This window comes from Streptomyces griseoaurantiacus, assembly GCF_036189845.1.
In the GTDB taxonomy this organism is placed as follows: Bacteria; Actinomycetota; Actinomycetes; order Streptomycetales; family Streptomycetaceae; genus Streptomyces; species Streptomyces griseoaurantiacus.
In genome coordinates, this window is the sequence record NZ_CP108326.1 from 3,971,025 (window position 1) to 4,027,517 (window position 56,493).

Annotated in this window: 50 protein-coding genes and 1 pseudogene (2 of these 51 running past the window's edge); 35 read left to right on the forward strand and 16 right to left on the reverse strand. The window is 73.6% G+C overall.

All coding sequences use genetic code 11. The annotated features are described in order from the left end of the window. From OHB09_RS17725 to OHB09_RS17780, 12 genes are all read left to right on the forward strand, one after another. On the forward strand, positions 1-384 hold the 3' end of the coding sequence (locus OHB09_RS17725; protein ID WP_234527468.1) for an MFS transporter. The gene continues 1,092 nt to the left of window position 1, outside the view; 384 of the gene's 1,476 nt are visible here — the last part of the coding sequence; its start codon lies beyond the left edge, outside the window; its stop codon occupies positions 382-384. A 79-nt stretch (positions 385-463) separates the two neighbouring features. Beyond that, on the forward strand, positions 464-877 hold the full coding sequence (locus OHB09_RS17730; protein ID WP_006141943.1) for a DUF3151 domain-containing protein: 414 nt from the start codon (positions 464-466) through the stop codon (positions 875-877). A 198-nt stretch (positions 878-1,075) separates the two neighbouring features. Continuing rightward, complete coding sequence (locus tag OHB09_RS17735) at positions 1,076-1,918, forward strand: tryptophan 2,3-dioxygenase family protein (RefSeq protein ID WP_006141944.1); 843 nt, start codon at positions 1,076-1,078, stop codon at positions 1,916-1,918. Positions 1,919-2,078: 160 nt separating this feature from the next. Beyond that, positions 2,079-3,467 (forward strand): kynureninase, encoded by a 1,389-nt coding sequence (gene kynU, locus OHB09_RS17740; RefSeq protein WP_328923030.1) that lies wholly within the window; start codon positions 2,079-2,081, stop codon positions 3,465-3,467. 108 nt (positions 3,468-3,575) lie between these two features. Continuing rightward, positions 3,576-4,598: an alpha/beta hydrolase gene (locus OHB09_RS17745; protein ID WP_167793319.1), complete on the forward strand. Its 1,023-nt coding sequence runs from the start codon at positions 3,576-3,578 to the stop codon at positions 4,596-4,598. A gap of 180 nt (positions 4,599-4,778) precedes the next feature. Next, entirely contained in the window at positions 4,779-5,936 is a 1,158-nt protein-coding gene (locus OHB09_RS17750; protein WP_328923031.1) for an alpha/beta hydrolase, read from the forward strand. A 79-nt stretch (positions 5,937-6,015) separates the two neighbouring features. Further along, on the forward strand, positions 6,016-7,245 hold the full coding sequence (locus tag OHB09_RS17755) for an acyltransferase family protein (protein WP_328923032.1): 1,230 nt from the start codon (positions 6,016-6,018) through the stop codon (positions 7,243-7,245). Between the two features lie 10 nt (positions 7,246-7,255). After that, positions 7,256-8,755, forward strand: coding sequence for a sensor histidine kinase (locus OHB09_RS17760; RefSeq protein WP_191852571.1), 1,500 nt, complete (start codon positions 7,256-7,258; stop codon positions 8,753-8,755). Then, positions 8,752-9,426 (forward strand): response regulator, encoded by a 675-nt coding sequence (locus OHB09_RS17765; RefSeq protein WP_006141950.1) that lies wholly within the window; start codon positions 8,752-8,754, stop codon positions 9,424-9,426. Before OHB09_RS17760 ends, OHB09_RS17765 begins: the two co-directional genes overlap by 4 nt. 140 nt (positions 9,427-9,566) lie before the next feature. Then, positions 9,567-10,931 (forward strand): sensor histidine kinase, encoded by a 1,365-nt coding sequence (locus tag OHB09_RS17770; protein WP_328922237.1) that lies wholly within the window; start codon positions 9,567-9,569, stop codon positions 10,929-10,931. Beyond that, positions 10,928-11,620 carry a response regulator gene (locus OHB09_RS17775; protein WP_191890404.1) on the forward strand — a complete coding sequence of 231 codons (693 nt, stop codon included), beginning with the start codon at positions 10,928-10,930 and terminating at the stop codon, positions 11,618-11,620. Before OHB09_RS17770 ends, OHB09_RS17775 begins: the two co-directional genes overlap by 4 nt. Before the next feature lie 96 nt (positions 11,621-11,716). Beyond that, positions 11,717-12,940 (forward strand): cytochrome P450, encoded by a 1,224-nt coding sequence (locus tag OHB09_RS17780; RefSeq protein ID WP_328922238.1) that lies wholly within the window; start codon positions 11,717-11,719, stop codon positions 12,938-12,940. Between the two features lie 58 nt (positions 12,941-12,998). Here the strand turns inward: OHB09_RS17780 and OHB09_RS17785 are convergent, their stop codons facing one another. Next, a complete protein-coding gene (locus OHB09_RS17785) occupies positions 12,999-13,943 on the reverse strand; it encodes a diacylglycerol kinase family protein (protein ID WP_167794003.1) in 945 nt (314 codons plus the stop codon). A gap of 188 nt (positions 13,944-14,131) precedes the next feature. Here OHB09_RS17785 and OHB09_RS17790 point away from each other — a divergent pair, with 188 nt between their 5' ends. After that, on the forward strand, positions 14,132-15,418 hold the full coding sequence (locus tag OHB09_RS17790) for an adenylosuccinate synthase (RefSeq protein WP_006141956.1): 1,287 nt from the start codon (positions 14,132-14,134) through the stop codon (positions 15,416-15,418). Between the two features lie 125 nt (positions 15,419-15,543). On the opposite strand, the gene OHB09_RS17795 is transcribed toward OHB09_RS17790, so the two are convergent. The 3 genes from OHB09_RS17795 to OHB09_RS17805 all read right to left on the reverse strand — a co-directional run bounded on the left by OHB09_RS17795 (position 15,544) and on the right by OHB09_RS17805 (position 19,626). After that, entirely contained in the window at positions 15,544-16,194 is a 651-nt protein-coding gene (locus tag OHB09_RS17795; protein ID WP_093596878.1) for a hypothetical protein, read from the reverse strand. A gap of 160 nt (positions 16,195-16,354) precedes the next feature. Beyond that, complete coding sequence (locus tag OHB09_RS17800; protein ID WP_328922239.1) at positions 16,355-18,886, reverse strand: dolichyl-phosphate beta-glucosyltransferase; 2,532 nt, start codon at positions 18,884-18,886, stop codon at positions 16,355-16,357. Further along, positions 18,883-19,626, reverse strand: coding sequence for a GntR family transcriptional regulator (locus tag OHB09_RS17805; RefSeq protein WP_167794004.1), 744 nt, complete (start codon positions 19,624-19,626; stop codon positions 18,883-18,885). Before OHB09_RS17805 ends, OHB09_RS17800 begins: the two co-directional genes overlap by 4 nt. Positions 19,627-19,960: 334 nt before the next feature. On the opposite strand from OHB09_RS17805, the gene OHB09_RS17810 reads away from it, so the two are divergent. Beyond that, entirely contained in the window at positions 19,961-21,634 is a 1,674-nt protein-coding gene (locus OHB09_RS17810) for a serine/threonine-protein kinase (RefSeq protein ID WP_191852465.1), read from the forward strand. Between the two features lie 44 nt (positions 21,635-21,678). On the opposite strand, the gene OHB09_RS17815 is transcribed toward OHB09_RS17810, so the two are convergent. Then, entirely contained in the window at positions 21,679-22,422 is a 744-nt protein-coding gene (locus OHB09_RS17815; protein WP_006141961.1) for an SLATT domain-containing protein, read from the reverse strand. A gap of 321 nt (positions 22,423-22,743) precedes the next feature. On the opposite strand from OHB09_RS17815, the gene OHB09_RS17820 reads away from it, so the two are divergent. The 3 genes from OHB09_RS17820 to OHB09_RS17830 all read left to right on the forward strand — a co-directional run bounded on the left by OHB09_RS17820 (position 22,744) and on the right by OHB09_RS17830 (position 24,530). After that, positions 22,744-23,085, forward strand: coding sequence for a YbaB/EbfC family nucleoid-associated protein (locus OHB09_RS17820; RefSeq protein ID WP_006141962.1), 342 nt, complete (start codon positions 22,744-22,746; stop codon positions 23,083-23,085). Positions 23,086-23,278: 193 nt separating this feature from the next. Further along, complete coding sequence (gene recR, locus OHB09_RS17825; protein ID WP_167794006.1) at positions 23,279-23,878, forward strand: recombination mediator RecR; 600 nt, start codon at positions 23,279-23,281, stop codon at positions 23,876-23,878. Continuing rightward, on the forward strand, positions 23,871-24,530 hold the full coding sequence (locus tag OHB09_RS17830; protein ID WP_167794007.1) for a DUF5063 domain-containing protein: 660 nt from the start codon (positions 23,871-23,873) through the stop codon (positions 24,528-24,530). The genes recR and OHB09_RS17830 overlap by 8 nt, the downstream gene beginning before the upstream one ends. Here OHB09_RS17830 and OHB09_RS17835 read toward each other — a convergent pair. Beyond that, positions 24,481-24,942, reverse strand: coding sequence for a hypothetical protein (locus OHB09_RS17835; protein ID WP_328922240.1), 462 nt, complete (start codon positions 24,940-24,942; stop codon positions 24,481-24,483). The two genes, OHB09_RS17830 and OHB09_RS17835, sit on opposite strands and share 50 nt — an antisense overlap. 84 nt (positions 24,943-25,026) lie before the next feature. Between OHB09_RS17835 and OHB09_RS17840 the strand changes: the two genes are divergently transcribed. From OHB09_RS17840 to OHB09_RS17895, 12 genes are all read left to right on the forward strand, one after another. Further along, positions 25,027-25,836, forward strand: coding sequence for a helix-turn-helix domain-containing protein (locus tag OHB09_RS17840; RefSeq protein WP_234525789.1), 810 nt, complete (start codon positions 25,027-25,029; stop codon positions 25,834-25,836). Next, positions 25,833-26,078: a DUF397 domain-containing protein gene (locus tag OHB09_RS17845; protein ID WP_093596890.1), complete on the forward strand. Its 246-nt coding sequence runs from the start codon at positions 25,833-25,835 to the stop codon at positions 26,076-26,078. Before OHB09_RS17840 ends, OHB09_RS17845 begins: the two co-directional genes overlap by 4 nt. A 307-nt stretch (positions 26,079-26,385) precedes the next feature. Continuing rightward, a complete protein-coding gene (locus OHB09_RS17850; RefSeq protein ID WP_328922241.1) occupies positions 26,386-27,486 on the forward strand; it encodes a hypothetical protein in 1,101 nt (366 codons plus the stop codon). Between the two features lie 80 nt (positions 27,487-27,566). Further along, on the forward strand, positions 27,567-28,145 hold the full coding sequence (locus OHB09_RS17855; protein ID WP_191852467.1) for a Uma2 family endonuclease: 579 nt from the start codon (positions 27,567-27,569) through the stop codon (positions 28,143-28,145). A 256-nt stretch (positions 28,146-28,401) separates the two neighbouring features. Continuing rightward, on the forward strand, positions 28,402-29,292 hold the full coding sequence (locus OHB09_RS17860; RefSeq protein ID WP_191890402.1) for an SDR family oxidoreductase: 891 nt from the start codon (positions 28,402-28,404) through the stop codon (positions 29,290-29,292). Positions 29,293-29,397: 105 nt separating this feature from the next. Continuing rightward, positions 29,398-31,101 (forward strand): phosphotransferase, encoded by a 1,704-nt coding sequence (locus tag OHB09_RS17865; RefSeq protein WP_328922242.1) that lies wholly within the window; start codon positions 29,398-29,400, stop codon positions 31,099-31,101. 127 nt (positions 31,102-31,228) lie between these two features. Next, positions 31,229-31,585 carry a cupin domain-containing protein gene (locus tag OHB09_RS17870; protein ID WP_167795269.1) on the forward strand — a complete coding sequence of 119 codons (357 nt, stop codon included), beginning with the start codon at positions 31,229-31,231 and terminating at the stop codon, positions 31,583-31,585. 219 nt (positions 31,586-31,804) lie between these two features. Next, positions 31,805-32,503 carry an HAD family hydrolase gene (locus tag OHB09_RS17875; RefSeq protein ID WP_319116991.1) on the forward strand — a complete coding sequence of 233 codons (699 nt, stop codon included), beginning with the start codon at positions 31,805-31,807 and terminating at the stop codon, positions 32,501-32,503. 374 nt (positions 32,504-32,877) lie between these two features. After that, positions 32,878-34,182 carry an aspartate kinase gene (locus OHB09_RS17880; protein ID WP_006141975.1) on the forward strand — a complete coding sequence of 435 codons (1,305 nt, stop codon included), beginning with the start codon at positions 32,878-32,880 and terminating at the stop codon, positions 34,180-34,182. Beyond that, on the forward strand, positions 34,179-35,372 hold the full coding sequence (locus OHB09_RS17885) for an aspartate-semialdehyde dehydrogenase (protein ID WP_006141976.1): 1,194 nt from the start codon (positions 34,179-34,181) through the stop codon (positions 35,370-35,372). Before OHB09_RS17880 ends, OHB09_RS17885 begins: the two co-directional genes overlap by 4 nt. Before the next feature lie 530 nt (positions 35,373-35,902). Beyond that, complete coding sequence (locus OHB09_RS17890; RefSeq protein ID WP_040896133.1) at positions 35,903-36,478, forward strand: SigE family RNA polymerase sigma factor; 576 nt, start codon at positions 35,903-35,905, stop codon at positions 36,476-36,478. Beyond that, the gene (locus tag OHB09_RS17895; RefSeq protein ID WP_006141979.1) at positions 36,475-37,758 is read left to right on the forward strand and encodes a hypothetical protein; all 1,284 of its coding nucleotides are present in this window, start codon (positions 36,475-36,477) and stop codon (positions 37,756-37,758) included. Before OHB09_RS17890 ends, OHB09_RS17895 begins: the two co-directional genes overlap by 4 nt. On the opposite strand, the gene OHB09_RS17900 is transcribed toward OHB09_RS17895, so the two are convergent. The 3 genes from OHB09_RS17900 to OHB09_RS17910 form a co-directional block, all read right to left on the reverse strand. Continuing rightward, entirely contained in the window at positions 37,728-38,582 is an 855-nt protein-coding gene (locus OHB09_RS17900) for an SURF1 family protein (RefSeq protein WP_234525794.1), read from the reverse strand. The two genes, OHB09_RS17895 and OHB09_RS17900, sit on opposite strands and share 31 nt — an antisense overlap. A gap of 77 nt (positions 38,583-38,659) precedes the next feature. Then, a complete protein-coding gene (locus OHB09_RS17905) occupies positions 38,660-40,450 on the reverse strand; it encodes a S9 family peptidase (RefSeq protein ID WP_176945131.1) in 1,791 nt (596 codons plus the stop codon). Positions 40,451-40,909: 459 nt separating this feature from the next. Continuing rightward, complete coding sequence (locus OHB09_RS17910; RefSeq protein WP_328923033.1) at positions 40,910-42,829, reverse strand: NAD-binding protein; 1,920 nt, start codon at positions 42,827-42,829, stop codon at positions 40,910-40,912. A 201-nt stretch (positions 42,830-43,030) separates the two neighbouring features. On the opposite strand from OHB09_RS17910, the gene OHB09_RS17915 reads away from it, so the two are divergent. Further along, positions 43,031-43,240, forward strand: coding sequence for a twin-arginine translocase TatA/TatE family subunit (locus OHB09_RS17915; RefSeq protein WP_006141984.1), 210 nt, complete (start codon positions 43,031-43,033; stop codon positions 43,238-43,240). Between the two features lie 659 nt (positions 43,241-43,899). Here the strand turns inward: OHB09_RS17915 and OHB09_RS17920 are convergent. Next, complete coding sequence (locus OHB09_RS17920) at positions 43,900-45,519, reverse strand: ATP-binding cassette domain-containing protein (RefSeq protein WP_328922243.1); 1,620 nt, start codon at positions 45,517-45,519, stop codon at positions 43,900-43,902. A gap of 205 nt (positions 45,520-45,724) precedes the next feature. Between OHB09_RS17920 and OHB09_RS17925 the strand changes: the two genes are divergently transcribed. The 3 genes from OHB09_RS17925 to OHB09_RS17935 are packed head-to-tail and all read left to right on the forward strand — an operon-like array spanning position 45,725 to position 48,343. Continuing rightward, positions 45,725-46,639: an NADP-dependent oxidoreductase gene (locus tag OHB09_RS17925; protein WP_006141986.1), complete on the forward strand. Its 915-nt coding sequence runs from the start codon at positions 45,725-45,727 to the stop codon at positions 46,637-46,639. 45 nt (positions 46,640-46,684) lie between these two features. After that, positions 46,685-47,782, forward strand: a complete 1,098-nt coding sequence (locus OHB09_RS17930) for an alkene reductase (protein ID WP_006141987.1) — start codon at positions 46,685-46,687, stop codon at positions 47,780-47,782. 9 nt (positions 47,783-47,791) lie between these two features. Continuing rightward, complete coding sequence (locus tag OHB09_RS17935) at positions 47,792-48,343, forward strand: MarR family winged helix-turn-helix transcriptional regulator (RefSeq protein ID WP_093596920.1); 552 nt, start codon at positions 47,792-47,794, stop codon at positions 48,341-48,343. Between the two features lie 217 nt (positions 48,344-48,560). Here the strand turns inward: OHB09_RS17935 and OHB09_RS17940 are convergent. The 3 genes and pseudogenes from OHB09_RS17940 to OHB09_RS17950 all read right to left on the reverse strand — a co-directional run. Then, positions 48,561-49,124: pseudogene (locus OHB09_RS17940) on the reverse strand (ATP-binding cassette domain-containing protein); the annotation flags it as partial. A gap of 6 nt (positions 49,125-49,130) precedes the next feature. Further along, positions 49,131-50,540, reverse strand: coding sequence for an FtsX-like permease family protein (locus tag OHB09_RS17945; RefSeq protein WP_191852472.1), 1,410 nt, complete (start codon positions 50,538-50,540; stop codon positions 49,131-49,133). A 122-nt stretch (positions 50,541-50,662) separates the two neighbouring features. Then, positions 50,663-51,997: an ABC transporter permease gene (locus OHB09_RS17950; protein WP_328922244.1), complete on the reverse strand. Its 1,335-nt coding sequence runs from the start codon at positions 51,995-51,997 to the stop codon at positions 50,663-50,665. Between the two features lie 270 nt (positions 51,998-52,267). Here OHB09_RS17950 and OHB09_RS17955 point away from each other — a divergent pair, with 270 nt between their 5' ends. Both OHB09_RS17955 and OHB09_RS17960 read left to right on the forward strand, forming a co-directional pair. Then, positions 52,268-52,930, forward strand: a complete 663-nt coding sequence (locus OHB09_RS17955) for a response regulator transcription factor (protein WP_040896140.1) — start codon at positions 52,268-52,270, stop codon at positions 52,928-52,930. Then, entirely contained in the window at positions 52,921-54,255 is a 1,335-nt protein-coding gene (locus OHB09_RS17960) for a sensor histidine kinase (RefSeq protein WP_328922245.1), read from the forward strand. The genes OHB09_RS17955 and OHB09_RS17960 overlap by 10 nt, the downstream gene beginning before the upstream one ends. A gap of 42 nt (positions 54,256-54,297) precedes the next feature. Here OHB09_RS17960 and OHB09_RS17965 read toward each other — a convergent pair whose 3' ends face one another. The 3 genes from OHB09_RS17965 to OHB09_RS17975 all read right to left on the reverse strand — a co-directional run. After that, positions 54,298-54,804, reverse strand: coding sequence for an HIT family protein (locus OHB09_RS17965; protein ID WP_234525798.1), 507 nt, complete (start codon positions 54,802-54,804; stop codon positions 54,298-54,300). A 62-nt stretch (positions 54,805-54,866) separates the two neighbouring features. Continuing rightward, positions 54,867-56,168 (reverse strand): ABC transporter permease, encoded by a 1,302-nt coding sequence (locus tag OHB09_RS17970; RefSeq protein ID WP_328922246.1) that lies wholly within the window; start codon positions 56,166-56,168, stop codon positions 54,867-54,869. Continuing rightward, on the reverse strand, positions 56,165-56,493 hold the final stretch of the coding sequence (locus OHB09_RS17975) for an ABC transporter ATP-binding protein (RefSeq protein WP_006141996.1). The gene runs 430 nt beyond the window's last position; only the last 329 of its 759 coding nucleotides appear in the window; its start codon lies beyond the right edge, outside the window; it ends in the stop codon at positions 56,165-56,167. Before OHB09_RS17975 ends, OHB09_RS17970 begins: the two co-directional genes overlap by 4 nt.

The window sequence follows — 56,493 nt, forward strand, 5'->3', positions numbered from 1 at the left end:
GCCCTGCTGGTCATGGGCGCGGGCATGGTCACCCTGGTGGCGCCGCTGACCGCGACCGTCCTGGCCTCGGTGGACAGCGGCCGGGCCGGCCTGGCCAGCGGCATCAACAACGCGGCCGCCCGGGCCGCCGGCCTCGTCGCGGTGGCCGCGCTGCCACTGCTGACCGGCATGGACGACGAGGCCTACCGCTCGGCCGGCGCCTTCGACGCGGCGTTCCGCCGCGCCATGCCGATCTGCGCCGCCGTCCTGGTGGCGGGCGCGGTCCTGGCCTGGTCGACGGTCCGCCGCCCGGTCCCCGACTGCGCCCACCCGGAATGCCTGCGCCACGGCAACGTCACCGCACCCCCGCTGGAGCCGCCCCGCACGGGGCACGGGGCGCCGTAAGGCGAGGCGTGCCCCCTGCGGGGCGGCCGCACCCCTCCCCGCTCACCGCCACCGGGTCCCGTCCCGCAGACTGTGAGACATGTCCATTCACGAGAACCTCCTCGGCGGTCCGCCCCCGACCCACCTTCCCGACGACCCGGAGCCCCGGGAGCTGCTCGCCGGCGGCACCTCCCCCGCCGAGGTCGCCGCCAAGTACCCCACGTCCTCCCTCGCCTGGGCCCGTCTCGCCGACGAGGCCTTCGAGCGCGGCAGCGTCGTCGAGTCCTACGCCTACGCCCGTACGGGCTACCACCGCGGTCTCGACGCCCTGCGCCGCAGCGGCTGGAAGGGGCACGGTCCGGTGCCCTGGGAGCACGAGCCGAACCGCGGCTTCCTGCGCGCCCTGCACGCCCTCGCCCGCGCCGCCGAGTCGATCGGTGAGCGGGAGGAGTACGAGCGGTGCAGCCAGTTCCTGAAGGACTCCTCGGAGACGGCGGCGCAGACGCTGGGCTGACCGGCTCCGGCCGATCCGTGCGGCCGGTTCCCCGCCCCCGCCTGTGGCGGGGTTTCCCCGCCCCCGCCTGTGCGGGGGTGGGGCTGCCGGGCCTTGCGAGCCTCCGGTTGATTGCGGAGGATGCCAGGTGGGGACCGGGGCCCCCGTGCCGGCATCGGCAGGGGCGGACCGCTACCCGGAGTACTGCAGGAGACAGCGATGTCCCAAACGGCTCACGAGCCCCACGAGCCCGAGACCCCGCATCTCGACTTCGAAGGCACGACCCCCTACGAGGACTACGTACGGGCCGACGTGCTCACCCACCTCCAGCACCCCCTCTCCGACGATCCCGGAGAGATGGTCTTCCTGGTCACCACCCAGGTCATGGAGCTGTGGTTCACCGTGATCGTCCACGAGTGGGAGACCGCCGCGCACGCCCTGCGCACCGCGGACGACATCCCCACCGCGATCGCCGCGCTCAAGCGTTCGATACGGGAGCTGGAGGCGCTCAACGCCTCCTGGACCCCGCTCGCGCACCTCACCCCGGCGCAGTTCAACTCCTACCGCTCCGCCCTCGGCGAGGGCTCGGGCTTCCAGTCGGCGATGTACCGGCGCATGGAGTTCCTGCTCGGCGACAAGTCCGCGTCCATGCTCGTCCCGCACCGCGGCGCCCCCCGCGTCCACGCCGAGCTGGAGAAGGCGCTGCAGGAGCCGAGCCTCTACGACGAGGTGCTGCGGCTGCTGGCCCGCCGGGGCCACGCGATCCCTCAGTCCGTGCTGCGCCGTGACGTGGCGCTGCGCTACGAGCCGTCCCCGGAGGTCGAGCGGGCCTGGACGGCCGTCTACGCCGGTGACCCCGAGGACGAGCTCGCCCGGCTCGGCGAGGTGCTGACCGACGTCGCCGAGCTGGTGTGGCGCTGGCGCAACGACCACCTCGTCGCCACCCGGCGCGCGATGGGCGCCAAGGCCGGCACGGGAGGCTCGGCGGGCGTCGCCTGGCTGGAGAAGCGCGCGCGGAAGAACGTGTTCCCCGAACTGTGGACGGCGAGGTCCCATGTCTGAGCCGACCGCGGCTGCCCTGTCCGACGGCAGGTCCGGTGCCGCCCCGTCCGACGGCATGTCCGACGCCGCCGTGTCCGACGGTGTGTCCGGTGCCGTTCCGTCCGACGTCGTCGTGTCCTCCGTCGCGTCCGTGTCCGCGTCCGAGTCCGAGTCCGAGGCCGTGTCCGAGCTGGGCGCACGGGCGCGGAAGCTGGACGCCGAGGACGAGCTGGCCGCCACGCGCGCCCGGTTCGTCCTCGATGAGCCGGGCCCGGTGGGACACCCCGAAAGCCGCCAGGGAGCGGCGGACGCCGAGCGGGGCGCCGCCGTCTACCTCGACGGGAACTCGCTGGGCGCGCTCCCCGTCGGTGTCGCCGAACGCGTCGAGGACGTCGTACGCCGGGAGTGGGGCGCCCTGCGCATCCGCTCCTGGGAGGAGAGCGGCTGGTGGACGGCGCCGGAGCGGATCGGCGACCGGATCGCCCTGCTGGTCGGCGCGGCGCCCGGCCAGGTCGTGGTGGGCGACTCGACCAGCGTCAACGTGTTCAAGGCCCTGGTGGGCGCGGTGCGGCTGGCGCGGGGCGAGGACGGCGACGGGGACGAGGACGGGGGCGGGGGTGCGCCTGGTGCGCGCCGGGACGAGATCCTGGTGGACGCCACCACCTTCCCCACCGACGGCTACATCGCCGCCTCCGCCGCCCGTCTGACCGGTTGCACGCTGCGCCCGGTCGCCCCCGCCGACGTCCCCGCCGTCCTGCGCGAGCGCGGCGACCGTACGGCCGCGGTGCTGCTCAACCACGTCGACTACCGCACCGGCCGGCTGCACGACCTGCCGGCGCTGACCGCCGCCGTGCACGGGGCGGGCGCGCTCGTCGTCTGGGACCTGTGCCACAGTGCGGGCGCGCTGCCGGTCGGGCTCGACGCGCACGGCGTGGACCTTGCGGTGGGCTGCACGTACAAGTTCCTCAACGGGGGGCCGGGCGCACCGGCGTTCCTGTACGTGCGCCGGGACCTCCAGGAGCGTTTCGACTCGCCCCTGCCCGGCTGGAACTCGCACGCCCGGCCGTTCGGGATGCGTCAGGAGTACGAACCGGCGCCCGGTGCCCTGCGCGGCCGGGTCGGCACTCCCGACATCCTGTCCATGCTCGCGCTCGAGGCGGCGCTGGATGTGTGGGACGGCGTGCGGATCGAGGCGGTGCGGGCCAAGTCGCTCGCGCTGACGGACTTCTTCCTGGAGTGCGTCGAGGCGTATCTGCCGCCGGGCCGCGTGGAACCGGTGACCCCGGCCGCGCACGCGGAGCGCGGCAGCCAGGTGGCGCTGCGCTGCCCGGACGCGGAGGAGGTCATGCGGCGGCTGATCGCCCGGGGCGTGGTCGGTGACTTCCGTGCGCCGGACGTCCTGCGCTTCGGGTTCACCCCGCTGTACCTGGGCTTCGCCGAGGTGGAGCGGGCGGCGCGGGTGCTGGCGGAGGTGGCGGCGGATGTGGAGTCGGAAGCGGCGGCGGACGCCGCGGCGGACGTGACGGCGGACGCCGCGGCGGGGCGGCCGTCCGGCTCTCACCCAGCGTGACATCCGGGTGCGGGCGCACGTCACGGGGCTGATACCGTCCCGGCCAGCGACCGGAATCCCACCGGCCGCCGTGCGCCCAATTCCACACTGCCGCTGAGAGGTTGGACCATGCCGGACCAGGCTGCCGCTGCCCGCGACGCCGCCGAGGAGGCGTCCGCCCTCTCACATCCGCCCGTCGCCCCGGACGCCACGGCCGCGTACGGCGCTCACCCCGACCAGGTGATCGACTTCTACGCCCCGCGCGGCGGGGCCGGGCACGTGCCGTCGGGGGCGGAGGCGGCGGGGACGGCCCCGCTCGTGGTGGTGCTGCACGGCGGGGCCTGGCGGTCCCGGTACGACCGCCGGCACGTCACCCCGTTCGCGGACTTCCTGGCCCGCCGCGGTTTCGCGGTGGCGAACGTCGAGTACCGGCGGGGGGAGACGGACGCGACCGCGACCGGTTCGGCGACTGGCTCGACGCAGGCGGTCGCGGCCGGTTCCGGTTCCGGTTCCGGTTCGGCGGAGGCTTCCGCGGCCGGTGCGGTGGGTGCGACCGGTTCGACGGACGCCTCGGGTGGTGCGACGCCGGTCGCCGGGCGGTGGCCGGAGACGTTCGACGACGTGGCGGCGGCCCTGGACGCGCTGCCCGCGCTCGCCCGGGAGGCCCTTCCCCGGGCGGACGTGAACCGCACGGTCCTGACCGGTCACTCGGCGGGCGGCCACCTCGCCCTGTGGGCCGCCGCCCGGCACCTGCTGCCCGCCGACGCGGCCTGGCGCACCGACCGGCCGGCCCCGTTGCGCGGGGTGGTCGCCCTCGCCCCGCTGGCGGACTTCGAGGTCGCCGAGAAGCTGGCGGTGTGCGAGGGGGCGGCACGCCAACTGCTGGGCGGTGACGAGCACTTCGCGCTGCGCAGGCCGTACGCGGACCCCTCGCTCCTGCTGCCGACCGGCATCGCGACCACGCTGGTGCAGGGCCGTACGGACGTGGTGGTGCCGCAGGCGGTGGCCGAGTCGTACGCCGACGCGGCGGCCAAGGCGGGCGAGGTGGTGGGCCTGACGCTGCTGGAGGACGTCGGCCACTTCCCCCTGATCGACCCGGCGGCGGACGCCTGCGCGGTGGTCGCCGAGGAGATCGCCCAACTGGCCTGGTGAGGACGGTATGAGGGGGGGCGCGACCGCACCCCCCTCATACCCGTAATACCTGAGAGCTACGACCGAACTGAGCTCCCCAGCGGGACGCCGACGACGTGTCACGCTCCGTAGCGTCCCTCCCATGACCGCTCGTCACGAAAAGGCGAGGGGGCGCAGAGGGAGGGGAACGGCGTGCGTGGCATGAGCGGCATGAGCGGCATGAGCGGCGTGCGTGGCATGAGCGGCGTGAGCGGCGTGAGTGGCACGAGCGGCATCAGTACGGACCTTCGGGTGGATGCCATCGGCCGGGAGACGGGCAGTCTCCGTTCCGAGCCGGCCGCGCGTCACCGCACCGCCCCTTCCGACCCGATACCGGGTCCCCGCACCCCTTCCCCCCACCGGGGCCCGCGCCGCCCACGGCGGCGGCTGTCGCGCGCGGCCCTCACCGCGCTGCTCACCGGTGCCCTCGTGGTGCCCCTCTCCGCCGCGGCCCGCCCGGGCATCCCCGCGCCGCCGCCCGCCGCGCTCCCCCCGCTCACGGCGGGGACCACGGCCGCCGTCTACGCGGCCAACCGGGCCAACGCCGCCACCGCGGCCCGCATGGCCGAGGCGCACGGCGACCACCGGCGCGCCGCGTACGACCGTGCGATGGCGTCCCCGTCCCGGCACCTGCTCGCCTTCGACGGCCGGGGCTCCGGCCGTGCCGTGGAGGTGTTCGGCGACCTGACGCGGGCCGAGCGCGTCGCGGTCCTGGTCCCCGGCTCCGACACCACGCTGGACGCCTACGACCGCTTCCGGGCGACCGCGCTCGCCCTGCGCGACCGCCTTCCCCGGTCCCGTACGGCGGTGGTCGCCTGGCTCGGCTACGCCGCCCCGAGAACGCTCAGCACCGCCGTCCTCACCCCCACCCGCGCCGGCGAAGGCGCCACGGAGCTGGAGCGGTTCGTACGCGGGCTGCACACCCTGCCGATCGGCCGCGACCCCGAGGTGTCGCTCCTCTGCCACTCCTACGGCACGGTCGTGTGCGCCCGCGCCGCCGGACGGGTGGACGCCGAGAACCTCGTGCTGGTCGGCAGCCCCGGCACCGGCGCGGACTCTGTCACCGACCTGGGCACCCGGGCCCGGGTGTGGGCGGCCCGCGGGGCCGAGGACTGGATCGCCCACGTCCCCCACACGCGGGTCTCCCTCTTCGGCGCGACTGTCGGTCTCGGCGCGGACCCGGTCTCCCCGGGTTTCGGTGCCCGGGTCTTCGCGGCGGGGGACGGCGGGCACAGCGACTATTTCCGCCCCGGATCCACGTCCCTGGCCAACCTCGCGCACATCGTCCTCGGCGAGACCGCGGAGGTGAGCCGTGGCTGACGCCCCCTTCCCTCCGCCGTTCACCCGGCTCACCCGGCTCACCCGGCTCACCCGGCTCACCCGGCTCACCCGGCTCACGCTGCTCACGACCGTCGCGGGCCGTCTCCGCGCCATCGCCACACGGGTCGAGACGGCCACACCGCCCGAGCGGGACCGGGCGGTGGACGCCCTGCGGGCCTTCGCGATACTCGGCGTGGTGCTGGGGCACTGGCTGGTGACGGCACTCGTCGCCGAGGGCGGCACACTGCACACGGCGAGCCCGCTGGGCCCCATGCCCTGGCTGGCCCCGGTCTCCTGGGCGTTCCAGACGCTCGCGGTGTTCTTCCTGGTCGGCGGGCACGTGGCGACGCGCAGCCATGCCTCGGCCGCCGCCGGGGGCATACCGTACGGGCGCTGGCTGGGCGCCCGGCTGGGGCGGCTGTTCCGCCCGGTGGCAACGCTGCTCGCGTTGTGGACGGCCGTCACGGTCGCGCTGCTCCTGACCGGTGCCGACCTCGACACGGTGCGCACGCTGGTGAAGCTGGCGCTGTCCCCGCTGTGGTTCCTGCTGGTGTTCGCCGCGCTGACCGCAGCGACCCCGCTGCTGGCCCGGCTGAACCCGCTGTGGCCGCTCGCCGTAGTCCTCCATGTGGACCTGTTGCGCTTCGGCCTGGACGGGCCCTCCTGGCTCGGCTGGCTGAACCTGCCGGCGGGCTGGCTGGTGCCCTACACGCTCGGCGCGGCCTGGACCCGGGGTGAACTGGCGGGCCGGCGCGCGGCCGTGGTCCTGCTGACGGGGGGTACGGTGGCGACGGCGGCGCTGGTGCTGTGGGCCGGGTACCCGGCGTCGATGGTCGGGGTGCCGGGCGCGGCGGTGTCCAATCTCGATCCGCCCACGCTGGCGGCGGTCACCTTCGGCCTGGCGCAGTGCGGTCTGGCCCTGCTCCTGCGGGACCGGCTGCGTGTGCTGATGCGGCGGCCCCTGGCCTGGGCGGGGGTGGCGCTGGTGAACCTGTCGGCGATGACGATATTCCTCTGGCACCAGACGTCGTTGATGGCGACCACCGCCCTCGGCCTGCTCGCGGGCCGGCTCCCGGGACTGCACACCCGACCCGAGGGACTCGACTGGGTGGCCTTCCGGCTGGCCTGGCTGCCGGTCTTCGGCTGCGTACTGGCGGTCTGCTGGACGGCGTTCCGGCACCGGGAGCAGGAGCCGCACCGTTCACACCCACGAGGCCGGTACCGCGGCCGGTTTCGCGGCCGGGGCTCGCGCGTGGTGCTCGTGCACCGCGGCGGGCACGCGACCACGGGAGCATCCGATCATGCCTAGAGTGAGCCGGATGGGCGAGAGGCAGCAGGCCGACGGAACGGGCGTTGCGGACGGGCCGGACGGGCCGGCGGGGACGGGCGGCCGCACGACCGTCGAGTGGGCCCTGGGGACGGCCCGCCGGTGGGGGCGCATGCTGCGCGCGGATCTCGGCACGTTCGCCTCCGACCCGCTGCCGCCGATGTCCCGCCTGCGCTTCCTGCGCCGGCTCCCGCACGGCGTGGTGATCGTGCTGGGCACCTATCTGACCTTCGGCTCCGTGTTCCTGCTGACCATCGACTACCGGCTCACCCTGGGGCTCGGCACCTCGCTCGGCATCCTGCAGAGCCTCGCGCTGGTGATGGCACTGTGGCGGCCCCTGCCCGCCTGGTGGTTGTCGCTCGCGGTCGGGTTCGTCACCGCGGAGGCCGTCCGCTCGGCGCCGGACTCGATTCTGCTGCCCGGCTCGCAGCACCAGATGCCGTGGCCGTGGACCCAGGCCTCGCTGGCCGCGCACGCGCTCGTCCTGCTGCTGCTCGCGCTGCGGGTACCCGGCCGGATCTCCGCCGAGGCGCTGGTGCTGACCGCGCTGGTGACCTACGCCGTCGAGGGGCTGCAGGGTGCGTCGGTCTACTCGCCGACGGGTCTGCTGGCAGTGGTGGTGTTCGCCACGGTCACCCTCCTCGGCACCGCGCTGCGGGGCCGCCGGGTCGCCCGGACACAACTCGTCGAGCAGGCCACGCTCACCGCCGAGGAGCGGGCGCGGCGCACGGTGCTGGAGGAGCGCAGCCGCATAGCCCGGGAACTGCACGACGTGGTCGCCCACCACATGTCGGTGATCTCCATACAGGCGCAGGTCGTCCCGCACCTGGTGGAGAACCCCTCGGCCGAGCTCAGGGAGAACGTGGAGGGCATCCGCGGCAACGCCCTGGAGGCCCTGACCGAACTGCGCCGCGTCCTCGGGGTGCTGCGCTCGGAGCAGCCGGGCACCGCCTACGGTCTCGGCAGTGCCGACGGGACGGCGCCCGACGCCCCGCAGCCCACCCTCGACGACGTGGACGCGCTGGTGGACAACGTCCGGGCGGCGGGCCTGGAGGTGAGCACGGGGGTGACCGGGCGGCGCAGGCCGCTGCCACCGGGTGTGGAGCTGTCGGCGTACCGGATCGTCCAGGAAGGGCTCAGCAACGCGCTGCGGCACGCGCCGGGTTCCCGGGTCACCGTCGAACTCGAGCACAGTCCCGAGGGCGTGCGGGTCCGCGTCGTCAACTCGCGTCCCACTCGCACCGCTCCTCCCTCGCCGGGTGCCGGGCACGGACTGCTGGGAATGCGGGAGCGGACCACGATGCTGGGTGGCACCCTGATCGCGACCGTGACACCGCCGGGTGGTTTCCTCGTGGAGGCATTCCTGCCCGGCCCGGCCGACGGAGCGGAGCGGGACGGCAGGCCGGGGGCGGCGGAGGAGAGCACGGACGGCGCCGGGGGGAAGACCACGGGCAGGGGGGCCGGCAGGGCCACCGGGAGAGGGAGCAGATGACGAGCAGCACGATCCGGGTCATGATCGCCGACGATCAGGTCATGGTGCGCCAGGGCTTCACGGTGCTGCTCAACGCCCAGCCCGACATCGAGGTCGTCGGCCAGGCGGTGGACGGTCTGGACGCGGTGGAGAAGGCCGCCGAACTCGCCCCGGACGTCGTCCTGATGGACATCCGCATGCCCCGGCTCGGCGGCATCGACGCCACCGAGCGCGTCATCCGCTCCGCGCCCGACACCAAGGTGCTGGTGCTCACCACCTTCGACCTCGACGAGTACGTGTACGACGCGCTGCGCGCCGGCGCCTCCGGGTTCCTCCTCAAGGACGCCTCCGCCGAGCAACTGGCGGAGGCGGTAAGGGTGGTGGCGGCGGGCGACGGACTGCTGGCGCCGGGCGTCACGCGGCGGCTCATCACCGAGTTCACCCGCATGCGGTCGGGGCCCCGCAGTCCGCTGAAGGAGCGCGTGGGCACGCTGACCGAGCGGGAGACGGAGGTCCTCGCGCTGATCGCGCAGGGGCTGTCCAACGCGGAGATCGCCGAGCGGCTCTGCGTGGCCGAGCAGACGGTGAAGACCCACGTGGGCCGCATCCTGGTGAAGCTCGGCCTGCGCGACCGCACGCAGGCGGCGGTCTACGCCTTCGAGTCGGGGGTCGTCCGCCCCTCCGGCTACTGAAGCCCCCTCCGCCGGCGTTCCCCGCCTCCACCAACTCTGTTCCCTCTGACCGCTCCACCCCGTAGTACTTGAGGGGGAGGCCGGGGAACCCCTCCCGGTGGTGACGACGGTGACCCCGCCCTCCGCCTACCGTCTCTTACGTGACCGAGACGACCCAGACGCAAGTGATCCCACCAGTGCGCGGGACCGCACTGCGGACCCCGGAACTCCGCATGGCCGCGGACGCGCTGCACGGACTGGCGGACGTGCTGCACGGACTGTGGGAGGACCTCTTCTGCAATGCTTTCGCCTACCGCCCGCTGCCGCGGCTGCGTGCCGACGGCCCGCTGATCGGCCGGCTGACCGGCAGAGCCCGGCAGTACGCGACCTGGATCCCGCACGCCCTGGTGCTGGCGGCCAGCGTGCTGGCGGTACTCGCCACCGGGAAGACCCAGGACGAGGACTCGTCCTTCCTGCTGTCCGCCGCCCTGGTGGCGGTACCGGTGCTGCTGCTCCTGGTGCGGCCCGTGGGCGCCTTCTGGGCCTCCATGCTGGCGACGCCGCTCACCGCGACGATGACCGACATCTGGAACGACTGGCCCTGGGCCACCGGCTCCTTCATCTGCCATCTGACGGTGCTCACGGTCGTGGCGATACGCACCGATCCCCGCACGGTGCGGTGGATGTGGCTGCTGACCGCGGTCTACGGCCTGACGACCGAGCTGTTCTTCGGCGCGGACCACTACGCCGACAACGCCGCCCCGATGCTGGCCACCTCGGCGGTCCTCCTCCTCGTGGTCACCGTCTGGCACATACGCCGGAACGCGGAGTGGCGGGTCACCGCCGAGCAGACGCAGACCGCGCAGGAACGCTCCCGGCGCACCCTCCTGGAGGAGCGCACCACCATCGCCCGCGAGCTGCACGACGTGGTCGCCCACCACATGTCGGTGGTCGCCATCCAGGCGGAGGCCGCGCCGTACCGGGTCGAGAACCCGCCGCCCGAGCTGGAGAAGGCCTTCCTCACCATCCGGGAGAACGCGGTCGCGGCGCTGACCGAGCTGCGGCGCGTCCTCGGCGTCGTCCGCGCGGAGGACTACGAGGTCCCGGACGCCCCGCAGCCCACCCTGGCCGACCTGGACGCCCTGCTCGCCAATGTGCGGGGGGCGGGGCTGCCGGTGGAGAAGGTGGTCACGGGCGCGGTGCGGGAGCTGCCGCAGGGGGTGGAGCTGTCGGCGTACCGGATCGTGCAGGAGGCGCTGAGCAACAGCCTGCGGCACGCGCCGGGAGCGGCCGCCCGCGTCGAGATCGGTTACGTCCTCGGAGGGCTCGGGCTGCGCGTGGTCAACGATCCGCCGCCGCAGCTCTCCCTGGTCAAGCCCTCACCCGGCGCGGGGCACGGCATCACGGGGATGCGGGAGCGGGTCGGCATGCTCGGCGGTGAGATGACGGCCGGTCCCTCCGAGGACGGAGGGTACGAGGTGGTGGTGTTCCTGCCGGTCGCCCTGTACTCCGAGGACGAGGCGTGACGGAGGGGGCGGCGGGCGGCCGGCCCGCGATCCGGATCGTCGTCGCGGACGACCAGATGATGGTGCGCGAGGGGTTCTCGGTCCTGCTGAACGCGATGCCGGACATGGAGGTCGTCGGCGAGGCGGTCAACGGGAGGGAGGCGGTGGCACGGGTCCGGGAGCTGAAACCGGACGTGGTCCTGATGGACATCCGCATGCCGGAGCTGAACGGCATCGAGGCGACCAGGGAGATCGTCGCGGCCGACGGGCGGACGAAGGTGCTGGTGCTGACCACCTTCGACCTGGACGAGTACGTGTACCAGGCGCTGCGGGCGGGAGCGTCGGGCTTCCTGCTCAAGGACGCCTCGGCGCGGCAGCTCGCCGAGGGGGTGCGGGTGGTGGCCTCGGGGGAGGCGCTGCTCGCACCCTCGGTGACCCGGCGGCTGATCACCGAGTTCTCACGGCTGGCCGAGGCCCCGAGACTGCCGGCGGCGGCCCCGGGCGCGTACGGGGAGCTGACCGAACGGGAGACGGAGGTGCTGATCCTGATCGCGCAGGGGCTGTCCAACGCGGAGATCGCCGGGCGGCTGGTGGTCGCGGAGTCGACGATCAAGACGCATGTGAGCCGCGTCCTGGTGAAGCTGGGGCTGCGCGACCGCACGCAGGCGGCGGTCTTCGCCTACGAGGCCCGTCTCGTCACCCCGGGCTGAGGAGGGGACGCCCGCCCGGGGCGCGGAGGAGGGGGCCGGGTCCCGGCCCGCTTCGGCCCCTGGTCGGCAGGGGGTGCGCTCGGTTAGCGTCCCCGCATGGCTGCCGTTGTGTCCGACCTGGCGTTCGACCCCTGGGACCCGGGGTTCGTGTCCGACCCCTACCCCGCCTTCGCCGAGCTGCGCGCCCGGGGCCGGGTGCTGTACTACGAGCCGAGCGACCAGTGGCTGGTGCCGCACCACGCGGACGTCTCGGCGCTGCTGCGGGACCGCCGCCTCGGCCGGAGCTACCGGCACCGCTTCTCGCACGAGGAGTTCGGCCGCACCCCGCCCCCGCCGGAGCACGAGCCGTTCCACACGCTCAACGACCACGGCATGCTCGACCTGGAGCCGCCGGACCACACCCGGATCCGGCGCCTGGTGTCGAAGGCGTTCACCCCGCGCACGGTGGAGCGGCTGCGACCGTACGTGCACGGGCTGGCGGACGAGCTGGTGTCGCGACTGGTGGCGGAGGGCGGCGGCGATCTGCTGACGGACCTGGCCGAACCGCTGCCGGTCGCCGTGATCGCCGAGATGCTCGGCATCCCGGAGTCCGACCGTGCCCCGCTGCGGCACTGGTCGGCCGACATCTGCGGCATGTACGAGCTGAACCCGTCCGAGGAGACGGCTCGGCGGGCGGTGCGGGCCTCGGTGGAGTTCTCCGACTACCTGCGCGAGCTGATCGCGGCCCGCCGCGCGCACCCCGGCGAGGACCTGATCTCCGGCCTGATCGCGGCCCACGACGAGGGCGACCGCCTCACCGAGCAGGAGATGATCTCCACCGCCGTCCTGCTGCTCAACGCCGGCCACGAGGCGACGGTCAACGCCACCACCAACGGCTGGTGGGCCCTGTTCCGCCATCCCGACCGGCTCGCGGCCCTGCGCGCGGACCACTCCCTGGTCCCCTCCGCCGTGGAGGAGCTGCTGCGCTACGACACCCCGCTCCAGCTCTTCGAACGCTGGGTGCTCGACGACATCGAGATCGACGGCACGGTGATCCCCAGGGGTGCGGAACTCGCCCTGCTGTTCGGCTCGGCGAACCACGATCCCGAGGTGTTCGAGGCGCCGGAGACCCTGGACCTCACCCGCGGCGACAACCCGCACATCTCCTTCAGCGCCGGCATCCACTACTGCATCGGCGCCCCGCTGGCCCGCATGGAACTGGCGGCCTCCATGACCGCCCTCCTCGACCGCGCCCCCACCCTGCGCCTCGCCGCGGAACCCGAGCGCCGGCCGAACTTCGTGATGCGGGGGCTGGAGGGCCTGAGCGTGGAGGTCGGCTGACGCTCCCTCCCGCGCTGACGCGCGGGCCGGCCCCGCCGCCGTACCCGGTTCCCGCCCGTCAGCGCGGGAGCGTCAGCCCCCACGCCCCCTCCCGCGCCTCCCAGGTCCGGGTGCGTACCGGGCCGGTCGGCACCGTGTCCGCCCGGTAGTGGAAGTCGGGGCCGGACACCGTGACCCGGCGGCCCGTGGCCCGCAGGGGTTCCACCGCCGCGCCGAGCGGCACCGGCCGCAGCTCCACGGTGACGAGGCCCCCCGCCGCGCCGGGGGTCACCGACACCGACTCCAGCGGCTGGTCCAGATCCACCACCGTCTCGCCGTCGACCTCCACCCGCAGCCGCTGCGGCCCCTCGCCGCCGGACCGGGGCGGCCTGGTCGCGAACGCGCGCACCAGGGAGCGGCAGGTCCGCAACCAGGGCCGGGGGCGTCCGCCCGCCCTCTCCTCCCCAGGTCCCCGACCGTCCCCCGGGCCGCCGTCGTCCGCCCAGAAGCCCCCGGCTCCGTCCCCGGCTCCCGCCCCGGCCCCGGAGGGCGGACGCACGCCGCCCAGGACCACACCGCCCAGGACCACACCGTCGCTGTCGTCCACCAGCAGGTCGAGCCGCCGTTCGCGTCCGTCGAGCACCGCCCGCGCCGCCGCCACCGCGCCCCCGGGCACCCCCAGGGACCGGGCCAGTGCGACCGGCCCGCCCACCGGCACCACCGACAGCGTGCATCCGGCCAGCTCACGGCGCCGGTGCAGCAGGGCCACCGTCCGCAGCAGCGCCCGGTCGTCACCCACCACCACCGGTCGGCGCGGGCCGCGCCGCAGCAGCGCCCGCGCGAACTCCTCCGGTCCCTCCGGCAGGCACACCTTGGTGGCCGCACCCGCGCTGAGCACGTCCTTCGCGATCCGTACGGACTCCCCGTCGGTGCGCCGGGCGGCCGCGTCCACGACCACCAGGAGCTGTTCGGACGTCGCGGAAGGGGACGCGGAAGTCATCGCGGTAGTCGCCACCTCGGCCATGCCTCGCTTCCTCGGGTAGCATCTTTGTGCAAGAGCCCCTTGCGCTATTGCGCCAGGGGCTTCGTCTATACCGGGGCATCCGGGTCCGACGGTGCGCGGCCGACGAAGGTCGCCAGGGTGCGTGGCACAGGGTGGTGCCCGTACGCCCCCGACCTTGGACATGCCCCGCCCGGAAGGGGTGTACGCGCGTGCCCGCACTTGTGCTGCTCGGTGCTCAGTGGGGTGACGAGGGCAAGGGAAAGGCGACCGACCTGCTCGGTGGCTCCGTGGACTACGTAGTGCGTTACCAGGGCGGCAACAACGCCGGCCACACGGTCGTCGTGGGCGACCAGAAGTACGCACTCCACCTCCTCCCCTCCGGAATCCTCACCCCGGAGTGCACTCCGGTCATCGGCAACGGTGTCGTCGTCGACCCGTCGGTCCTGTTCTCCGAGCTGAACGGGCTGAACGAGCGAGGCGTCGACACGTCCAAGCTCCTGATCAGCGGAAACGCTCACATCATCACGCCGTACAACGTGACCGTCGACAAGGTCACCGAGCGGTTCCTCGGCAAGCGCAAGATCGGCACCACCGGGCGCGGCATCGGCCCGACCTACGCCGACAAGATCAACCGCGTGGGCATCCGGGTGCAGGACCTGTACGACGAGTCGATCCTCACCCAGAAGGTCGAGGCGGCGCTCGACGCCAAGAACCAGATGCTCACCAAGCTCTACAACCGCCGCGCGATCGCCGTGGACCAGGTCGTCACCGAGCTGCTGACCCACGCGGACCGCCTCAAGCCGTACGTCGCCGACACCACCCTGGTGCTGAACGACGCGCTCGACGAGGGCAAGGTCGTCCTGTTCGAGGGTGGCCAGGGCACGCTGCTGGACATCGACCACGGCACCTACCCCTTCGTGACCTCGTCCAACCCGACGGCCGGTGGCGCCTGCACCGGTGCCGGTGTCGGCCCGACGAAGATCAGCCGGGTCATCGGCATCCTCAAGGCGTACACCACCCGCGTCGGCGCCGGGCCCTTCCCGACCGAGCTGTTCGACGAGGACGGCGAGGCGCTGCGCCGCATCGGCGGCGAGCGGGGCGTCACCACCGGCCGCGACCGCCGCTGCGGCTGGTTCGACGCGGTCATCGCCCGCTACGCGACCCGCGTCAACGGCCTGACCGACTTCTTCCTCACCAAGCTCGACGTCCTCACCGGCTGGGAGCGGATCCCGGTCTGCGTGGCCTACGAGATCGACGGCAGGCGTGTCGAGGAGCTGCCCTACTCGCAGTCCGACTTCCACCACGCGAAGCCCGTCTACGAGACGCTCCCCGGCTGGTCCGAGGACATCACCAAGGCCAAGTCCTTCTCCGACCTGCCGAAGAACGCGCAGGCGTACGTGAAGGCGCTGGAGGAGATGTCCGGCGCCCCGATCTCCGCGATCGGCGTCGGCCCGGGCCGCGACGAGACGATCCAGGTCAACTCGTTCCTCGACTGATCCGGCCGCGGCGAGGACAGTCATGACGGCGACGGCCGGTGCGGGATGTCCGCACCGGCCGTCGCCGTTGTCGTCTTCGTCGTCTTCGTCGTCCTCGTCGTCCTCGTCGTTCTGACGTTCCGTCCTCAGCTGAAGACGATCATCGACCCCTGTGCGAGGCTCCGCGTCGCCGCCGCGTGCAGGCCGAGCCAGACGTGGCGTTCGCGGGCGAAGGGGCTCGGGTCGTAGGGGGGCGCGGGGGCCGGTTCCTCGAGGTCGGTGGGGCCCGCCGGGGGCGTGGGGGCGGCCGGGGGGTTCGCGGGATCGAGGCCGATCGCCGGTGCCACCGCCTCCAGTTCGCGCAGCAGGGTGTGCGAGGAGCCCAGCGGCCCGCCCCCGGCGAGGAGTTCCTCGTTGGACAGCGGGACGGGGAAGTCCACGGGGACGTACGCGCCCGCGTGGTCGTAGTGCCAGACGAGGTGCGAGCGCTGGGCGTTCGTCTCGAACATCTCCAGCAACTGCTCGTAGTCGCCGCCCAGTTCGTCCACCGGGGTCACCGCGAGTCCGCACACCTGCAGCAGGTAGGCCCGGCGCAGGAAGTGCAGGGCGTCGTAGTCGAAGCCCGCGACCGGGGCGACGTCCCCGGACAGTCCCGGCATGTACTGGTACACCGGCACCGGACCCATTCCGGCCTCGGCGAGCGCCTTGTCGTAGAGCGCGAGTTCCTCGGCGAAGGGGTTGTCCGGCGTGTGGCACAGCACGTCGACGAGCGGGACCAGCCAGAGGTCACAGGCCAACAGGGAGCTCCTCGTGATCGCAGGGGACAAGATGATCGCAGGGACGGAGTGATCGCGGGGGACAGGGTGAGCGCGGGTGACAGGGGACGGAACGATCGCTCGGGGACGGTGTGTTCGAAGGCGGGACGGGCCTTCGGGAAGCCTAACGAAGGGCGTGCGGTCAGGGCCGGGAGTCTCCGCCCGGCCGGGTCGTTATGGTGCCCTTCCCGTCCAGGTCCCACACCCACACGCCGCCCACCCACGTCCCGGGGCTGCCGGTCAGGTCCTCCACGGTCTGGCGCAGTGCCTCGTCGTTGGCCTGGGGGGCCAGCACGAGCGCGCCCGCCTTCCAGTACGCGAAGTCCGCCCGTGCCTGCCGCCGCCAGCTCTCGATCTCCAGGTTCGGGGCGGTGCCGCTGTTGCGGACGTCGTTGAAGAGGTTGGACGTGGCGCGCGGGACGGCGCCGTAGATGCCGATGCGGTCCGGTCCCCAGGGGCCGTTGAAGTAGCCGCCGGGCAGTGAGAAGCCGAGGTCGGCGGCGGCCTGCCAGTGCAGTGCCCCGGCGTAGCCGGGATCGGGCAGAGGCACCGGCACCAGGCTCTGGCCGGGGGCGACGTACTTCTTGTAGGTGCCGTCCGCGACGAAGGCCGGCACCTTCTCCCGGGGTTCCGTCCTCAGCGGCGCCGGGACGATCGGCAGCAGGGCGAGGACGACGGCCGTGAGGCCGGCGAGCCGGGCGCCGGTGAGGACGCGGGCGGGGGTCCCGGGCACCTGTTCCGGTGCCAGGCGCTCCAGCGCCAGCGCGAGGAGCATGCCGAGCGCGGGCGCGCACACCATCGCCACGCGCCCCTCGATCACCGACTCGAACAGCGGCCGGTGCGCGAGCAGCTTCCACGGTCCGGGCAGGACGGTGTCGGTGAGCGGGACGCGGACCTTGGACCCGAGGGACAGCAGCGCCGCCCCGGCCGCCGTGATCGCGAGCGCCTTGACCAGCGTCCTGTCCCACAGCCGTACGACGATGCCGAGCGCGAGCAGTGCCAGCGGCCAGCCGTAGAAGGCGTTCTGCTCGGTCGGGTTCAGCGACAGCGCGTTCGCCCGGTCCGCCCCGCCCGCGAGGGACCGCTCGGAGAAGCCGATGAGGGCGAGCGGGCTGTTGCCCGCGTTGTCGCCGTGCAGCACGCTCTTGTAGCTCTGCGGGCCGAAGAACTGCCAGTACAGCGCGAAGGACACCAGCGGCAGGCAGACCGCCACCGCGATGCCCAGCCCCTTGGCGAGCGGCCGCCAGGCCGCCCGTGCCACGTCCCGGCGCAGGAGGGCGTAGGAGCCGGCGAACAGCACCAGCCCCAGCGCGGTGAGCAGCAGTGGTTCCTCGCCGAGGTAGATCTGGTAGGCCGTCATGAGGCCGAGCACGATCCCGTCGTGCCCGACCCGGGTGCCCGCGCACAGCCGCAGCGCCCGGTCGATCATGAGCGGGATCATGAACAGCACGACGAAGTTGGGGTGCGCGTTGGCGTGGCTGATCATCGGCGGCGCGAACGTGGCGAGCGCGGCCCCGGCGAAGGCCGCCCCCCGGTGCCGTACGACCCGCCGGACGAGGAGCCAGTACCAGGCGGTGGCGGTCGCGGCGAGGCCCAGTGTCATCACCAGCGCCAGCGAGACCGCCGGCCCGAGCCACAGCGTGATCGGGGCGAAGGGCACGCTCAGTCCCAGCATGACCGTGTTCGCCATGAGGTTCACGCCGTCGGGGAAGCCCTGGAGGGTGGTGAAGAGCGGATTGCGGAAGTGGCTGATGTTGTCGGCGGTGACGGCGAAGAACCACTCCCACTGGTTCTGGTCCTGGAGGGAGTCGGGCAGGTAGCGGTGGTTCGGGTCGGCCCAGCGGCCGGAGTACAGCGCGAGGGACAGCAGCAGGAACAGGACGGGCACCAGCAGGTCGGCCGGGCGCAGCGCGCGCACCTTGAGGACCGCGAGTTCGGCGAGCATGCGGCCGTAGTCCAGCGGCCGCACCTTGGAGCCGGGCTGGTGGGCCCAGCGCACCGGCACCTCGGCGACCGGCCAGCCGGCCCGGCGGAAGTACTGGAGTATCTCCACGTCGATGCCCCAGCCGTCCAGCCGTGAGGCGGCGAAGGCCTCGCGGGCCCGGTCGCCCTCGAACAGCTTGAAGCCGCACTGGGTGTCGCGGATGCCGGGGACGGCGACCTGGCGTATCAGCACGTTGCCGGCCCGGCCGAGGAGTTCCCTGATCCGGTGCTGGTGCCGTTCGATGGTGGCGCCGTCGGTGGCGCGGGAGCCGATCGCGGCCGCACCGCCCTCGGCGAGGGCGGCCTCCAGCCGGTCCAGCTCCTCGATGGGCGCGGCCAGGTCGGCGTCGGTGACCAGCACCCGGCGTCCGCGCGAGGCGAGCACCCCGAGCCGCAGGGCGTTGCCCTTGCCGCGGTTGGCGGGGCTGCTCACCAGCCGTATGCGCGGGTCGCGGGCGGCGGCCTCGGCCACCACCTCGCCGGTGGCGTCGGTGGAGCCGTCGTCCACGACGAGGACTTCCCAGGCGTGGGTGCCGGTGTCGTCCCCGACGGTCTTGTTCAGGTGGGCGACGATCGCGTCCAGCGTGGGCGCGAGACGCCGTTCCTCGTTGTACGCGGGGACGACGACCGTCAGGTCGAGGGAGGTGGCCGACATGTCCTCTATGACGTCCTGGGCGGCGATCCGGCTCATCCGACGGCCGCCAGCCGTTCCAGCAGGGCCAGGGAGTGCGCGTCGTACGCGGTGACGACGGCGTGCGCGCCGGCCGGGTCGCGGTGGGCGAGCGCGTCGACGAGCTCGGTGTAGCCGGTCCAGAACAGCCCCTGCGGCAGGGGCGCCCCCGGGGGCCGGCCGGGTTCCGGCGGCCCGGTGGGGGCGGCCGCGCGGCGCAGGAGCTGCACCGCGCACGCCCAGGTCTGCACGCGCAGCCGGTGCAGGAAGTCGGTGAGGTGGACGTTGCCGTACAGCTCGCCGAGTTCGCGCCAGAAGCGGACGTCGTAGCCGACGAGCACGCCGAGGTCGCCCGCGGCGGCCGCCCGCCGGGCCTCCTCGCCGCGCCGCCGCACCCCGGCGAGCGTGGCGGCGGTGGCGGGGTCGGCGTCGGGGTCGAAGCCGGTGGCGATGAGCCTGCGGAAGATGCCGTCGGTGACCAGGGAGCGGGCCTGGAGCATGGCGCGGTGGTCCGCCGGGGAGTAGGCGCGCACCGCGAAGCCGCGGTGCTGCACGGCGTCCAGCAGCCCCTGTGCGGACAGGTCGACGAGCGCCTCGCGGACGGGGGTGGCCGAGACGCCGTACTGCTCGGCGATCTCCTTGACCGTGAACTCCTGCCCCGGCTGGAGCCGGCCGGCCAGCACCTCGTCGCGGAGGGCGTCCGCGAGCTGCTGTCTGAGGGTGCTGCGGGTTACGGCGCCGCTGCCGCCGATGCCGGGCATTGCTGGCCTCGCTCCCATCCGCGTGAGGGGGACGCGCGCGGGTGCGCGCGGGGGACGTGCGTCCGCGAAACGTACGTACGCGCGAGGCACGCACCTTTCTCCGAGCACGTCACCTTACGCCGGACGGGTCACGGGCAGGGGCCGGCCGCGGCACGGGCCGGCGGGGGCCGGGGCGCGGGGGCGTGACAGTGTGCCGGACGCGTCACGAACCGGGTGCGGCAGGCAACCGTGCCGGGCCCGGAGCCGTCGGGGACCGCCCCCGGCACTATTCTCGGGCCGGGGGACGGGGCAGGGCAGGGGCGCGCGGCTGCGCCGAGGGGAGGACGGTGCGGCGGTGGAACAGCTCGGGGCGGACGATCCGCAGGTCATCGGGGGCTATCGGCTTTTGGGGCGGCTCGGGGTCGGCGGCATGGGGCAGGTGTATCTGGCCCGGTCGGGCCGGGGCCGCACGGTGGCCGTGAAGCTGGTGCGGCGGGACCTGGCCGAGCGGGAGGAGTTCCGCGCGCGGTTCCGCCAGGAGGTGGGGGCGGCCCGCCGGGTCGGCGGGGACTGGACCGCGCCGGTCCTGGACGCCGACACCGAGGCAGAGATCCCCTGGGTGGCCACCGGGTACGTCGCCGGGCCCTCCCTGGAGAGCGTGGTGGGCCGCGAGCACGGGCCGCTGCCGGAGAGCACGGTGCGTTCCCTCGCGGCCGGGCTCGCGGGCGCCCTGCGGGACATCCACGCGGCGGGGCTGATCCACCGCGACCTGAAGCCGTCCAACGTCCTCGTCACGATCGACGGGCCGCGCGTCATCGACTTCGGCATCGCCCGGGCGCTGGAGTCCGCGGGCGAGGAGGGCATCACCCGCACCGGCGCGCTGGTCGGCTCGCCCGGGTTCATGGCCCCCGAACAGGTGCGCGGGGATCCGATCACCCCGGCCTGCGACGTCTTCTGCCTCGGCTCGCTGCTCGCCTACGCGGCCACCGGGACGCTCCCCTTCGGCGCGGCGGACAGCGGGGCGCACGCCGTGATGTTCCGCATCGCGCAGGAGGAACCGGACCTCTCCGAGGTGCCGGAGGGCCTCGTCGACCTGGTCCGGGACTGTCTGCACAAGGACCCCGCGCGGCGGCCCACCCCGGCACAGGTGCTGGACCGCACGGGGGCGCAGGACACGCTGCTCGGGGGCCGGATGCGGGAGCCCTGGCTGCCGGCCGCCCTGGTCGCGCAGCTCGGGCGGCACGCGGTGCGGCTGCTGGAGGTGGAGGACCCGGGGGAGGAGCCGCCCGGCGCCCGGGCGGCGGGCCGCACGCCCACGCGGGTGTCCACGCGGGCCGCGGACGGTGGAGCCGGTGCGACGCCCGTGACGGCCTCCCCGGGCTTCGGGCCGCCGCTCGGGCCCGCGCCCGTGCCGGTTCCGCCGCCCTCGCCCCACGGCGGCCCGGTGACCGGCCCCGTTCCTCCCGCACGGCCCCGGAGCCGGAGGGCGGCGACGGTCGCGCTGGTCGCCGTGGCGCTGGTCGTCGCGCTGGGCGCGGGCGGGGCGGTGCTGGCCGTGATGCGGGGCACGGACGACGGCGGCGGCACCGGCCGGAAGGGCACGCACGGCGGCGGAGGATCGGCGTCCCCCGCGAACGGGTCGCCCACCCCGGACGCGGGCGAGCCCTTCGGCGGCGGCGCCGTCCCGCGCGGCTACGTCGGCACGTGGACGGCGAGCATCGACAACGACGGCGGGCACAGCACCCGGCGGCTGGTCGTGCACCAGGGCAAGGTCGGCGAGCGGGTGCTCTCGCTGATCGCCGAGGGACCGGCGGGCGGCGGGACCTACCACTGCGAGTTCCAGGCCGCACTCGCGGCGGAGCCCACGGACGGCGGGCCGGTGTCGATCGGGCCGTCCACGGTGACGGTGGGACGCCCGGCGACCTCCTGCACACCGGGCGCCGCGACGGAGCTGGCCCTCCTCCCGGACGGCCGCCTGCGCCGCACCACGACGGACGGCTCGTCCCTGACGTACGACAAGGAGAGCTGAGCGGCGGCACCCCCGGGCGCCGGGTGTCCGGCGCGGGCCGGGGTCTAACCGCGCGGCTCCGGGGGGCGCTGGCGCGGCATGTGGGGGCGGGACGGGGAGAGGTGCGTCCGGAGGGCCGCCCCCGAGGGTGTGTCCGCCCGGGGCAGGCCCGCGCCCGCCTCCGGGCGCACCGGGACGCCCACCCCCCGGAACTCCGTCATCCAGCCCGCCGTCTCGCCCCGCACCAGTTCGCCGACGTCCTCCGCGAACCCGCGCAGCACCCCCAGGCAGCGTTCCGCCGCCTCCGCCGCCGTCCCCTCCGCCGGACCCAGCACCTCGCGCACGCTCTCCGCGGCCCAGTCGAACTGGAGCGTCCGCAGCCTCCGCTGCACCGCCTGCGCCGTCGCCACGTCCCGCATCCACCCGGAGGTCACCCCGAAGAAGCGGTCCCCGGCCACGCACGCCGCGCCCAGCAGCAGTGCGAGATACGCCCACGGCACCGCCCCGTCGACGACCCCGGCGAGGTCGAGCAGCGGCAGCATCGCCCCGCACACCCCGCCCGCCGCCGCCCCGGCCCGTAGCAGCCGCGCCCCGCGCCGCTTGCCGACCCGGTCCGCGAGGTACCAGGCGACGGTGTCCAGGGCCCCGCGCTCCACCCACAGATACAGCTCGTGCAGCCGTTCGGCCGGCTCGCCCCAGTCCCCCTGCGGAAACGGCCGCCCGGCGAGGTCGGCAGGCCAGGGCCGTACGGCCCCCTCGCCCCGGCCGCTGCTGTGCGGACCCTCCGGCTGCGTTCCCGGCTGACTCACCCGGCACTCCCTCCTGAACCGACCGGCGGACGGCCCGCGCGGGGCCCGTGCACGGTCCACGCACGACCGAAGCACCGTGCGCCCCGGGCGCACCGCCCCTTCCTACCCCCGATGGGTGGCCGGTGAGAGTGTTTCGCCGCTTATCCGCCAGGAAGGGGGGCTTGGCCAGGTATAAGGCGCCGGAGGTTTTCACTCGAAAGAGTGGCAGGGCGCCGGGGCCGGGGAGCACGTAGGCTCGTGCCGAGCGGAAGAACGGGCCGCGCCCATGCGGCCACGAGCCGCGTGCAAGCGCATACGTGCCGTACCCGACAGGAGCTGATCGTGATCCCCGGTGGTGGCCAGCCGAACATGCAGCAGCTGCTGCAGCAGGCCCAGAAGATGCAGCAGGACCTCGCCCGGGCCCAGGAGGAACTGGCGCGCACGGAGGTCGACGGGCAGTCGGGCGGCGGCCTGGTGAAGGCGACCGTGACCGGCGCCGGCGAGCTCAGGGCACTGAAGATCGATCCGAAGGCGGTGGACCCGGAGGACACCGAGACCCTGGCCGACCTGGTCGTCGCCGCGGTCCAGGCGGCCAACGAGAACGCGCAGAACCTCCAGCAGCAGAAGCTCGGCCCGCTGGCCCAGGGTCTGGGCGGCGGCGGCATCCCGGGACTGCCGTTCTGATCCGGGGCTGACCCGGTCCCCGAGCCGGGGCAGACCGGGGCGAACGGCATGGGCGTACGGCGGGAACCGCGGGAGTCACCGCGAGTCCCCGCCCGGCCGTCCCTTCTAAGTGGCACGGCGGCCAACTACCGTACGTTCCAGGAAACCGAGCCCGGCACCGTCCGGACCGGGCTCATGTGGAAAGGCACATCCGTTGTACGAAGGCGTGGTCCAGGACCTCATCGACGAGCTGGGGCGGCTGCCCGGCGTCGGTCCCAAGAGCGCGCAACGGATCGCCTTCCACATCCTCCAGGCGGAGCCGACCGACGTCCGCCGGCTCGCGCACGCGCTGCTGGAGGTCAAGGCGAAGGTCCGCTTCTGCTCGGTGTGCGGCAACGTCGCCCAGGAGGAGCAGTGCGCCATCTGCCGTGACGCCCGCCGCGACCTGGCCGTCATCTGCGTGGTGGAGGAACCCAAGGACGTGGTCGCCATCGAGCGCACCCGCGAGTTCCGGGGCCGCTACCACGTGCTGGGCGGCGCCATCAGCCCCATCGAGGGCGTCGGGCCCGACGACCTGCGCATCCGGGAGCTGCTCGCCCGCCTCGCGGACGGCGCGGTCACCGAGCTGATCCTGGCCACGGACCCCAACCTGGAGGGCGAGGCCACCGCCACGTATCTCGCCCGCATGATCAAACCCATGGGCCTCAAGGTCACCCGCCTGGCCAGCGGCCTCCCGGTGGGCGGCGACCTGGAATACGCGGACGAGGTCACCCTCGGCCGCGCCTTCGAGGGGAGACGACTCCTAGATGTCTGACGCCACGCTGCACTCCAAGACCCAGAGTCCGGACGACTTCGCGGTCCAGGTCGCCGACCAGATCGAGAGCTTCCTGGTCGCCGTCACCGAGGTCGCCCGGGGCGACGAGCCGGACTCGGCCGTCCCCTTCCTCCTCCTGGAGGTCTCCCAGCTCCTGCTGGCCGGCGGCCGCCTCGGCGCGCACGAGGACTTCGTCCCCGAGGAGCGCTACGAGCCCGACCCGGGACCCGAGCCGGACGTCGACGACCTGCGCGAGCGGCTGGCCAGGATGCTCGACCCGGTGGACGTCTACTCGGAGGTCTTCGACCCCTACGAGCCCCGCAAGGCCCCGGTCCCGGCCCGCATCTCCGACGATCTCGCCGACGTCATCGCCGACCTGCGCCACGGCATGGCCCACTACCGCGCGGGCCGCAGCGTGGAGGCGCTGTGGTGGTGGCAGTTCTCCTACTTCTCCAACTGGGGCTCCACGGCCTCGGCGACCCTGCGCGCCCTGCAGTCCCTGGTCGCCCACGTCCGCCTCAACCAGCCCCTCGACGAACTCGACGGCCTGGACACCGACCAGGACCTCGGCGAGGACGCCCTCGCGGAGGAGGCGGGCCGCGTCATGGTCCGGGAGATCGGTCTGCCGCTGGGAGTGCGCCCCGTCGGGTGAGCGGTCCGCCGGTGCGCGGCCGGGCCACTGCCCCGTGCAGTGCTCCGGCGTCGACGTGGGGCGCGGTGGGGGTCGGTGCGCTGTACCAGCGCAGCGGCCAGGTGCTGCCCTCCAGGGCGGGAACGCCCACGTAGGCGACCGTGCGGCCGCCCTGGCCGGGCAGCCGCTGCACCCCCGGCGGCCAGTCGTGGTGCCGCGCGGTCCCGGGCGGGAGCAGGAAGTACACCCAGCGGCCCCGTCCCGCCTCGCACACGATGGGCCCCGCGTCCTCGTCCGTCGCCTCGATCAGATGGTCGGCGACCAGCTCCCCGTGCAGCCCCCCGATCCGCACGGCGTCGAAGTGCACGCCGGTCAGGCACAGCCGGTGCCCGGCGGCGGGGACCCACTCGGGACGGTGAATTGCGCTCGTCATGGTCACACCGTGCCGCCCGCCTCTCTACGTTCGGTAGCGACCCGGGGGCGACGCGCCCCGGTGTACCCCTCGGAGGTGGTTGCCGTGCCCGGCCCGAACAACTCCCAGCCGCCCGTCGCCTGGCGCTACAGCGGCAACCAGATGAAACGCTGGCGCACGAAGGCGAACATCAGCCGCGAGCAGCTCGCGGAGGCCGCGAACTACTCCCCGGACACCATCAAGTCGATGGAACAGGGGGTCCGCATGCCGACCCCGCGCGTCCTCGACGTCGCGGACGAACTGTGCCGGGCGGAGGGCTTGTTGAGCGCGGCGAAGGACTACCTGCTGCGGGAACGGTTCCCGGCACGGGCCCAGGACTTCATGGAGCGGGAGAAGGAGGCGATCAGTCGTTGGTCCTACGAGGTCACGTACGTTCCCGGGCTGTTGCAGACGGAGAGTTATGCGCGAGCCCTGATCGAGAACCATGTCCCGCCCCTGGACGACGCAATGGCTGAGGAACGCGTCGTCGCGCGCATGGCGCGGCAGGCCATCCTCACCGAGCGGAAGCCACCGGTGGGCCTCAGCTTCGTCGTCTACGAGGCGGCACTGCGCAATCCACAGGTGGACGCGGACCAGTTGCGTCACTTGCTCGACAGGTCCCGGCTCCGGAACGTCGCCCTTCAGGTACTTCCGTTCGAGCGAGCCATCCCCGTCGCGCTGATGGGGCCGATGGTTCTCCTGGAAACCCGTGACCACGAACGGTTCGCGTTCGCCGAAGGCCCGTTGATGAGCGAGCTCTCGGCCGATCCGAGGGTTGTCAGCCTTGCGACCGAGCGGCTTAGCATGATCCGGGCGCAGGCCCTCAGCCCCGCTGAGTCGGCCCGCTTCATCGAGGGGATGGTGGATCGGCAATGAGCGACCGGTTGAAGTGGTTCAAGTCGAGCTACAGCGACAGCGAGGGAGGCGACTGCGTCGAGGTCGCCCTCGCGTGGTTCAAGTCCAGTTACAGCGACAGCGAAGGCGGCAACTGCCTGGAAGTCGCCCACTGCGACCTCGTCCACGTCCGTGACTCCAAGGCGGCCCCCACGGGCCCCGAAATCCGCGTCGCCGCGCCCGCGTGGTCGGCGTTCGTCGCCGCAGTTCGGCCCGGAGCTTGAGCCCCGAGTTCCGGGCTCCGAGCTTCGAGCTCCTTCCTTGGGTTTTCTGGGTTTTCTGGTCTGGTTGAAATACCCAACCAACCAGGTCTGAACGCAAGTTGAGGCGTCGTACCTCGTAAGGGTGACGTTTCGTGATCGGCTTGCTTCGGTGCGTGAGGCAGCTCTAGGTTCGCGACAAACGACCGAAATGAGTCGGCCCCGGCGGTGCGGCAAACACCAATCCGGGGCCTGACCTACGCATCGAATCGAGACTTCGACCGTGGCCTACGCCAACCTTAGTGTCGCCCTCCCCTCCGCGTCCCACCCGATGGCCAATTCGGGCTACGGAAAACGCCCCGCGGGTGAGGAAGACCCGCACGCGGACACCGAGTTCGCACATCTGCTCCCGCGTGACGCGGAGATCGCCGTCTACCTCGACCACCTGGACACGGGGCACGCGATGGGGCACAAGGTGCTGGCGGCGGAGCACCCCCGGTACGGCCAGGGGGCGATGCGGACCTCGCTGTCCCGGATCACCGAGGCCGGCCACCTGCGCTGGATCAAGGAGCACGTCACCGTCGAGGGCGGCGCGATGCGGTGGGTCACGCGGACGTACTGGTCGCGTACCCGCAGGTCGGCGGAGTGGTGGGCGCGGTTCGCGCGGGAGCGGCACGGCAAGGACGTGACCCGGGAGCATCAGCCGGGCTTCGCCCGCGTCGAGGAGCAGCCGGGCGCCGAGGAACCGGCCGCCGAAGACCCGGTGACCACCGGAAATCACGCCGTCGCGGAAGCGCCCGCCGCCGCACCGGAAGCACCCGAGCCCGAACCCGCAGCCGAAGCGGCGCCCGAACCCGCGCCCGAGAGCGCCGCCTACCGCGCGCTCACCCACGTACGTGCCGCCGATGCCCGTATGGCGCTCACCGAGGGCGACTGCCGCTCCCTCGCACCCCTTGCCGAGGAGTGGCTGTCCCGCGGGGCGAGCCCGAAGGACGTCACGCGGGCCCTGACCGAGGGGCTCCCACCCACTGTCAGCAACCCGGGCGGACTCGCCCGACGACGACTGGAGACGAAGATGCCGCCGCAGAAGAGGGCGCCGCGTGCCACGGTGACCCGGGTGATCATGGCCTGCGCCACGTGCGACCAGGACGAACGGACGGTGCGGATCGACCGGGGCATCTGCGAGGACTGCCGCGCGGAGGAGGCGGCCCATCCGATGTCCGACGAGGACGTCGTCAAGGGCTTCGAGGAACTCGCCCACCTGGGCATCACGGCGGCGCACTTCCTGAAGAAGAAGCTGGAGCGGAGGACGGGCGGGCCCGTGCCCGACACGTTCCGTCCCGTACCCATCGAGGACCGCGTCTTCTACCACTACCGCGACAACCGCGACCGCATCGCGAACGGCCTCCGCCCCAGGCGCTGGAACCCGTGAGGGCCCGGGGCGACAAGGTGGGTGCCACGCGCGTGCGGGCGGTGCCGGTCGGGGCACCATGGTGTCGAGGAGGCGAGGCCATGACCCCCACGACCGAACACCGGCCGCAGATGTCCGTCGAGGAGTTCGAGGAACTGGAACGCCGGGCCCCGGAGACCGTACGGCTGGAGTTCATCAAGGGGAGGGTCCAGGTCAAGCCGGTGACCGATGGGAACCACGATCAGATCGTGGCCTGGCTGCAGAGGCTGTGCATGCAGCACCGTCCCGAGCTGTGGCTCTACGGCGAGCGCGGGATGAAGGTGGAGAGCTACCGCAAGGGGCGGGCGCGTCCGGACGGTGTCCTCGCGCCGTTCGGGTTCCCGGCGGGGCACGGGGACTGGTCCGAGTCCGAGGGCGTGCTGATGGTCGTGGAGGTCACCTCGCACGATTCCGACACTCACCGGCGCGACCGCGTCGAGAAGCCCGAGGGCTACGCCGCCGCCGGTGTCCCCGTCTACCTGCTCATCGACCGGGAAGAATGTGCGGTCGTGGTGTTCAACCAGCCGGAGAGTGGACGGTACCGGCATCAGGAGACGCTGCCCTTCGGCGCGACCGTCACGCTGCCCGACCCTGTCGGGATCACCCTCGACACCCGGCCCCTGCAGGATCTCGTCGACTGAGCCCGGATCGATGGCCCGGACACCGACCGGACCTCCGCCCTCGGCCCGGTGATCGCACCGTTGCGCTTTGCTGATCTTCACGTAATCTCTGTGGCCGGGTCGACCGCCCTCCTCGACCCGTCGCGACGTGCGCCCGCCGGGCCGCGTCGTGCCCGGCGCCGTTGCGTCCCCGCTCCGTCCCGCGACGGAGCCTGCGCGGCACCGGTCCGCCCGTGCGCTCGGTGACGACTGCACTGATGCTGGAGGGAAACCCCCCATGCCCGCGAAAGTTCTCCTGACCGGCGCCGGAGGTTTGCTGGGCGGCGCCGTCCTGCCCGCGTTACGGGCCCGGCACGAGGTCGTGGGATGGTCGCGCAGCCGCCCGGCGCCGGATCTGTACAGCGTGGACGCGACACGGTCCACCGAGGTCGACCGCTTCTTCGACGCCCACCGCCCGGACGTCTGCGTGCACTGCGTGGCCGCCCCCGACGTGGCGGCCTGCGAGCGCGACCCCGACATGGCCCACGCGCTGAACGTCCGGACGACCGAGAACGTGGCGCGGGCCTGCGCCCGGCAGGCGGTCCGGCTCGTGTACCTGTCGACCGAGTTCGTGTTCGACGGGAAGTCGGAGACCGGTTATGCGGAGGACGATGTTCCCAATCCGCTCCAAATGTATGGTCGGACCAAGCTCCTCGGTGAGGAGCGTGCCTCCGAGGTGCCCGAGCACCTGATCGTCCGCCTCCCCGTGCTCTACGGCGCGCCGGTCCCCGGGCGGGGCCGAGGCTGGATCGAGCGCATGCTCCTCGCGCTCTCCGAGGGCCGCACCGTCGAACTGGACGACCGCGTCGAGCGGCAGCCGACCTGGACCGAGGACGTGGCGGCGGTACTGGAGGAGGCCGTCGCCCGCCGGGAGACGGGAGTGCTCCACGCGGCGAGCCGGGAACGTCTGACGAAACTCGCATGGGGACGGAAGCTCGCCGAGGCGGCGGGGCTGCCCGGCACACTGCTGCGGCCCGCCCGCGCGGTGCCCGAGGGGCAGGAGGTGCCCCGGCCGGCCCGTCCGTGGCTGCTGACCGACCGGCTGGAGCAGCGGGGCATGCGCGTGCCCGCGGGCGTCTCCCACCACGCCGAGTCCTACGTCCGCTCGCTGCCCGGCCCCCGCGGCTGACAGCGGTCCCCCACCGCACTCGCGGCCCCGCCCGGCCACGCGGCACGTTCGCCGTGCCCACCGGTGGGCGGTGCCGTCCGTGCCCCGGCAGACGGAAGCAGGCACATGCAGATCATCGTTCTCGACACCCTGTGCGCCCGGCACCCGGACTCCCCCTACGCGGTCACGCCCACGGTGGGGGAGGCCGTCCACGAAGGCACCGTCAGCGGCGTCACCGTCCTCGGGGGTGAGGACGCCCCCGGGCAGGACGCCCCCGGGCACGACGGGCCCGGACAGGACGGGCCCGGCGACTGGCCCGGCCTGGTGCGCCGCGTTCCCGTGCGGGGCACGCGGCAGCGGCTGCGGGCGCTCGCCGCCGCGTTACGGGAGGAGGCGGGAAGGGTGCTGGTCGTCGACTGCTCCTGCGCGATACGGCCCGAGACCCTCGCCGCCTTCGCCAACCTGGCGACGTCCACGGCGCTGGTGACCGACCGCCGGGACCTCCCGGTGCGGGCCGGCGCGGTGGTCCGGCACGAGGGCCGGGCGCCGTTGGTGCTCGACCGCCTGGCCGCCCCGGACGACCGGTGCGAGGACGGCGAGACCTTCGGCTACCTGGGCTCGGCCGTGCTGCTGAACGCCGACCGGACGGCCCTCGCGGACATCCTCGACGCACGCCCCGGCCCGCCCTCCTGGCGGGTGGCGCTCGGTCGCCTCGCCCGCCGTGTCCGCGTCCAGTGCGCCGTGCTGGCGCAGGACATCCACGGCCACGACATCGTCGTCGAGAACCGGCTGGCCGGCGGGTCCTACGCCCGCACCTACGTGCACCTGCACCGGCAGGGACGCCGCATCGTGCGCAAGGAGGCATTCGGGGAGGGACAGGACAAACTGTCCGAGGAGATCGGCTGGCTGCGCGGGCTCGACGACTCCGCCCGCCGCCACTTCCCCGACGTCGTGGAGCACCGCATCGAGACGCGGGGTGCCTCCATGGACCTCCACTACCATCCCCTGCCCACCCTGCGCGGGCTGATCCTGTCCGGGGCGATCGACGAGGAGGAGGCCGCCCTGTGGGCGCGCCGCATCCTCGCCGTCGTCAAGCGGGATCTGTACCCGGCCGGTGAGCGGGACGTGCCGGAGGACTACATCCGGCGCACGCACCTGGACCGCGTGGCGAGGAGGCTGGCGGAGACGGCCGCCGCGCTCCCGCACCGGCACCGTCTGTGGGAGGCGGAGCGCGTCCGGGTGAACGGGGTCTGGCTGCGCAACGTCCGCCACGTCGTCGCCGACCTGGGGCGCGACGAGCGGATGCTCGGCCTGCTGACCCCGCGGCGGCTCCTGCGCACCCACGGCGACCTGCACTTCGACAACGTGCTGATCGACCGGAGCAACCACCGGTTCCTGCTGATCGACCCGCGCGGGAATCCCGGCTACGACGTGGCCTACGACCTGGGGAAGGTCTGGCACTCGGTCAACTCGCTCTACGACCTCATCCACGGCGGCCACGTGGAGGTGACCGTCGGGGAGACGGAGATCGACTACACCCTCACGGCCCCCGAACTGGTCGCGTTCTACCGCGCGGTGCGCCGGCGCCTGTACCACTGGCTCACGGCGACGCGCTGGCACCGGGGCGAGCCCCACTGGCTGCTGAAGGTGCGCCTCGCGGAGGCGGCCCACATGTGCAGCGTGATGCCCTTCCACATCGCCCACGACGAGCGGGAGACCGTCGCGCTCGCCTGCTACGCCCGGGGCGTGGAGCTGATCAACGAGCTGTACGGCGACCTCGCCGAGGAGGCCGGCCGCAGGACCGGGACCCGCCTCGCGCCGGTCTCCTGACGCACGACGGCGCACACCGCCGCCCACCACCGACGCGACGACACCACCGACGTGACGACACCCGCCACTGACGACCCGCCACTGACGACCCGCCACTGACGACCCACCACTGAAAGGACGCTGTGACATGCGCGTAGTGCGCCATGCGGACCAGGAGGCCGCCGCCCGCCCGGACGGCCGGACCGTGCTGTCCCTCCTGGACCTCCCGGTGGAGGTGCCCGTGGACCGGGTCGGGATCCTGTTCGTCGAACATCCCGCCGAGTTCACCGAGTCGAGGCACTACCACCGGCACCTGTACGAGGTCTTCTACTTCCTCGACGAGGCCGACTACTGGGTCGACGGCGCCGAGGTCCGGCTCCGGGCGGGCGACCTCCTCCTGCTGGAACCGGGGGACGCGCACGGTGCCCTGCCGGTGCCGCACCCCGTACGGCTGATCGTCTTCCACGTGCCCAAGCGGGCCGGTGACAAGGTGGACGTGCCGTGACCTCCGTAGTCCGTGAACCGCCAGGGCCTCTCGTTCGGATCGTTCCGGCGTCGCGGGGTCCGGCACGCGCCTCTGCGGCGTTGTCGTCGGTTGCCAGGGCTCCGCCCTGGCGCCCTCCTCCGCCTTGCAGCCGCACGCACCGGACCCCGCTCGGGTCGGCCGAAGACGTACCGCGCCTGCCGGCCGGCCCGATCCGAACGAAAGACCCTAGGAGCCGCCTTGACCGTCAAGGGGTACATGTTCGACTTCTCCGGCACGCTGATGCGCGTCGAGCCCACGGCGGACTGGCTGGACGCCGTCCTCGACGACCTGGGCATCGAGGCCACGGCCCGGGAGCGGGCCGGGTGCGCCGCGCGCCTGGAGCGGCTCGGCGCCCTGCCGGGCGGTGTCTCCCCCTCGGTCCTGCCGGACCGTCTCCGGCCCTCGTGGGAGCGTCGCGACCTCGACCCCGGCAGCCACCGGGCCGCCTACGTCGGGCTGATGCGCGAGGCGGACCTGCCCTGGGGTGAGGAGGTCCTCGACGCCTTGTACGCGCGCCACATGACACCGGCCGCCTGGCGCCCGTACCCGGACACCGCGGAGGTCCTCGGCGAGCTGCGCCGGCGCGGCGCGCCGGTGGCGGTGGTGAGCAACATCGGCTGGGACCTGCGGCCCGTCCTGCGGGAACACCGGCTGTACGACCTCGTGGACGTCTTCGTCCTCAGCTACGAGAGCGGGGTGCAGAAGCCGGACCCGAAGATCTTCCGGTCGGCGTGCGAGGGCCTGGGCCTGCCGGCCGCGCAGGTGCTGATGGTCGGCGACGACCGGGTCGCGGACGCCGGGGCGGAGCGCCTGGGCTGCCGGGTCCGTTTCGTGGACCACCTCCCCGCGCACGCGCGGCCGGACGCGCTGAGGGCGATACTCGACTCGGCGGACTGAGCACGGTCGTCCCGCGGCGAGGGTGGTCGTCGCGCCCGCTGCCCGGCCGCGATAGCACGGTTCCCGGCCGGGCGGTCCCCCTCGTCGGAAAGTGTGAGGACGGGCACTTTCCGCGTGGTCGCCGCGTTCCTCGGGCAGGAGCCGTCCGGGCACGGCGTCCGAAGGAGTGCGGCGTGCCGGAGCGGCCGGTGGTTCTCGCGGGTCACCGGGCGACCGGGAGACCTCGCAACCGGGGTGATCACGTCCTGAGCGGGACATCTCACCATGTGGTATCCCGGAAGGGGAATTCGGCCGCTCGATAGACTGAGCCGACCGCGCCGTACACACGTATGTGTGCGGACAGCGGACAGAGACGGACTGAGCGAGGAGCGCACGTGGGCCTTGTCGTGCAGAAGTACGGAGGCTCCTCCGTAGCCGATGCCGAGGGCATCAAGCGCGTCGCCAAGCGGATCGTGGAAGCCAAGAAGAACGGCAACCAGGTGGTTGTCGTGGTCTCCGCGATGGGCGACACGACGGATGAGCTGATCGATCTCGCGGAGCAGGTGTCGCCGATCCCTGCCGGGCGCGAGCTCGACATGCTGCTGACCGCGGGGGAGCGGATCTCCATGGCCCTGCTGGCCATGGCGATCAAAAACCTGGGCCACGAGGCGCAGAGCTTCACCGGCAGCCAGGCCGGTGTCATCACCGACTCCGTCCACAACAAGGCGCGGATCATCGACGTCACGCCCGGCCGCATCCGGACCGCGCTCGACGAGGGCAACATCTGCATCGTCGCCGGTTTCCAGGGTGTCAGCCAGGTGGGCAAGGACATCACCACGCTGGGCCGCGGCGGTTCCGACACCACGGCCGTCGCCCTGGCGGCGGCGCTGGACGCGGAGGTGTGCGAGATCTACACCGACGTGGACGGTGTGTTCACCGCCGACCCGCGGGTGGTGAAGAAGGCCCGGAAGATCGACTGGATCTCCTTCGAGGACATGCTGGAACTGGCAGCCTCCGGGTCCAAGGTGCTCCTCCACCGCTGTGTGGAGTACGCCCGCCGCTACAACATCCCGATCCACGTCCGCTCGTCCTTCAGCGGACTCCAGGGCACCTGGGTGAGTAGCGAGCCGATCAAGCCGGCGCAGTCGGCACAGCACGTAGCGCAAGGGGAACCAAAGGTGGAGCAGGCCATCATCTCCGGGGTCGCGCACGACACCTCGGAGGCCAAGATCACCGTCGTCGGCGTGCCCGACAAGCCGGGCGAGGCCGCGTCGATCTTCCGTGCCATCGCGGACGCGGAGATCAACATCGACATGGTGGTGCAGAACGTCTCCGCCGCCTCCACGGGGCTGACGGACATCTCCTTCACCCTGCCGAAGGCCGAGGGCCGCAAGGCCATCGACGCGTTGGAGAAGGCGCGGCAGGTCATCGGCTTCGACTCGCTGCGCTACGACGACCAGATCGGCAAGATCTCCCTGGTCGGCGCGGGCATGAAGACGAACCCCGGGGTCACCGCCGGGTTCTTCGAGGCGCTGAGCGACGCGGGCGTCAACATCGAGCTGATCTCGACCTCCGAGATCCGCATCTCGGTCGTGACCCGCAAGGACGACGTCCCGGAGGCCGTCCGCGCCGTGCACAGCGCGTTCGGCCTGGACTCCGACAGCGACGAGGCGGTCGTCTACGGAGGCACGGGTCGATGACCCCGGAGCCCCCGCGCGCCCCGGCCGTCCCCGCGAGGCACGGCACCGGGGCCGTGGGGGCGTCCGCGCCCCGGCCGGCTCCGCGCCCGGCGCCCTCGGCCCGGCAGGCGGACAAGCCCGTCCTCGCGGTCGTCGGCGCCACCGGCACCCTCGGCACCGTGATGCTGCGCATCCTGTCCCAGCGTGCCGACATCTGGGGTGAGATCCGGCTGCTCGCCTCCCCCCGCTCGGCCGGCCGCAAGCTGACCGTGCGCGGCGAGGAGACCGAGGTGGCGGAGATCGACGAGGCCGCCCTCACCGGCGTCGACGTCGCCCTGTTCTGCGTGCCCGACGAGGTGGCCCGCGAATGGGCGCCCGTCGCCGCCGCCCGGGGCGCCGTGGCCGTGGACAACTCCGCCGCCTTCCGGACGGACCCCGAGGTGCCGCTCGTCGTCCCCGAGGTCAACGCGCACACCGCCCGTGTGCGCCCGCGCGGCATCCTCGCCAGCCCCGGCTGCGCCACCCTCACGATGATCGTGGCGATGGGCGCGCTGCACGCCGAGTTCGGCCTGCGGGAACTGGTCCTCTCCTCGTATCACGCGGTGAGCGGCGCCGGCCGCGGCGGCGTCGAGACGCTGCGCGAGCAACTCGCCCTCGTCGCCGGTACGGAGCTGGGCACGAACCCCGGCGATGTGCGCCGTGTGGTGGGGGAGGGCACCGGCCCGTTCCCGGAGCCGGTCGCGCTCAACGTCGTGCCGTGGGCGGGCACGTTCCTGGAGGACGGCTGGTCCTCGGAGGAGGCCGGGTTGCGGGAGGAGACCCGCAAGGTCCTCGGCCTGCCGCAGCTCCCGATCGCGGTCACCTGTGTCCGCGTCCCCGTGGTCACCGCCCACTCCCTCACGGTCCACGCCGGCTTCGAGAACGAGGTCACGGTCGACAGGGCCCGGGAGATCCTGGCCACCGCCCCCGGCGTCGTGCTGTGCGACGAACCGGCCGCCGGGGAGTTCCCGACCCCGGCCGACGTGGTGGGCACGGACCCCTCCTGGGTGGGCCGGGTGCGCCGGGCGCTGGACGACCCCACGGCGCTCGACTTCTTCGTGTGCGCCGACAACCTCCGCAAGGGCGGCGCCCTCAACGCGGTGCAGATCGCCGAACTCGTCGTGACCGACGGGGTCCGGACCGCGCCGGGCCCCGGACACCACGCCGGGTGATCCCGGCGGCAGGGGGAGGCGGCGAGGGCATCCGACCTGCCCGTTCGGTCCGAGGACGCTCCTTATACGCTGGCCAATCCGACAAGTATTTGTAGGATCTGTGTCAGTCCCGTGGCCGGGTCGGACCCACCTGGTCCGGACCACTTGAACCGGACCCGTCCGGAAGACGAGGATTTCCCTTCCCGCTCCTTGCAACCGCACGGACGGCGGGGAGCGTCATTGCGTTCGCCCTTCGGGGGGCGGCCGGCAGCGCAGCAGGCAAGCACAGGGGAAGAGCTGGTAGGCATGAGGGCACGGGACGTACTGTCCGCCGCGCCGGGGGAAGCAGGTCGGACGGACGGGGCGCCCGTACGCGCACCGCTCACGGGCGGGCGACGCGGTACACACGAACCCGCGTACAACCCTGACGGCCCCAGGCGTGTCCAACAGGCGTGGCAGCAGAGGTACTCGAATTCACCGCGGCGGTTCAGACGAGGGGAACGACCCTGCGTCCGCCCCGCCGGTCCCGCGCGACCGGCGCGCCCGGCGGCATGCCGGTGATCGCGCCGATGCCCGCGACGCGGCCCGCCCGCATACCGAGCCAGCGTGAGGGCGCAGAGGAGGCCGTGGCGTCCGGTACCACGGTCGACCACCTCACGGAGACCTACCGGGCCCACTACCGGTCCCTGCTGGGACTCGCGGCCCTCCTCCTCGACGACACCGCCTCCTGCGAGGACGTCGTCCAGGAGGCCTTCATCCGCGTCCACTCCGCCCGCAAGCGGGTCCGCGACCCGGAGAAGACACTCGCGTACCTGCGGCAGACGGTGGTGAACCTCTCCCGCTCCGCGCTGCGCCGCCGCATCCTCGGACTGAAGCTGCTGTCGAAGCCGATGCCCGACATGGCGAGCGCCGAGGAGGGGGCGTACGACCAGCTCGAACGGGACTCGCTGATCAAGGCCATGAAGGGCCTGCAGCGCCGCCAGCGCGAGGTGCTGGTGCTGCGCTACTTCGCGGACATGACGGAGGCGCAGGTCGCGGCGACGCTGGGACTGTCGCTCGGCTCGGTCAAGGCGTACGGCTCGCGCGGCATCGCGGCGCTGCGCATCGCCATGGGAGCGTCGGCATGACCGAGCACCGCAGCAAGCCCGACGACGGACAGCAGGCTGGGAACGAGAACGTGAACGACCGCCGACCCGAGGACCACGGCCGGACGGCCGCCCCCGGCGACACCACGGCCGACCGGTCCGCCACCGCCGAACCGGAGCCCGAGGCCGACCCCGAACGGACCGGCACGGCCGCCGGGCGGGACCGCCTGCTGGCGGCCCTCGGCGACACCTCCGCCTCCGCGGGGAACGGTGACGGCACGGTGCACGGAAACGGCGACGGCTCGAACCGCTCGGACGACGAGCTGGGGCTCGCCCCCGACGAGACGGCGCTGCGCGACGTCCTGCACTCCGCCGTCGGGGACCTGGAACCCCGCGAGGGCACCCTGGAGCACCTGCGGCGGGCGGTGCCCGCACGCCGGGCCCGCAAGCGGCAGGCACTGGTCGGCATGGCGGCCGCCGCGCTCTTCGCCGGCACCGCCGTCCCCGCCCTGGTGCACGTCTCCAACGCCACCGGCTCCCACGCCGACCCGTCGATCGCCGGCCAGGCCTCCCAGGCCCACGGCGGCACGGGCAAGGACAAGGACGGCGAGGGCGACTCCGGTGACTCCTCCGGTCCCTCCCACTCGGTGCGGGACAAGGACAAGGCGGGCAGCGGGGGCGCGCACGACAAGGGCGGCGGCAAGGGCCGCTCGGCCGGCGGCGGCTCCACCGCCTCCGGCTCCGGCCTCGCGGACTGCACGGCGGTCCAGCTCGGCGGGGCCACCTCGAGCGTCGCCGCCGCCGACTCCGTCGGCGTGGTCTACGGCACGTTCCGCGTCGCCAACATCTCCGGGAGGGCCTGTACGTTCTCCGGCTCCGGCACGGTCGGCACGGCCGCCCAGGGCGCGGCGGACGCCTCGCAGCTCACCGTCGTCAGCCATGTCGCGGGCGACGCCGCCACCGGGCTGCCCGACCCCTCGCAGGAACTGGCCTCGCTGATCCTGAAGCCCGGCATGGCCTACGAGGTGAAGTTCGCCTGGGTGCCCTCGGCGACGTGCCCCACCGCGGGCGGCGCGGGCGGCGGCTCCGGCGGGCCCACACCCGACCCGACCACCTCCGACGGCAGCACCGGCACGTCCGCGGGCTCCTCGGCCACGAACGGCAACGGCGCCTCCTCGCAGCTCCTGCGGACGGACGGCGTGGCCGACGGCAGCGTGGTGGTCTCCCACACGGCGGCGACGGGTTCGCCGACGGTGACCGCGACGATCCCGAACGCCTGCGCGGGGACGGTCTACCGGACGGGAGTGCTGGCGGGGTCCTGATCCCTGGGCCCGGCCTCGCCGGCGCCCTCGGGCTCACCCCCGCCGCCGGGGCCCTCCGGGTCGCCGTCCGGCAGGATGCCCAGCTCCGCGTCGCGCTGGAACTCCACCTCGCGGCGCAGCAGCCGGAACCACATGAAGACGACGAAGCCGGCGAAGACGAACCACTCGCCGGTGTACCCGAGGTTCTGGAAGGCCCGCAGATCGAGGCCGGAGTCGTCGGGCCGGCTCGCCGGCACCGCCGTCATCCCCGAGTCGGCGGTGTCCAGGGTGACCCAGGCGTCGTACACGTCGTACGGCACCAGGTTCACCAGGGAGGCTGCGCTGATCGCGCCGACCTGCCCGGCAGGCAGGCCGCCCGCCCCGCTCGCGCCGTTCTGCCCCGGTGTCTCGGAGGCCTGCAGCGCGCCGGTGACGGTGACCTCGCCCTTCGGCGCGGCCGGCGCCTTCGCCGCGGACGGGCTGCCGGGCAGCCAGCCCCGTACGACCGGCAGCGCCTTGCCGCCGTCGGTACGGAGCATGGTCAGCACGTAGAAGCCGGTGCGGTCCTCGAGCTCGCGGTCCGGGACCAGGAGCTGCCTGCCGTAGTGGCCCTTCGCCGTGGCGCGCTTGCCGGAGGTGGCCTTGTCCACGGGGAGCAGCGAGGCGAGCGGCCGCGCGGCCTCCTTCTTCGCCTCGGTGGCCTGCTCCGTGGCGGTGCGGTGGTCCTGCACCCGGTCCTCGAAGCGGCTGAGCTGCCAGGAGCCCATGAAGACGCAGACGGGGACGGCGAGGAGGGCGAGTACGTTGATCGCCCACCAGCGGGGGGTCAGGAGGAACCGGTACACAACGCCAACGGTACGGCGCCGAGGGGGGCGGGAGGCACGCGGGGTGCCCCCCGCCCCCGGGGGGACGGGGGGTCCGCTCAGACGGTGGCGCCGAGGTGCCGCTCCGCGAACTCCAGCTCCAGCCGCACCTGCTTGATCCGCTCGTCGACGACGAGGGACCCGTGCCCGGCGTCGTACCGGTACACCTCGTGGACGGCGCCGCGGGCGGCGAGCCGGTCCACGTAGTTCTCGATCTGCCGGATGGGGCAGCGCGGGTCGTTGACGCCCGCCGAGATGTACACCGGCGCCTTCACCGCGTCCACGTACGTCAGCGGCGAGGACGCCTCGAAACGCTCCGGGACCTCCTCCGGGGTGCCGCCGAGGAGCGTGCGGTCCATCGCCTTCAGCGCCTCCATCTCGTCGTGGTACGCCGTGACGTAGTCCGCGACCGGCACCGCCGCGATGCCCACCGTCCACAGCTCCGGCTGGACGCCGAGGCCGAGGAGGGTGAGGTAGCCGCCCCAGGAGCCGCCGGTGAGCACCATCCGCGAGGGGTCGGCGAGGCCGGAGGAGACGGCCCATTCGCGGACCGCCGCGATGTCCTCCAGCTCGATCAGGCCGACGCGGTGCCTGAGCGCGTCGGTCCACTCGCGGCCGTAGCCGGTGGAGCCCCGGTAGTTGACCCGGACGACCGCGTACCCGTGGTCGACCCAGGCGGCGGGCGCGGCCGCGAAGGCGTCGCTGTCGTGCCAGGTGGGGCCGCCGTGGATGTCGAAGACGGTGGGCAGCGGACCGCTCGCCCCGGCCGGCTTCTGCACCAGGGCGTGGACCCGGCCGCCGGGACCCTCCACCCACACGTCCTCCACCGGCACCGAGGCCGGCGCCTTCATCCCGGGCGGGTCGAGCACGACACGGCCCGTCGTGGACCGCACGGCCGGCGGCTCGGCGGCCGAGGACCACAGGTACTCGACGCTGCCGTCGGGCCGGGCGGTCGCGCCGGAGACGGTGCCCGGCGGGGTCGACAGCTCGGTCAGGGTGCGGTCGGCGAAGGTGTAGCGGAACAGCTCGCTGCGGGCCTCGAAGCTGTGCGAGACGAGCAGTGCGGAGCCGTCCGGGTACCACTCGGCGGCCACGTCGCCGGGCAGCTCCAGCGCGAGGTCGGTCTCCTCACCGGTGGCGACGTCCCACACCAGCGGCTCCCAGCGGCCCCGGCGCTGGTGCCCGATGAGCAGCCGGGTGTCGCCCTCGACGGGGGCGAAGCCGAGGACCTCCAGGCCCAGTTCGACGGTGCCGCCCTCGGTGTCGTCGAGTTCGGCGACCGTGCCGCCGTCCAGGCGCAGCACGCGCAGCGCCGAGTGCATGGCGTCCCCGTGCTCGGTGTGCTCGATCGCGAGCAGGGTGCCGTCGTGCGAGAGGTCGCCGACGCCGGCGGACTCGCGGTGCCGGTAGATCTCGACGGGCTCCTCACCGGCCCGGGCGAGGTGCAGGGTGGTGCCGTCCTCGTCGGTGGACCGCCCTACGACGGCGGTCCGCCCGTCCCGCCCGAGCGCGAGCCCGGCCGGATAGGAGGCCGCGAGCCCGGGCGCGGCCTCCTCGTCGGCGCCCTCGGACGCCTTCCCCGCGAAGGGCTGCCGCCGCCAGACGCCGAACTCGTCGCCGTCCGTGTCGTCGAACCACCAGATCCACTCGCCGTCGGGCGACAGCACCCCGTCCGTGGTGCCGTTCGGCCGGTCGGTCACCTGCCGCTGCTCACCCGTGGACCGGTCCCACGCGTACAGCTCGTACGTACCCGTCGCGTTCGACACGAACAGCGCCCGGTTCGGCGCGTCCTCCGCCCAGTCCGGCAACGAAACCCGCGCCGCCCGAAACCGCATCTCCCACGCGACCATCCCGCCACTCTCACTCATGGGTACATCTTGCCGCGCCGAGCAGGCCACGAGGCCCGGCAAGGGCGCGCGAAGGCGACCGAAGCCGCCCGAGGGACGCGGGGCTGTGTCCGTCCTGCGGCTCCGCCGCGCGGGCGCGAGGGCGACCGAAGCCGCCCCGTGGGGCGCGGGGCTGTGTCCGTCCTGCGGCTCCGCCGCGCGGGCGCGAGGGCGACCGAAGCCGCCCAAGGGGCGCGGGGAACTGCGCGACCAGCCACACCCCACCCGCACTCGCCCACGAACCCGCACCCCACCCCGTGAGGTGCCCGGGGTCCAAGGGGCAGCGCCCCTTGAAGGGACGGGAAGGGTAGGGGCGGCGGGGGCGAAAAAATCCCCACCCCGCACCCGCACCCCACTCACCCCACCCCGCACCCGCACCCGCACCCCACTCACCCCCCCCCGCGTATCCGACGCACCCCGGGGTCAAGGGGACGAAGTCCCCGCAGGCCCCCTCCCCAGCAGCTCCGCCAACCCCCGCCGCGTCGCCGCCAGCACCACCCGATCCCCCGCCCCCAGCACGTAGGACGACGGCAACCCCCACACCGCCCCACCCCCCGAGGACTCCGCCGCCCGCCCCAGCACCCGCCACTTCCCCGCCGCGAACGCCTCCCCGACCGTCCGCCCCTCCAGCCGCGGATGCCCCGCCACCTCGACCGCCGCGAACAGCAGCACCCGCCGCTCCACCGGCAGCGCCCCGAGGATCTGCCGCCCCCACATCGCCGCCGCGAACGCCGGCGCCGCGAGGTGCGACACGCTGCGGCTGCGCGTGAGCGCCCGCGGGTACGCCGCCCGCAGTGTCCGGTACACCGCCGTGGCGAAGTCGTCGTCGTACAGCCGCAGCACGACCCGCAGGTCGGGCCGCACGGCACGCGCGTACAGCGCGGCCTCCAGGTTGGTGGTGTCGATGCTGGTCAGCGCGAGCAGGGTGCGCGCCCGGTGGATCTTGGCCGATTCCAGGACCCCCTCGTGCGTGACGTCCCCGAGCACCACCGGCACCCGCAGCCGCCGCGCGACCGCGAGGCCGCGCGCGTCGGGGTCCTCCTCGACGCACACGACCGGGATGCGCAGCTCCCGCAGCCGCACCAGCACCCGTGTGCCGATCTTGCCGAGGCCGAGCAGCACGATGTGCCCGGACAGGCCGCGCGGCGGCCTGCGCAGCGCGGAGTTGGTGCGGAAGGTGCCGAGCGCCTCCAGGACCGCCGCGAGCAGCACGGGCAGGAGCAGCAGTCCGACGAACCCGGAGAGCAGTTGCAGGATCTGCCGCCCGGCGGGCTCGCCCACCGCCGGGTCGTCGATGGCGAACAGGTCGAGGAGCGTGAGGTAGGTGGCCCGCAGCGGATCGGTGTCGGTCACGCAGAGCTGCGCCACCGCGAGCGCGACGACGCAGGCCACCAGGCCGACGAAGGACCACCGCAGCCGCCGCGACAGCAGCAGCGCGAACGGCACCATGCTGCGCCCGGCCTGCTGCCGGGGCCCGGTGTACGACACGGTCTCCAGGACGACGGTGCCGCGTCCTGTGGCCGCCGCGACGGCCTCCTCGTCGGGCAGGAGCCGGGGTCCGCGTTCCCCGCTCTCCTCGGAGCCGTCGCTGCCCGCCGGGTCGCTGCTGGTCGCGGAGAGGAGCGCGAGGGTGAACAGCCCGGGGTCGGCGACCTGTCCGGGGCCGGGCGGGTCCCGCTCGACGGCGCGCAGCATCAGCCCCTCCGCCTGGATGACCTTGGTGGTGCCGACGGCGGCGGTGGCGGCCAGCGCGGGCGCGGCGGTGTCGGCGTCCGAGAGCACGGTCGTCGAGGCGTCGACGGCGGCGGGATCGTCGCCCTCGGCGCCGTCCGCGCCGAGGAGGGCGAGGGCCGCCGCCTGGTCGAGCAGTTCCTCGATGTGCTGCCCGAGCCGGCGGTTGTACAGGCGGAGTACGAGCCGCAGGCGGGGGTTGAGGCGCCGGGCGGTGAGCGCGGCGCGGATGTTGGTCTCGTCGTCGTCGTAGACGAGGGCGAGTGCGGCGGCCCGTTCGACGCCCGCCTCGGCGAGCACGGTCTCCGAGGCCTCGGTGGCCTCCAGCACCCGTACCGAGCCGGCGTCGTGCGCGAAGGGCGCGCGGGGCCCCTGACCGCCCCGGCCGCCCTCGCCACCGGGGTTCGCGCCGGAACCGCCGCCGCTGTTCGCCGCCCGGGTCACGGCCGCGGAGACCCGGTCGAGGAGCGCCGCTCCGCGCGGCCGTCCCACGACCGGCTGGCGGGCCAGTCGCCGGGCGGTCGGGACGACGAGGGTGACCTGTTCCCGGTAGACGTCCCGCAGTTCGGCGGCGAGCCGGTGCGCCAGCCCGTCGTCCCCGCACACCACCATGTGCGCGCCACCCACACCCGATCCCGTCCCGTAGGCCCCGCCGCCGCTCGCCACGAGGGAGAAGACTGCCGCAGCCCGGCGCCCGGTTCCAGTGGGCCCCGCCCCGGCCGGGCCGCCCTTGCCGTCGGCCGCCGCGTCGGCGAGACTCGACGGGACCGGCCGGAGGCGGCCGGCGGACGGCGCAACGGAACGGGAGCCGCGATGTTCGGCCTGAGCGAGCTGGTCGTGATCCTCCTGGTGGTGATCGCCGTCCTCGCCGTCAGGAAACTCCCGGGCCTGACGCGTTCGGCCGGGCAGGCGAAGAGGATCTTCACCCGCGAGTCCACGGCCCTCCGCGACGAGGACCCGAAGGACGGCACCCCCAGAACCATCCCCGGCACGGTCGTCGACCGCGAGGAGCCCAAGGCCTGACCTCCGCTCCCGCTGCGCCGAGCGGGCCGGTCGGGGCCACGTGCGCTCGACGCGGCCGTGCCGCACCGCGTACGCCGCCGGGCCTCCCCGCTCGACGGCCCGGTGGATCGCGTCACCTCAGCAGGCCGCGCTCAGCAGGGTCCGCTCGCAGTGGGGGGCAGTGGCCGGGTTGCGGGGCGCGGTAGGCGCGGTCGCAGTGGTCGCAGTTCCGGAGGGGCCAGACGGTGGGCGGCGGCACGTCGACGGCACGCGGGTCGGCCTCGGCGAGCGGGGGGACGGCGGGCGACGGGAGCCGCGACGGAGGCTGCGCCGGGGGGAGTCGAGGCGCGGGCGTGGACGCCTCCGGTGCGCCGGGTGCCGTCCCGCGCCGCGCCCGGCCCCGGGGCGGCTTCGAAGGGCCCTCCGGATCGGGCGATCCGGCGCCCCCGGGAACGTCGTGGAAGTACGTCCGTGTACGGATCCGGCCCCCGGCCAGCCGCCGGCCCCACCGGTGAACGCACGCCGGGCGCCCGCCCCGCAGACGAGCACGGGCCCACCGGAACCTCGCTGAGACGAGATCGTGTGGGCAGAACTCCCGGCGGCCCCGTGGCAGAGGGGCCGAGTGGTCCGGACGGGCCGGGTGGACCGGGCGGACCGTCCGGACCGGGTGGTCCGGACCGTTATCGCTTCCGGGCCACCCGGCCCTCGTCCCACACCGGCTTCGGCGTCTCGCGGACGCGACCGTCCGCGCCGAACAGCAGGTAGCGGTCGAAGCCCTTCGCGAACCAGCGGTCGTGCGTGACCGCGAGCACCGTGCCCTCGTAGGCGCTCAGGCCCGCCTGGAGGGCCTCCGCGCTCTCCAGGTCGAGGTTGTCCGTGGGCTCGTCGAGGAACAGCGCGGTGGTGCCGCGCAGTTCGAGGAGCAGGATCTGGAACCGGGCCTGCTGGCCCCCGGACAGCCGGTCGAAGGGCTGCTCGCCCTGCGTGCTCAGCTCGTAGCGCCGCAGCGCGGACATCGCCCCGCCGCGGTCGAGCGCGTGCTCCTTCCACAGGATGTCGAGCAGCGTGCGGCCGTTCAGTTCCGGGTGGGCGTGGGTCTGCGCGAAGTGCCCCGGAACGACGCGCGCCCCCAGCGTCCACTCCCCGGAGTGCTCGACGGGCTCGCCCGCCAGCAACCGCAGGAAGTGCGACTTTCCGGAGCCGTTGGAGCCGAGCACGGCCACCCTCTCGCCGTAGAAGACCTCCAGGTCGAACGGTTTCATCAGGCCGGTCAGGAGGAGTTGACGGCAGGTGAGCGCGCGCACCCCGGTGCGGCCGCCGCCGAGCCGCATGGTGATCTTCTGCGGCCGTGGCGGCTGCGGCGGGGGCCCGGCCTCCTCGAACTTCCGCAGCCGGGTCTGCGCCGCCTGGTAGCGGGAGGCCATCCCGTCGCTGCGCATGGCGTACTGCCGCAGGTCCAGGACGAGTTGCCTGAGCTGGGCGTGCTTCTCGTCCCAGCGCCTGCGCAGCTCGTCGAACCGCTCGAACCGGTGCTCGCGGGCCTCGTGGTACGTCGCGAAGCCCCCGCCGTGCACCCAGACGTCGCTGCCGCCGGGCGCCGGCTCCACGCTGACGATCTTCTGTGCGCAGCGGGCGAGCAGTTCGCGGTCGTGGCTGACGAAGAGCACGGTCTTGGTGGTCTCCAGCAGCCGCTCCTCCAGCCGGCGCTTGGCGGGGACGTCGAGGTAGTTGTCCGGCTCGTCGAGGAGCAGCACCTGGTCGGGGCCGCGCAGCAGGACCTCCAGGCAGAGCTGCTTCTGCTCGCCGCCCGACAGGGTGTTCACCTGGCGCCATTGCGCCCGTTCGTAGGGGACGCCGAGCGCGGCGGTGGTGCACCTGTCCCATAGGTTCTCCGCCTCGTAGCCACCCGCCTCGCCCCAGTCGCTCAGCGCCTGCGCGTAGGCGAGCTGCGCGGCCTCGTCGTCCTGCTCCATGAGCCGGAGCTCCGCCGCGTCGACGGCGGCCGCGGCCTTGCGCACGCGTTCCTGGGAGACGGCGAGCAGCAGGTCCCGCACCGACATGTCGTCCGTGACGGACCCGATGAACTGCGGCATCACGCCGAGTCCGCCGCTGACGGTGACGGTGCCGCCGTGCGGCTTGAGGTCGCCGGCGATCAGTCGCTGCAGCGTCGTCTTTCCCGCGCCGTTCGCTCCGACGAGGGCGACGACGGAACCCTCGGCGACCTTGAAGGAGACGTCACCGAACAGGATGCGCCCGTCGGGGAGGTAGTACTCCAGGTGCGCTGCTTCCACGTGGCCCATGAGCCGTGGAGCCTACGCGTCGGCCTCGTCGGGGCGCATCGAGATTTATTACTTGGCTAGCCACATATCTGGTGCTACTTTTAGGTGGTCGGCCACATAAACGGGTCGGCCGGACCGGCTCCGCAGGAGCGATCCGTTGTCCGCGACGAGCGACCGCACGTCGTACGCACGTCGCAGGAACGTCGCAGGAACGAGGAGAACAGACATGAAGGCCATCGTCTTCGACCGGTTCGGCGGCACCGAGGTCCTCCACGAGGCGGAGGTCCCCACCCCCGAGCCGGGTCCGGGCCAGGTGCGCGTGCGCGTCCACGCCCTCGGCGTCAACCCGGTGGACGGCAAGATCCGCTCCGGGGCCATGGAGGCCGTCTTCCCGACGACGCTCCCGGCGATCCCCGGCGGCGAGATCGCCGGCGTGGTCGACGCGCTCGGCGAGGGCGTCGAGGACCTGCGGGTCGGCGACGAGGTGCTCGGCTGGTCCGACACCGGCTCCTACGCCGAGTACGCCCTGGCCACCCCCGACCACCTCGCCCCCAAACCCGCCGGACTCGACTGGGAGCACGCGGTCACCCTGCCGGTCGCGAGTGACGGCGCCGAGCGCGTCCTCGACGTCCTCGGCGTCGAGAAGGGCGAGACCGTGCTGATGCACGGCGCGGCCGGCGCCATGGGCACCCTCGCCGTGCAGCTCGCCACCGCCCGCGGGGCCCGCGTCATCGGCACCGCCGGACCGGCCAACCAGGAGTACCTGACCGGCCTCGGCGCCATCGCGACGACGTACGGCGAAGGGCTCGTCGAACGGGTGCGCGCGCTCGCCCCCGAGGGCGTGGACGCCGTCTTCGACCTCGCGGGCAAGGGCGCCCTGGAGGACTCCCTCACCCTGCGCGGCGGCCCCGACCGCGTCGTCACCACCGCCGACTTCCGCGCCGAGCAGTTCGGCGTCCACTTCGAGTCGGGCCCGCAGCGCAGGTCGGGCACCCGGCTGGCCGAACTGGCCCGGCAGGCCGCCGCCGGCACGCTCGTCACGACGGTCGGCACCAGCCTCCCGCTGTCCCGCGCTGCCGAGGCCCACCGGATCAGCGACGCGGGCCACGGCCGCGGAAAGCTCGTCCTCACGGTCGCCTGAACCCCCTCTCACCACTGGCTCCACCACTCTTCGAGGAGAACCCCCATGCCCGAGAACACCGCGGCGACCGACGCCCTGCCCGCCCTGTGGTCCCCGGTGACCGTCGGCGCGCTCACCCTGCCGCACCGGCTGGCGATGGCCCCGATGACCCGGGACCGCTCCACCCCCGAGGGCGTCCCGACCGAACTGAACGCCGAGTACTACGTCCAGCGGGCCTCGCACGCGCTCGTCATCACGGAGGGCACCCAGCCCTCCGCCGACGGACAGGGCTACCTGCTCACCCCCGGCCTCCACAGCGAGGAGCAGGTGGCCGGCTGGCGCAAGGTGGCCGACGCGGTGCACGCGGAAGGCGGCCGGCTCGTCGTCCAGCTCATGCACACCGGCCGCATCGCGCACCCCGACAACACCCCGCACGGCCGCCGGCCCGTGGCACCCTCCGCGGTCCGCCCCGCCGGCACCATGTTCACCCTCACGGGCCCGCAGGAGATGCCCGAGCCGAGGGCGCTGACCACCGACGAAGTGGCCGCCACCGTCGAGGACTTCCGGCGGGCCGCCGCCAACGCCAGGGCCGCCGGCGCCGACGCCGTGGAGATCCACGGCGCCAACGGCTACCTCGTCCACCAGTTCCTCGCGGACAACAGCAACCGGCGCGAGGACCGGTACGGCGGCTCCCTCGAGAACCGCGTCCGCTTCGCCGTCGAGGTCGCCACGGCGGTGGCCGAGGAGATCGGCGCCGACCGCACCGGCATCCGCATCTCGCCCGGCAACCCGTACAACGACATCGCCGAGTCCGACACGGCCGCGCTCTACCCCGCCCTGGTCCGCGCCCTGGCCCCGCTGAACCTGGCCTACCTGCACCTCCTCCACGGCGGGAACGAGGAACTGCTCGACACCCTGCGCGGACTGTGGCCGACCGCCCTGCTCCTCAACCGGGCCGGCGCCGACCTCGCGGACCGCGCCGCCGACATCGCCTCCGGCCGCGCCGACGTGATCACCGTGGGCGCCCTGGCCCTCGCCAACCCGGACCTGCCCGAGCGGGTACGCTCCGGAGCGCCGCTGAACACCCCCGACCCGGCGACGTTCTACGGCGGTGACGCGAAGGGGTACACCGACTACCCCGCCCTTTCCACCCCGTCGGTCTGAGGAGGAGCGATGACGGACCCTGCCCCGGCCGACCGGGAATGCCCCGGCGCCGCCCGCGAAGGCCGGCTGAGCTTCACGATCTTCGAGCTCGCCCGCGCCCATCGGGGCAGGGCGGCCGCCATGCTCCGCGAGATGCGTCTGCACCCCGGTCAGGAACTGCTGCTCATGCAGCTCTTCGACCGGGACGGGCAGACCCAGACCGAACTCCTCGAGTGCGTCGGCCTGGACCACTCCACCGTCTCCAAGTCCGTCAGCCGCATGCAGGAGGCCGGCCTCGTCATCCGGCGGCCGTCCCCGCACGACCGCCGCGCCATGACCGTCCACCTCACCGAGGAGGGCCGGGCCCTGGAGGCGCCCATCACCGCGATGTGGCGCACGCTGGAGGAGTCCTCGGTGAAGCTGCTGACCGCCGAGGAGATCGAGACGTTCATCACCCTCGCCCGGAAGATCGAGGCGTCGGTGGAGGGGTCGGCCGCTGCGTCCCCGGCGACGTCGGCGGCGAGGTCGGCCGCGTCTCCGGCGGCGTCCGCGGCGAGGTCGGCTGCGTCTTCCGGCTCCTGACGGGCCGGCCGGTACCCGGGGCCCCGGTCCCGGCGGTGTCGGCACGCCGCTCGGTGAGCCGCCCCCGGCGCAGGGTGAGGACCCGGTCCGAGCGGGCGGCCAGGTGCGCGGAGTGGGTGACGACGACCACGCACTTGCCCTGCTCGTGCGCCAGCTCGCGGAAGATCTCGACGATGCCCCCGGCAGTGTCCTCGTCCAGGTTTCCGGTGGGCTCGTCGGCGAAGAGCAGATCGACCTCGCAGGCGAGGGCCCGGGCGATGGCGACCCGCTGCTGCTGCCCGCCGGACAGCCGCCGCACATTGCGGGTGGCCTCCGCCCGGTCCAGACCGAGCGAGTCGAGCAGCCGCAGCGCGTGCGCCCGGCGGCCGCCCGACGGGGGAGTGGTGCCGGTGATCTCCATGGCGGTCGTCACGTTCTGCAGGGCCGTCATGTAGGTGAGCAGGTTGTACTGCTGGAAGATCGTCGCCGCGTGCCTGTTGCGGTAGCGGCCGAGGCCCAGCTCGGTGAGATCCCGCCCCTCGAAGCTGACGGTCCCCCTGGTGGGGTTCTCCAGGCCGCTGGCCAGAGCGAGCAGCGTCGTCTTCCCGCTGCCCGAGGGGCCCAGCACCGTGTAGAAGGTGCCGCGCTCGAAGTCCTGGTCGATGCCCTTGAGGACCGTGGTCCTGCGGCGGCCGTCGGAGTACGTGTGGCTGACGTCCGCGAGACGCAGCACGGGCGGAGCGGGGGCGGGCGCGGGCGTGCTCGGGGGCGTCGGGGAGGGTGGGGGAGTGGCGCTGGTCATGGCGGGTCACTGGCCCTTCGTGAGAATGGAACGGGGGCTGAGGCGCAGCACGGCGGAGGCCGGCAGGGCGGTGGCGAGCAGACCGATGCCGAGGCCGAGGACGCCCACGGTGGTGAGTTCGGCGGCGTCGAGCCGCACGGTGATCCGGTCGATGGGGTCCGCGTTCTCGACCGGCTCGTCCTCCCGGTCGACTCCCTCGCCGAGCCCGGTGCTGCCGGGGGGCGGGGCCTGCCAGGAGTCGAGCCTGTGCTTGGCCGCCGCGGCCTCCCTGCCGAGCAGCGACTGACCGGCGCTCTGGGTCAGCGCCGGGGCGCACAGCGCGCTCACCCCGAGCGCGAGGGCCGCGAGCACGAGGATCTCCAGGGCCTGCTGGGCGATCAGCCTCCCCTTGCGCTCGCCCATCGCCAGCAGCACCCCGTACTCCGGGCGACGCTGCTTGACGGCCAGGTTGACCAGGAGGGCGAGCACGGCCGCGCCCGCCAGGCCCATCAGCCACATGGCGACGGTGGCCGTGGAACGGATGCTCCGCAGGGGCCCCGTCATCTGCCGGACCGCCTTGTCGTTGGTGTCCAGGCCGAACCCGTCGAGCTGCGCCCCCGCGAGCTTCCTGGCCCCGCTCTCGAACGCGGCCTCGTCGTCGGCGTCCCGCAGGAGGAAGGACGCGCCGCCCACACGCAGGGGCGCCTTCCCGTGGCCGTTCTGCGGGTCGAGGGCCGAGAGGCCGCCCACCGTGCCGTACAGCATGTCGGCAGGGCTGACGCCGTACTCGGGCTCGGGCTCGGAGCGGGGGCGGGGGTCGCGGTAGACGCCGGCCACGGTGAACTCGGCCGTGGTCTTCTCGTCGTTGCCGGTCAAGGGCAGACGGTCGCCCACCCGGAGACGGTTCTTCCGGGCCAGCCGCTCCTCGATCAGCACACGTTTCTTGTTCTTGTCGGCGGCCGTGAGGTGCGCGCCCGACAGCAGGGTGAACCTGCCGCTGCGGAAGTCGGGCAGCAGGGAGGAATCCAGCACGCCGACGCTCGCGGTGCCGCCGGGACCCATGCCGTTCGCGTCGTTCCCGGAGCCCGAGGCGCCGGTCCCGACCAGCTTGTACCGGCCCTTGAGGAGGGCGCGGTCCCACATCGAGTACGTGTACCTCCGCACCTGGGGCAGTGCGCCGAGGGCGTCGACGGTCGCGGCGTCGATGCGCGGCGCCTGCAACCCGCCCGCCGTGTTCGTCGTCGCGCCGAGATCGACGTCGAGCCGTACCTCGGCGCCCACGGAACGTCTGGCGGACCGCTCGGCCCGGGCCGTGGCGTCGTTGATCAGGATGCCGGCCAGCACCATCACGGAGATGACGAGGAAGGCCGCGAGAGTGAGCAGGGTACGGCCCCTGCGGGCCCACAGGCTGAGCCCTGCGCGCTTGACGAAGTTCATGGTCGCTGTCGGCTCTCCGCGTGTGTGTCGGTGTGTGTCGGTGTGTGTCGGTGGATGAGGGGGTGGCTGTGCCGGGGCCGGTGTGCTGCCCTACGCCGCCGGATCCGGGGCGGGGGCGGGGTCTAGGCGGCGTCGAGGAGGAGGGATCGGGGGTGCAGGCGGAGGACGCCGATGCCCGGGACGACGGTCGCGACCAGGGAGATCCCCAGCGCGATGCCGGCCACCCTGCCGAGGTCGGCCGGTCCGACCCGCACGGTCGGCGCAGCGAGGGGGGTGTCCGGCGCCCCGGCGGCGACGGTCCCGCTGCCGCTGCCGCTGCCGCTGCCGCTGCCGCTGCTACTGCTACTGCTACTGCGGCTGTCGGCATCGCCGTCGCCGTGGTGGTCGAGGAAGGCATCGCCCACGCGCTGTCCGCCCAGCGCGCCGGCCAGCGCCGCGAGCGCCAGGGCGGGCAGCGCCACCGCTGCGACCTCGACGACGTGCTGACCGAGGAGCTTCCACTTCTTCTCCCCCAGGGCCAGCAGCACCCCGAACTCGCCGCGCCGCTCCCGGACCTGCAGCGTCACGAGCAGGCTCAGGATCAACGCCCCCGCCAGCGCGATGACGTGGACGACCAGATCCGCGAAGGCGCCGACCCGCTGGATCGGGCGGACCTGGTCCCGGTACGCCTTGTCGTTGACCGTGAACCTCAGGCCGCCCCCGCCGAGCACACGCGCGGCCTCGGTGTGCAGCCGCTCGGCCCGGTCCGGCGAGCCGATCCGGTACACGGCCCGGTCGACCCTCGCCGGGCCGGTGCCGAGCCGCCGTGCCGTCGCCATCGGCACGTACAGCAGATTGCCCGGCAGCATGTGCGACGGCATCGGGCGCGCCGGATCCCGCGTCGGGTCCCGGAAGACGCCGACGATCCTCGACACCGCCGAGCGCCGGCCGTCCGCCGAGCGCAACCGGAGGGTGTCGCCCACCGCGAGACCGTTCCGCTCGGCCAGCCGCCGCTCGATCACGGCGACGTGCGCGCCCGCGTCCCCGGGCCCGATGCCGCGCCCGGACGTGATCCTCGTCGAGCCGTACGAGAACGGCAGCAGCAGACCGAGGTCACGAACCCCGTGCACCTCCAGCGCACCGCGCTCCCGCCGCCCGCCGCCGCCCGCTCCGGGTCCCCCCGAGGTCAGCGGTGTGAAGCCGCGCGGCACGGCGCGCACGGGAAGCTCCGCCGTGTAGCGGTGGACCAGGCCGGGGACGTCGAGCCGGTCCGCGAGGTCCGCGGTCAGGCCCTTGCGACCGACGGTCACGTCGACGCCCACGGCCCGCTGGGCATCGGCCTCCTGCCGGGCGGCGGCACCCCGCAGGAGGAAGCCGCCGAGCAACAGGGCGCAGATCACGACGAAGACCCCGAGCAGGGCGGCCGTCCGGGACCTTCTGCCACTGAGACTCAGCCCGGCGCGTTTGACGAAGTTCATGCCGACGACCGAAGCAGCCCGCTGTTTGCACGCCGATAAGCGTGTTGCACCCGCGTAAGAACCGGCCGAGGGGCGACCCGTCGAGGACCGGCCGAGGGGCGACCCGTCGAGGACCGGCCGAGGGGCGACCCGTCGAGGACCGGCCGAAGAGCCGGCCGAAGAATCGGCCGGGCGGGCGGCCGAGGAATCGGCCGTAGGAACGGCCGGCGGACGGCTGAACGTCCCGAAGTCCTTATCCCGTTGCGAACACCCGCCTGCTCTGATGACGGCATGAGAGTGCTGGTAGCCGAGGACCACCGCGTGCTCGCCCGGACCATCGCCACCGGCCTGCGCCGCCGGGCGATGGCCGTCGACATCGCCCGGACGGGCGAGGAGGCCGAGCGGATGTGCCTGCACACCGCCTACGACGTGCTCGTCCTCGACCGCGACCTCCCGGTGCTGAGCGGCGACGAGGTGTGCAGACGGCTGCGGCGACGCGAGGATCCGCCGCGCATCCTGATGGTGACCGCGGCCGGCGGCCTCACCGACAAGGTCTACGGCCTCGAGGCCCTCGGCGCGGACGACTACCTGGCCAAACCCTTCGATTTCACCGAACTCGTCGCCCGGGTGCGTACGTTGAGCCGCCGCGCCCCCAAACCGCCCGTCGTCCTGCTGCGCCGCGGACCCCTCACCCTGGACGCCGCCCGCCGCGAGGCGTCCCTGGACGGCAGGCCGCTCGAACTCACCCCGAAGGAGTTCGCGGTCCTGCACCTGCTGCTCGCCGCCGACGGCGCGCCCGTGCACCACGACGCACTGGTCCGCACCGTCTGGGACGAGAACCTCGACCCCCGCACCAGCGCGGTCCGCGCGACCGTCAGCCGCCTGCGCGGCAAGCTCGGCGATCCCGGCCTGATCGTCGCCGACAAGGGCGAGGGATACCGACTGTGCGATTGAACCCGCGCGCCGCGCTGCGCCGACTGCCCTTCCGCACCCGCCTGGCCGCGGCCATCTCCACCCTCTTCCTGGCCGCCGGCATCGCCCTGCTCGCCTTCGTGGTGCTGCTCGCCCGCCACGGAACCGACGAGCGGGTGCAGGGGATGGCGCTCGCCCGCACGGAGCAGCACCCCACCACCGACACCGACACCGGCCGCCATACCGACGCCGACCGCTCCACCGACCTCGCCCCCGTGAACCCCGGCACCGCCCGCCCGGACGGGACCACGTCCCGCCCGGACCTCGCCGCTTCCGGAACCGCTTCCGGAACCGCTTCCGGAACCGCTTCCGGGACAACTTCGGGAAGCGGTCCCCGCCCGGGCCCCGCCGCTTCCGAGCCGACCGGAGCCGCCGAGATCTGGCGGATCGACCGGACCGTGCGGGCCGTCCAGGACACCGCGCTGCGCCAGATGGTGCTCTGGTCCGTCGTGGGCCTTTTCGTGATGGCCGTACTCGCCGGACTCCTCGGCTGGTGGCTCGCCGGACGGGCCCTGCGCCCCGTCGTCTCCATGACCGAGGCCGCCCGCCGGATCAGCGAGGAGAACCTGCACCAACGCCTCGCACTCGACGGTCCCCCCGACGAACTGCACCGGCTCGCCGACACGTTCGACACCATGCTCGACCGCCTGGAGAAGTCCTTCGAAAGCCGGCGCCGTTTCGTCGCCAACGCCTCCCACGAGCTCAAGACCCCCCTGGCGGTGCAGCGCACCAGTCTCCAGGTCGGCCTCGCCGACCCGCTCCCGGCCGGCCTCGCCGAGGTCCGCGACGACCTCCTCGACGTCAACCGGGAGGCCGAACAGCTCATCGACGCGCTCCTCCTCCTGGCCCGAGCCGACCGCGGCGTCACCCGCACCGAACACGTGGACCTCGCCGCCACCGCCCGCGAGGCCACCACCGCCCTCGCCCCCCAGGCCGCCCGGCGCGGCATCCGCCTCGTCCTCGCCGCCGACACGCCCCTGCCCGTCCCCGGCGACCCCGTCCTGCTCAGCCACCTCCTGAGGAACCTGCTGCACAACGCCGTCCAGTACAACCACCCCGACGGGCACGTCCACGTCCACGTGGACACCCGCACCGTGACCGTCACCAACACGGGCCCCGACATACCCCCCGACCGGATCCCCGACCTCTTCGAACCCTTCCAACGCCTCGGCCCGTCCCGCACCGCCACCACCGGCCACGGCCTGGGCCTCTCCATAGCCCACTCCATAGCCGAGGCCCACCACGCCACCCTCACCGCCCACCCCGGCCCCGAAGGCGGCCTCACGGTGACGCTGCGCTTCCCCTGAGGGCGGGCCCGCGCGTCCGCGCGTGCGATCACGCGAGTTCCTTCACCCGAGCCTGGGGATCCGCTCCGGTCGGGTGCCCGTCCGGAGCCGGTCCAGTTCGCTGCCGATCGCTGCCCGCAGCACGTCGTGCCGCGGGCCGAGCGCGAACCGTTCGTCGGTCCACCGCGTTCGCGGGTGGAGCCACACCGGCTTCCCCCGCACCTCGGCCGGTTCCCAGGCGTACCGGGGCCAGACGTGGGCGTGCAGGAACGGGTCGGTATTGCCGAGGATCTCCAAGTTGACCCGCCGGAAGGCAGGGTCGAGGCGTTGGCAGACGTGCTCCACGGCTTCGCCGAGCCGGTCCATGTCGGACAGGAACGACAGCCGTTTCCCCCTCGGCAGGTCCGACAACCGCCGCACGTGGGGCTCGTCCACGAGCAGGACCGAGTAACCCGGCAGGAACTGCACGTCCCCGATGACCGCGAAGCCCGCCGTCAGCCGGCGCAGCACCGTCGGGTTCTCGCCCCGCAGTGCCGCCCCGATCCGGTCCGTGCGCCAGTCGGTGGGCATGGGGGGAACCTACCGTGCGGGGCGGCCCCTCTTCGGGTGCGCTTCCCCGTCGTGTGGCCCCGTCACACGGTGGCCAGGGCCTCGGTGGGAGGGAGGCGGGCGGCGCGCAGGGCCGGGTAGACGCCCGCGAGCACGCCGACCAGCACGGCTCCCACGAGGCTGCCGCCGGCCGCGGGCAGCGGGAGGGTCAGGGGCCAGCCCCGACAGGCGGCGTACAGCGCGTTGGCCGCGCTCCCCAGCAGCACGCCGGCCAGTCCGCCGAGGCTGGACAGGGCGACGGACTCGGCGAGGAACTGGCTGCGGATGTGACCCCGAGCGGCCCCCAGGGCCCGGCGCAGGCCGATCTCACGGCGGCGTTCGAGCACGGAGATCACCATGGTGTTGGCCACGCCGATGCCGCCGACGAGCAGGGCGACACCGGCCAGCCCGATGAACAGGCCGGAGAACGCGGTCTCGGTGGAGCGTTTCGCCGCGAGGGCGTCCGAGGGCCGGGTCACCCTGACGGTGTCGGGGCTCGCCGGCGCGATGGTCGCGGGCAGGACGGAGTACACGTCCTCGATCTCCGACTCCTCCGCCTGGATGTAGAGCTGGGTCGGGCGGCCGTCGAAGCCGAGGATCTTCCGCGCGCTGTCCCAGCCGATCAGCACCGAGGAGTCGATGGACGGGGCCAGCGGGGCGCCGTGCAGGATGCCGACGACGCTGAACCACCGGTTGTCGACGAGGATCTGCGGGGGCGGCGCGCCCGGCGTGAGGTCCTGGAACCCGAGGTCCGCCGCGGCGGCCGCGCCGAGGACGGCGGTGGGGAACCGGCCCGTCGCCGCCGTCAGGTAGTGCCCGGAGCGCACCCGGGTGTTGACGACCTGGAGGAGGTTGGGCTGGGCCGCCTGGACGGAGAGCGCGACCGAACTCCCGGAGTGGTCGCGGTCGGACCGACGGACCTTGACGTGCACGTTGCCCACCATGGTGACGGCCTTCACCGGGGCGATGCGGTCGACCATCGCGGCGGCCTCCTTCGGGAAGGAGGCCGTCTCCCCCTTCTGGGCGAACCTGTTGTCGGCGACGGCCTGCAGCCGGTCGGTGCCCAGCGCGGTCAGTTCCCTGTCGAGGGCGCGCTGACTGGACGCGGGGATACCGGTGACCAGGATCATGGTGGCGATGCCGAGGGAGATGCCGAGCGCCGACAGCACCGCGCGCATGCGGCGGCTGCGGATCCCGACCAGGCCGAGCAGCAGCAGGTCGGTGAGGGACAGCCGCACCGGCCGCTGCCAGGACGGGGACGAGGACGGGGACGGGGACGGGACCCGGGAGGGCGACGGGGGCGAGGCCGTGGCGGGCGACGGGGGCGGGGGCGGGGAGTCGCTCATGGGGCCGTCGTCCTCCGCGGAGCGGGGCGTGGGTGCGGGCGTCGCAGCTGGAGCGTGGGTTCGAGGACGTCGGCCGACCCGGTGACGGAGTCACCGACGATCCGGCCGTCCAGGATCTCCACCCGGCGCGGCAGCCGCTCCGCGATCCCGTGGTCGTGCGTGATGAGCGCGATGGTCGTGCCCTCCTGGTTGAGCTGGGTCAACAGGTCCAGTACGAGCCGCCCGTTTGCCGTGTCGAGGGCTCCCGTGGGCTCGTCGGCGAGGACGAGCAGCGGCCGGTGGACCAGCGCGCGGGCCAGGGCGACGCGTTGGCGTTCGCCACCGG

What these genes read in the sequence shown, in the direction of transcription:
- OHB09_RS17895 (WP_006141979.1), top strand. Translation starts at nt 36,475, where the DNA reads ATGACCGAGCACCGCAGCAAGCCCGACGACGGACAGCAGGCTGGGAAC.
- OHB09_RS17925 (WP_006141986.1), top strand. Translation starts at nt 45,725, where the DNA reads ATGAAGGCCATCGTCTTCGACCGGTTCGGCGGCACCGAGGTCCTCCAC.
- OHB09_RS17950 (WP_328922244.1), bottom strand. Translation starts at nt 51,997, where the DNA reads ATGAACTTCGTCAAACGCGCCGGGCTGAGTCTCAGTGGCAGAAGGTCC.
- OHB09_RS17760 (WP_191852571.1), top strand. Translation starts at nt 7,256, where the DNA reads ATGGGCGAGAGGCAGCAGGCCGACGGAACGGGCGTTGCGGACGGGCCG.
- OHB09_RS17750 (WP_328923031.1), top strand. Translation starts at nt 4,779, where the DNA reads ATGAGCGGCATGAGCGGCATGAGCGGCGTGCGTGGCATGAGCGGCGTG.
- OHB09_RS17965 (WP_234525798.1), bottom strand. Translation starts at nt 54,804, where the DNA reads ATGCCCACCGACTGGCGCACGGACCGGATCGGGGCGGCACTGCGGGGC.
- OHB09_RS17730 (WP_006141943.1), top strand. Translation starts at nt 464, where the DNA reads ATGTCCATTCACGAGAACCTCCTCGGCGGTCCGCCCCCGACCCACCTT.
- OHB09_RS17850 (WP_328922241.1), top strand. Translation starts at nt 26,386, where the DNA reads ATGGCCAATTCGGGCTACGGAAAACGCCCCGCGGGTGAGGAAGACCCG.
- OHB09_RS17910 (WP_328923033.1), bottom strand. Translation starts at nt 42,829, where the DNA reads ATGGTGGTGTGCGGGGACGACGGGCTGGCGCACCGGCTCGCCGCCGAA.
- OHB09_RS17865 (WP_328922242.1), top strand. Translation starts at nt 29,398, where the DNA reads ATGCAGATCATCGTTCTCGACACCCTGTGCGCCCGGCACCCGGACTCC.
- OHB09_RS17830 (WP_167794007.1), top strand. Translation starts at nt 23,871, where the DNA reads ATGTCTGACGCCACGCTGCACTCCAAGACCCAGAGTCCGGACGACTTC.
- OHB09_RS17930 (WP_006141987.1), top strand. Translation starts at nt 46,685, where the DNA reads ATGCCCGAGAACACCGCGGCGACCGACGCCCTGCCCGCCCTGTGGTCC.
- OHB09_RS17845 (WP_093596890.1), top strand. Translation starts at nt 25,833, where the DNA reads ATGAGCGACCGGTTGAAGTGGTTCAAGTCGAGCTACAGCGACAGCGAG.
- OHB09_RS17745 (WP_167793319.1), top strand. Translation starts at nt 3,576, where the DNA reads ATGCCGGACCAGGCTGCCGCTGCCCGCGACGCCGCCGAGGAGGCGTCC.
- OHB09_RS17955 (WP_040896140.1), top strand. Translation starts at nt 52,268, where the DNA reads ATGAGAGTGCTGGTAGCCGAGGACCACCGCGTGCTCGCCCGGACCATC.
- OHB09_RS17765 (WP_006141950.1), top strand. Translation starts at nt 8,752, where the DNA reads ATGACGAGCAGCACGATCCGGGTCATGATCGCCGACGATCAGGTCATG.
- OHB09_RS17855 (WP_191852467.1), top strand. Translation starts at nt 27,567, where the DNA reads ATGACCCCCACGACCGAACACCGGCCGCAGATGTCCGTCGAGGAGTTC.
- OHB09_RS17905 (WP_176945131.1), bottom strand. Translation starts at nt 40,450, where the DNA reads ATGGTCGCGTGGGAGATGCGGTTTCGGGCGGCGCGGGTTTCGTTGCCG.
- OHB09_RS17870 (WP_167795269.1), top strand. Translation starts at nt 31,229, where the DNA reads ATGCGCGTAGTGCGCCATGCGGACCAGGAGGCCGCCGCCCGCCCGGAC.
- OHB09_RS17970 (WP_328922246.1), bottom strand. Translation starts at nt 56,168, where the DNA reads ATGAGCGACTCCCCGCCCCCGCCCCCGTCGCCCGCCACGGCCTCGCCC.
- OHB09_RS17860 (WP_191890402.1), top strand. Translation starts at nt 28,402, where the DNA reads ATGCCCGCGAAAGTTCTCCTGACCGGCGCCGGAGGTTTGCTGGGCGGC.
- OHB09_RS17935 (WP_093596920.1), top strand. Translation starts at nt 47,792, where the DNA reads ATGACGGACCCTGCCCCGGCCGACCGGGAATGCCCCGGCGCCGCCCGC.
- OHB09_RS17800 (WP_328922239.1), bottom strand. Translation starts at nt 18,886, where the DNA reads ATGAGCCGGATCGCCGCCCAGGACGTCATAGAGGACATGTCGGCCACC.
- OHB09_RS17785 (WP_167794003.1), bottom strand. Translation starts at nt 13,943, where the DNA reads ATGGCCGAGGTGGCGACTACCGCGATGACTTCCGCGTCCCCTTCCGCG.
- OHB09_RS17945 (WP_191852472.1), bottom strand. Translation starts at nt 50,540, where the DNA reads ATGAACTTCGTCAAGCGCGCAGGGCTCAGCCTGTGGGCCCGCAGGGGC.
- OHB09_RS17920 (WP_328922243.1), bottom strand. Translation starts at nt 45,519, where the DNA reads ATGGGCCACGTGGAAGCAGCGCACCTGGAGTACTACCTCCCCGACGGG.
- OHB09_RS17885 (WP_006141976.1), top strand. Translation starts at nt 34,179, where the DNA reads ATGACCCCGGAGCCCCCGCGCGCCCCGGCCGTCCCCGCGAGGCACGGC.
- OHB09_RS17805 (WP_167794004.1), bottom strand. Translation starts at nt 19,626, where the DNA reads ATGCCCGGCATCGGCGGCAGCGGCGCCGTAACCCGCAGCACCCTCAGA.
- OHB09_RS17915 (WP_006141984.1), top strand. Translation starts at nt 43,031, where the DNA reads ATGTTCGGCCTGAGCGAGCTGGTCGTGATCCTCCTGGTGGTGATCGCC.
- OHB09_RS17780 (WP_328922238.1), top strand. Translation starts at nt 11,717, where the DNA reads ATGGCTGCCGTTGTGTCCGACCTGGCGTTCGACCCCTGGGACCCGGGG.
- OHB09_RS17890 (WP_040896133.1), top strand. Translation starts at nt 35,903, where the DNA reads ATGCCGGTGATCGCGCCGATGCCCGCGACGCGGCCCGCCCGCATACCG.
- OHB09_RS17835 (WP_328922240.1), bottom strand. Translation starts at nt 24,942, where the DNA reads ATGACGAGCGCAATTCACCGTCCCGAGTGGGTCCCCGCCGCCGGGCAC.
- OHB09_RS17735 (WP_006141944.1), top strand. Translation starts at nt 1,076, where the DNA reads ATGTCCCAAACGGCTCACGAGCCCCACGAGCCCGAGACCCCGCATCTC.